This window comes from Methylobacterium sp. 092160098-2 (assembly GCF_028920805.1).
In the GTDB taxonomy this organism is placed as follows: Bacteria; Pseudomonadota; Alphaproteobacteria; order Rhizobiales; family Beijerinckiaceae; genus Methylobacterium; species Methylobacterium fujisawaense.
Window position 1 is genome coordinate 4,427,440 of sequence record NZ_JAQPZJ010000001.1, and the last position, 57,671, is coordinate 4,485,110.

Consider the following 57,671-nt stretch of genomic DNA (forward strand, 5'->3'; position numbering starts at 1 on the left):
GCGGTGTCCTGCGCGGTGGTCTGGGCGGAATCGCGATGGCCCGAACTGTTCCCGGTCACCGCGGGGGTCACCCCGTTCACGGTGGTCGGCCTCGCCCTCTCGATCTTCCTGAGCTTCCGCAACAACGCCTGCTACGAGCGTTGGTGGGAAGCCCGGAAGCACTGGGGCAACCTGATCGGCGAGGTGCGCAACCTCGCACGCATCCTCCCGGCCCTGCTGCCGGAGCGGGAGGCGGCGCGCCAGCTCCGACGCCTCTCGGCCTTCGCCCACGGGCTTCATGCCCGCCTGCGCGCCCTCGACGAGGCCGCCGCGGTGGGCCGGATGAGCCCCGGATCGGACCTGTCGGGCCCGAATCCCACCGACTCGATTCTGGGCGCCATCACCCGGGACCTGGCCGCGCTGATGCGCGCGGGCGGGCTCAGCGACATCCAGTTCGGCATCCTCGAAGCCCGGATCGAGGCGCTGTCGGGCGTGCACACCGCCTGCGAGCGCCTCGCCAACACGCCGCTGCCCTTCGCCTATACCCTCTTGGTGTACCGGACCGCGTGGCTCTACTGCCTGCTCCTGCCGGTGGGCCTCACGGGCTCCCTGGGCTGGGCGACGCCCGTCGTGGTGGCGCTCGTAGCCTACACGTTCTTCGGCCTCGACGCCCTCGGGGACGAGCTCGAGGAACCGTTCGGCACCGAGCCGAACGACCTGCCCCTCGACGCCATGGTCCGCGCCGTCGACCGGATCGTGCACCACGCCCTCGGCGAGCCGATGCCGGACGCGCTCGCGCCGGATGGGTATTGGCTGCGCTAGCGTCGGCGCCTAGCCGTTCCAGGCGCGCAGCACCGGCTCGGTGCGGTCGTGTTCGTAGCCGAGCACCGAGACGCTCGCTGTGCCGAGGACGAGAAGCGCCCCTCCCTGCGGCGGCAGCCCGATCCAGCGCGCGGCGAGCACCCGCAGGACATGCGCGCTGGAGAACACGACGAGGTCGGCATCACGGGCGCGGGCCCGGGCGATGATCCGGTCCGCCCGAACGCCGACCGCCTCCGCCGTCTCGCCGCCGGGGCAGCCGTCGCGGAACAGGCGCCAATCCGGCCGCTCGGCCAGGATCGCCTGCGTGGTCCGGCCCTCGTAGGCGCCGTAATCCCACTCCGCGAGATCCGGATCGATCACGCGCCGGTCACCGAAGCCCGCCAGCGCGCAGGTCGTGGCCGCCCGGCTCGACGGGCTCGACCAGACCTCCGCGTAGGAGCGGGCCGCGAGGCGCGGGGCGAGGGCGCGCGCCGCTTCCTCGCCCTCCTGGGTCAGGGGAATGTCGCTGCGCCCGGTATGCTGGCCGGATCGGCTCCAGGCGGTCTCGCCGTGGCGGACCAGCGTGATCTGCGGGAACGGGCTCTCGGACATGCACGCCTCCCCGGGCCCGCCCTCGGCGGGCCTGCCATCAACGCGGCCGCCGCGCTTCGGTCTCATCCACCCGGCAAACCCCCGCAAGTTCGTGCTTGCGCCCACCGCGAAACGCACATAAACATATCTTTATGTCTATTGAACGCAGGCAAGAGGCGGGATCGATCCCCTTTCCGGAAGCCCTGGGCGTCCTGCGTGCGGCCGCCGAGGAGACGCGCCTGCGCATCCTGGCGCTGCTCGCCGAGGGGGAATTGTCGGTGTCCGACCTGACCGACATCCTCGGCCAGTCGCAGCCGCGGATCTCGCGGCATCTCAAGCTTCTGGTGGAAGCCGGGCTTGTCGAGCGTCACCGCGAAGGGGCCTGGGCGTTCTTCCGGCTGTCCGACGCCCGCGCCGGCCTGGCGGATCCGCTGCTGTCCGGCCTCGACCGGACCGCACCGCCCCTGTCGGAGGACCGCGCCCGGCTCGACGCCGTCCGCGTTCAGCGGGCCGAGGCGGCCGAGACCTTCTTCGCCCGGCTGGCGCCCAAATGGGACGAGCTGCGCTCCCTGCACGTGCCGGAGGCGATCGTGGAGGCGGCGGTGCTGGACGCCCTGGGCGACCGGCCGATCGGCAGTTTGATCGATCTCGGCACCGGGACGGGCCGCATGCTCGGCCTGCTGGCTCCCCGGGCCAGCCGCGCCACCGGGCTCGATTCGAGCCATGCCATGCTGTCCGTCGCCCGGGCCAACCTGGAGCGCCAGGGTCTGTCGCGGGTGGATCTGCGGCAGGGCGACATCCACGCGCCGCCCTTCGCCCGGTCGAGCTTCGACCTCGTGGTGGTCCATCAGGTGCTGCATTATCTCGACGACCCGGCCCGGGCGCTCCGCGGCGCCGCGCGGCTGGTGGCGCCGGGCGGCCGTCTGCTGGTGGTGGATTTCGCGCCGCACGAGCTGGAATTCCTGCGCACGGGCCAAGCCCACCGACGCCTCGGCTTCTCCGCCGAGCAGGTCTCCGGCTGGCTCACGGAGGCCGGTCTCGCCACGGTCGGCACGCGCGATCTGGCGCCGCGCGAGTCGGGTCAGCTCACCGTCACCCTCTGGCTGGCCCAGGACGGTCTGGCCGACGAGACTGAACAGCCCCGGCGCGCCGTCGCCTGACATCCAGAACCTTCGCAGACTTCGTCTGAACCGATCGACATAGAGGACGAGACCCCGATGCGCCGCTCCACCCACCGCGCCAGCCGCGACGGCTACCACCCGATCCGCGTCTCGATCGAGTTCTTCCCGCCGAAGACCGAGGAGATGGAGAAGATCCTCTGGGGCTCGATCGAGCGTCTGGCGCCGCTTCAGCCGAGCTTCGTCTCGGTGACCTACGGGGCCGGCGGCTCCACCCGGGAGCGCACCCACAACACGGTGGCCCGGATGGTCCGCGAGACCGGCCTGAAGCCGGCCGCGCACCTCACCTGCGTGGACGCCACCCGGGAGGAGATCGACGCGGTGGTCCAGTCCTACTGGGATGCGGGCGTGCGCCACATCGTGGCGCTCCGCGGCGACCCGGCGGAGGGCGTCGGCCACGCCTACCGGCCGCATCCGGGCGGCTACGCGTCGACCGCCGAGCTGGTCGAGGGGATCAAGCGGATCGGCGACTTCAAGGTCTCGGTCTCGGCCTATCCCGAGAAGCACCCGGAGGCGGCCTCGCTCGACGCGGACATCGAGGCCCTGAAGGCCAAGGTCGATGCCGGCGCCGATCAGGCGATCACCCAGTTCTTCTTCGAGAACGAGGTCTTCCTGCGCTACCTGGAGAAGGTCCGGGCCGCGGGGATCACGATCCCGATCATCCCGGGCATCCTGCCGGTGCAGAACTTCAAGCAGGCGGCGAACTTCGCCCGCCGCACCGGCGCCTCGGTGCCCTACTGGCTGGCCGCCCGGTTCGAGGGCCTGGAAGACGACGTGGAGACCCGCCGCCTCGTCGCCGCCGCGGTGGCGGCCGAGCAGGTGCTCGACCTCGTGGACGAGGGCGTCAACGACTTCCACTTCTACTCGATGAACCGCTCGGATCTGGTCTACGCGATCTGCCACCTGCTCGGCCTGCGCGCCCAGGCGCCGAAGCTGGCGGCCGCCAAGGCGGCGGCTTAATTCCCGAGGCCGCGCTCGACACCCCCGATCCGTCCTCGCGAGCGCAGCGAAGCGACCCAGGACAGCGCGACATCCGTGAGCGTGGCGCTGCTGGACTGCTTCGCTCTGCTCGCAGAGACGGGGACGCCTCCGCGCCCATGGTACGGAAGCGTCTGGTAGAATGAAGGTTTTCACTCTCCTGAGGTGCCGCGCGAGCGGCCTCGAAGGCGGGCTCCAGGGAACACCGAGATATCTGGAGGCCTCCTGCGAGGCCTCCGCTTCGCTCCGGCACCTCGGGACGAGGTGATCTGACAGGACGCATGATGACCGATTTTGCCCCCGTCGACGGTACCGCGATCGCACAGGCGCTGCGCCAGCGCGCGGCGGAGAAGATCCTCGTCCTCGACGGTGCGATGGGCACCGTGATCCAGCGGCTGAAGTTCTCGGAAGAGGATTTTCGCGGCGACCGGTTCAAGGATCACGGCCACGATCAGAAGGGCAACAACGACCTCCTGATCCTGACCCAGCCCGACGCGATCCGGCAGATCCACCTCGACTACTTCCTGGCCGGCGCCGACGTCTGCGAGACCAACACCTTCTCGGGCACCACCATCGCCCAGGCCGATTACGGCATGGAGTCGATCATCCACGAGTTGAACCGGGAGGGCGCGCGTCTCGCCCGCGAGGCCGCCAGGCTCGCCGAGGAGACGGACGGCCGCCGCCGCTTCGTGGCCGGCGCCATCGGCCCGACGAACCGCACCCTGTCGATCTCGCCGGACGTGAACAACCCGGGCTTCCGGGCCGTCACCTTCGATCAGGTCAAGCAGGCCTACGTGGAGCAGGTCCGCGGCCTGATCGACGGCGGCGCCGAGCTGATCCTGATCGAGACGATCTTCGACACGCTCAACGCCAAGGCGGCGGTGGCGGCGGCGTGGCAGGTCTTCGACGAGACCGGCATCCGCCTGCCGATCCAGATCTCCGGCACGATCACGGATCTCTCGGGCCGCACCCTGTCGGGCCAGACCCCGGCGGCCTTCTGGCACGCCCTGCGCCACTCCGATCCGCTGACCTTCGGCCTCAACTGCGCGCTGGGCGCCCGCGAGATGCGCGGCCACATCGCCGAGCTGTCGCGGATCTGCGACACGCTGGTCTGCGCCTATCCGAATGCCGGCCTGCCCAACGAGTTCGGCCTCTACGACGAGAGCCCGGAGGCGATGGGCAAGCTGGTCGGCGAGTTCGCCGAATCCGGCCTCGTCAACATGGTCGGCGGCTGCTGCGGCACCACCCCGGACCATATCCGCGCGATCAGCGAGGCCGTCGCCGGCAAGGCGCCGCGGCCGATCCCCGATATCCCCCGCCTGATGCGGCTGTCGGGCCTCGAGCCCTTCGTGCTCACGCCGGAAATCCCCTTCGTGAACGTCGGCGAGCGCACGAACGTCACCGGCTCGGCCAAGTTCCGCAAGCTCATCACCAACGGCGACTACGCGGCGGCGCTCGACGTCGCCCGCGATCAGGTGGCGGCCGGCGCCCAGGTGATCGACGTCAACATGGACGAGGGCCTGCTCGACTCCCAGAAGGCGATGGTCGAGTTCCTCAACCTCGTCGCCGCCGAGCCCGACATCGCCCGGGTGCCCGTGATGGTCGATTCCTCGAAGTTCGAGGTGATCGAGGCGGGGCTCAAGTGCATCCAGGGCAAGCCGATCGTGAACTCGATCTCCATGAAGGAGGGCGAGGAGAAGTTCATCGAGGCCGCCAAGGTCTGCCGCTCCTACGGCGCCGCCGTGGTGGTGATGGCCTTCGACGAGCAGGGGCAGGCGGATTCCTACGAGCGCAAGGTCGAGATCTGCACCAAGGCCTACCGGATCCTGACCGAGCAGGTCGGCTTCCCGCCCGAAGACATCATCTTCGACCCGAACATCTTCGCGGTCGCCACCGGCATCGAGGAGCATAACGGCTACGGCGTCGCCTTCATCGAGGCGACCCGCACGATCCGCGAGACCCTGCCGCACGCCCACATCTCGGGCGGCGTCTCGAACCTGTCCTTCGCGTTCCGCGGCAACGAGCCGGTGCGCGAGGCGATGCACGCGGTGTTCCTGTTCCACTGCATCCAGGCGGGCATGGACATGGGCATCGTCAATGCCGGCCAGCTCGCCGTCTACGACGAGATCCCGGCGGAGCTCCGCGAGCTCTGCGAGGACGTGGTCCTCAACCGGCGCGACGATTCCACCGAGCGCCTGCTGGAGGCCGCCGAGCGGTTCAAGACCGGCGCCTCGGCCCAGGCCAAGACCGCCGACCTGACCTGGCGCGAGGCGCCGGTCGGGAAGCGCATCGAGCACGCCCTGGTCAACGGCATCACCGAGTACATCCTGGCCGACACCGAGGAGGCCCGCCAGGGCGTGGAGCGGCCGCTCCACGTCATCGAGGGCCCGCTGATGGCCGGCATGAACGTGGTCGGCGACCTGTTCGGCGCGGGCAAGATGTTCCTGCCGCAGGTGGTGAAGTCCGCCCGCGTGATGAAGCAGGCGGTGGCCTATCTCGAGCCCTACATGGAGGCCGAGAAGCTCGCCAATGGCGGCGACGGCAAGCGCCAGGCCGCCGGCAAGGTGCTGATGGCCACCGTGAAGGGCGACGTCCACGACATCGGCAAGAACATCGTCGGCGTCGTGCTGGCCTGCAACAACTACGAGATCATCGATCTCGGCGTGATGGTGCCGGCCGCCAAGATCCTGGAGACCGCCAAGCGCGAGCAGGTCGACATCGTCGGCCTGTCCGGCCTGATCACCCCGTCGCTCGACGAGATGGTCCACGTGGCGGGCGAGATGGAGCGCGAGGGCCTGGACGTGCCGCTCCTGATCGGCGGCGCCACCACGAGCCGCGTCCACACGGCGGTGAAGATCCACCCGGCCTACGCCAAGGGGCAGGCGGTCTACGTCACCGACGCGAGCCGGGCGGTCGGCGTGGTGTCGAGCCTGATCTCCAAGGAGACCCGTGGGCCCACGATCGAGAAGGTCCGGGCCGAGTACGCCAAGGTCGCCGACGCCCATAAGCGCTCGGAGGTCGACAAGCAGCGGCTGCCGCTGGCCAAGGCGCGGGCCAACGCCTTCAAGGTCGACTGGTCGGGCTACAAGCCGGCCAAGCCGACCTTCACCGGCACCCGGGTCTACGGCTCCTACGAGGTCGCCGACCTCGTGCCCTACATCGACTGGACGCCGTTCCTGCAGACCTACGAGTTCAAGGGCCGCTTTCCGGCGATCCTGGACGATCCCGAGCAGGGACCGGCCGCCCGCGCTCTCTACGAGGACGCGCAGGCGATGCTGAAGCAGATCGTTGAGGAGCGCTGGTTCAACCCGAAGGCGGTGATCGGCTTCTGGCCGGCCAACAGCGTCGGCGACGACATCGCGCTCTACACCGGCGAGAGCCGGTCGGAGCGGCTCGCCACCTTCCACGGCCTGCGCCAGCAGCTCTCGAAGCGCGACGGGCGCGCCAACACCTGCCTGTCGGACTTCGTGGCGCCTTCCGAGACCGGCATCGCCGACTATGTCGGCGGCTTCGTGGTCACGGCCGGCCTGGAGGAGGTGCGGATCGCCGAACGCTTCGAGCGGGCGAACGACGATTACCGGGCGATCCTGGTCAAGGCGCTCGCCGACCGCATCGCCGAGGCCTTCGCCGAGCGCATGCACGAACGGGTGCGCAAGGAGTTCTGGGGCTACGCGACGGAGGAGGCCTACGCCCCCGAGGAGCTGGTGCTGGAGAAATACGACGGCATCCGCCCGGCTCCCGGCTACCCGGCCCAGCCCGACCACACCGAGAAGACGACCCTGTTCGACCTGCTGCGGGCCGAGAGCCGGATCGGCGTGAAGCTCACCGAATCCTACGCCATGTGGCCGGGCTCGTCGGTGTCGGGGATCTACATCGCCCACCCGGAGGCGCACTATTTCGGCGTCGCCAAGGTGGAGCGGGATCAGGTCGAGGATTACGCCGTCCGCAAGGGCATGGATGTCCGCGAGGTCGAGCGCTGGCTCGGGCCGATCCTGAACTACGATCCGGCGCGGTATCTGGCGCAGGCGGCGGAGTAGGGGCGGGGGCTCGACGCACCACGAGGCCATACGGTCTTAGGTCGGAGCGCGGGTCCCTCTCCCGAACGGGAGAGGGACCCGCGCTCCCTGATCAGCGGCAATGTCCACCGGAGATGTGTGAACAGCGCATCCTGTCCGGGGAAGCGGCGTTTCGGATGAAACGGAACCCCTGTCCCGGGCGCCTGCGCCGCCAGCCGAATGCGAGCCTGGGATGGAAGAGTCCTCAGGCCACCTTCCCGATCGTGAAGTCGACGTGCACGGCGTCGTAGGGAAAGACGATGCGCTCGTCGTCCGTACGATCCAGGATGCCGGCATTCAGGAGCGCGTGCACGTCGGCGTGGATGTTCTTCACGTCCCGGTCCAGCAACCGCGCCACGGCGCGCAGCGACATGGGCTCCTGGCCCGCGAGCGCTCGGATCAGCGCCCAGCGACGGGGCGTCAGGACGGTCCACAAGCCCTCGACGCTGGGGAAAGAGATGAACGCGCCGCGCTTCTCGCCCCGGAAGGCCGCCAGTACGCGGGCACTAGCCTCCTCGACCGAAGAGACGCCGATGGTCACGGTTCTCATGACTCCCTCCAGGATTCGACATCGGCCCAGAAATCGGCCAGCAGGGCCTCGGGGGTGGTAAAGCGATAGGCGATCTCCGCCTCGCCGACGTGCCTGTGGTCGCCCTTGCCGGCTTCGTTGTCATAGCGAAGCACGCATGCACCATCGACGACGAGGGCGAGCCGGTACTTGAAGGCGTGGCTGCTCTCGCGGACAGGCGTCGGCACGCGCCAGACCACCAGCTCTGCGAACGACCGCCCAGGGATGATTGCGATTCGCTCCTTGAGCAGGAGTTCGGCCTTCACGTCAGCGAAAATGCCGGTGGCGACGGCTGTTGGCAAGAGAACCAACACACGTCGGGGAGTCGAGTCGAGAGCGTGCCTGCCGCCTCTGGGTCCCGCCTGAGATTCCGCTGGCCCTCACCGGGCCGCGTGCAACGAAAACGGAAATGGAACCCGGGATCCGCCCCGCAAGTCATCGCGGAGCGGTTCGCCGTATGATGCGGCCTCAGCAGGTCCCAGCGCCCCGGGTATTCACGTAGAGCGCGTAGACCGAGTGCGTCGCCGTCATCAGCAGCAGGTTGCGGTTCAGGCCGCCGAAGCACAGGTTGGCGCAGCGCTCGGGCAGGCGAATCCGGCCGATCAGCTTGCCCTGCGGTGAGAGCACGATGACCCCGTCCTCGGCCTCGCTCATCCCCCAGCCGCACCAGAGATTGCCGTCGACATCGGCGCGGAAGCCGTCCGGCGTGCCGGTGCCGGCGTCGTAGAACACGCGGCCGTTGGCGGTCTTCGTGCCGTTCTCGACCACGTCGTAGACGCGGATCAGGCGGTTGGGCTTGGCCCGGGCCTCGATCAGGTACAGCTTCGTTCCGTCCGGCGCGAAGCACAGGCCGTTCGGCCCGGCCACACCCTCGACCACGACGCTGGCCTGCCCGGTCGCCGGATCGATCCGGTAGACGTTGCCCGGCAATTCCGGGGCCGCCATCGCCTCGTGGGGGTTCGGCCCGAAGGCGGGATCGGTGAACCAGACCGCGCCGTCGGCATGGCAGACCACGTCGTTGGGCGAATTCAGCGGCTTGCCGTCGAACCGGTCCATCAGCGTGGTGATGGTCCCGTCATGCTCGGTCCGGGTGACGCTGCGGGTCCTGTGCTGGCAGGTGATCAGCCGCCCCTGCCGGTCGCGGGTGTTGCCGTTGGCGTAGTTCGACGGCCTGCGGAATTCCGAGAGCGAACCCGACGCCTCCTCCCACTTCATGATCCGGTCGTTGACCACGTCGCTGAACAGCAGCGCGCCCCGGTCGCCGAACCAGACCGGCCCCTCGGCCCAGCGGAAGCCCGTGGCGACCCGCTCCACCGTCGCCGAGGCGAGGCGGTACTTGGCGAAGGCCGGATCGAGGATCTCGACGGCCGGGTCCGGCACCCGCTGCGACGGCTCCCAGCCGGCCCCGGCCGCCCGCGCGGCGCCGAGCAGGGCCGCTCCGGCGAGCAGGCCCCTGCGTGCGATCATCACCATGTGTCCTCCCTGTGATCGGGCCCGCCGCCTGTTGCCGACGGCTCGGGCCGGTCAGTGAATCTCGGGTTCCGGGATCCCCCCGGCGCCCTCCAGAAAGTCGAAGTCGCAGCCCTCGTGGGCCTGCCGCACGTGCTGGGCGAACAGGCGGTTGTAGCCCCGGGGATAGGCCCGGTCGGGCGGCACGAAGGCCTTCACCCGCGCGGCAATCTCGGCATCGTCCAGGTGCAGGTGGATCCGGCGGGCGGCCACGTCCACGCTGATCAGGTCGCCGTCGCGCACGGCGGCGAGCGGGCCGCCCGCGGCCGATTCCGGCGCCACGTGCAGGATGCAGGCGCCGTAGCTCGTCCCGCTCATCCGCGCGTCCGAGATGCGGACCATGTCGCGCACGCCCTGGCGGAGCAGGACCTTGGGGATCGGCAGCATGCCCCATTCCGGCATGCCGGGCCCGCCGATCGGGCCGGCATTGCGCAGGATCATGACGTGGTCGGGGGTGACGTCGAGGTCGAGGTCGTTCACCGCCGCGCTCATCGCGTCGTAGCTGTCGAAGACCAGCGCGGGGCCGGTATGCTGCAGGAGCCGCGGGTCGGCGGCGGGCGGCTTGATCACGCAGCCGTCCGGCGCGAGGTTGCCGTAGAGGATCGCGGTCCCGCCCATCGACACGATGGGCTTGTCGAGGGGGCGGATCACGTCGTCGTTGAAGACCTTCGCGCCGGCGAGCCCGTCGCCGATCGTGCCGCCGGTGACCGAGCGAGCGTCGAGGTGGAGGAGGGGGGAGAGCCGCGCCATCAGCGCCCGGATTCCGCCCGCGATGTGGAAATCCTCCATCAGCCACTGCCCCGAGGGCCGGAGGTTGGCGATCACCGGGACTTTCTGGGCGACCTCGTCGAACGCGGTGAGCTTGACCGGGATGCCGGCCCGGCCCGCCATGGCGACGAGGTGGATCATCGCGTTGGTGGAGCCGGCCAGCGCGTTGTGGACGACGAGCGCGTTGTCGATGGAGCGCCGGTCGAGGATGTCGGAGGGCTTCAGGTCCTCCCAGATCATGTCCACGATGCGCCGGCCGCAGGCGCTCGCCATGCGGGGATGGTCGGCGTCGGCCGCCGGGATCGAGGCCGCGCCCGGCAGGGACAGGCCCAGCGCCTCGGTGATCGCCGTCATGGTCGAGGCGGTGCCCATGGTCATGCAGGTGCCGGCGGAGCGGGCGATGCCCGCCTCCATGTCGTTCCACTCCTGCGTGGTGATGGTGCCGGCCTCCTTCTCGGCCCAGTACTTCCAGACATCCGAGCCGGAACCGAGGATCTTGCCCCCGAAATGCCCGCGCATCATCGGCCCCGCCGGGAGGAAGATCATCGGCAGGTTCATGGAGATGCCGCCCATCACGGTGCCGGGCGTGGTCTTGTCGCAGCCGCCCATCAGCACCGCCCCGTCCACCGGGTGCTGGCGCAGCAGCTCCTCCACCTCCATGGCCAGGAGGTTGCGGTAGAGCATCGTGGTCGGCTTGACGAAATTCTCGGACAGCGACAGCGCCGGCAATTCGATCGGGAAGCCCCCCGCCTGCCAGACGCCGCGCTTCACCTGCTCCACGCGCTCGCGGAAATGCAGGTGGCAGGGATTGATGTCGCTCCAGGTGTTGATGATGCCGACGATGGGCTTGTTGCTGAAATCCGCCCGCTCATAGCCCATCTGTAGCATGCGCGAGCGATGGCCGAAGCTGCGCAGGTCGGTGGCGCCGAACCAGCGCTGGCTGCGCAGGTCGCCCAGGTCCTTCTTGCGCGCGGTCATCGCTCTGTCTCCGGTCTCAGGGGCTCGGGCCGGCGGGGCGGAACGCGCCGCCGGTCCCATCGCGCGGGTCCGCCTCCACCCGGCCTGACCGGACAGAGACGACCGTGATCGCCGCCGAGGCGAGCGCGCAAGCGGCCAGGAAATAAAGTCCCGCCTCGTAGCTGCCGGTGTAATCCTTGAGCCAGCCCAGGACGTAGGGACCGACGAAGCCGCCGAGATTGCCGATCGCGTTGATCAGGGCGATCCCCCCGGCCGCCGCGGGCCCGGACAGGAACTCCCCCGGCATCGCCCAGAAGGCGGGCTTGCTGCCGTAGAGCCCGATCGTCGCCACCGACATCGCCGTCAGCGCCCAGAGGCTGCCGAGCAGGGGGCCGGAGGCGACGAGGCCGAGGGCGGCGACCAGCGCGGCGATCACGAAGTGCCAGCGCCGCTCGTTGCGCCGGTCCGACGACCAGCTCCAGGCGACCATGCCCAGGGTCCCCACGACGTAGGGTACCGCCGTGGCGACCCCCGTCTCCCAGTCGGTGAGATGCAGGCTCTTCAGGATCGGCGGCATGAAGAAGGTGATGCCGTAGGTGGCGGTGCCGATGGTGAAGTAGATCGCCCCGAGGGCGAGCACCCGCCGGTCGGTGAGGGCCTGTTTGAGGGTGAGATGCCCGTGAGCCCTGAGCGTGCCCGCACGCTCCGCCGCGAGTTCGTCCCTCAGCCAGCACCGCTCCTCGGCCGCGAGCCAAGCCGCCTGTTCGGGCCGGTCCGTCATCAGCGCCAGAACCGCGCAGGCCAGCAGGATCGAGGGCGCGGCCTCCAGGAGGAACAGCCACTGCCAGCCGTGCAGGCCCAGCACGCCGTCGAGCTGGAGCAGCGCCCCCGAGATCACCGCCGTGAGGGCATTCGAGCCCGGCACCGCCAGGAACAGGGCGGCGACCACGCGGGCCCGGTACCGCTTCGGGAACCAGAAGGTGAAGTAGAGGATCACGCCGGGGAAGAAGCCGGCCTCGGCCACGCCCAGCAGGAAACGCAGGGCCAGAAAGCTCACCGGGCCGGTGATGAGGACCATGCTGCCCGCCACCAGTCCCCAGGTGACCATGATCCGGGCGATCCAGAGCCGCGCCCCGGCGCGCTCCAGAAGGACGTTGCTCGGAATCTCGAAGAGGACGTAACCGAGGAAGAAGATGCCGGCAGCCCAGCCGTAGAGCGTGGCGGAGAACCCGAAGTCCCGCTTCAGGCCGAACGCGGCGAAGCCCACATTCGTCCGGTCCATGTAGGCGACGAAGTAGATCAGGACGATCAGCGGCAGGAGTCGCCACGACACCTTGGCGACCGTCCGCCGCTCGATCTCCGGCGCCGCAGCGCCCCCGCGCAACCCCGCCGCCATGGCGTCCCCCCGAGTCGAATCCGACGCGTTCCGGCCCGTTGCCGATCGCGGGCCGGGCTGGAGCGGGCCGGTCCGGCACGCTCAGCGGCCGGTCCGCTTCCGCCAGGCGGCGAAATCGGCGAGGCTCTGTTCGTCGGTGGCAGGGTAGAGGCCGAGGATTGTGCGGCCCTTGCGAACCTCCTCGGTGACGAAGTCCTCGTAGGCGGTCATCTCGACGGCCTCGTCGGCGACGGCGTCGGCGAGATGGGCCGGGATCACCGCCACCCCGTCGCCGTCGCCGACGATCACGTCCCCGGGGAAGACGGGCGCGTCGCCGCAGCCGATCGGCACGTTGATGTCGATCGCCTGATGGAGGGTGAGGTTCGTCGGCGCCGACGGGCGCGCGTGATAGCTCGGCATCTCCAGCCGGGCGATCTCGTCGGCATCGCGAAATCCGCCGTCGGTGACGAGCCCGGCGCAGCCGCGCACCATCAGCCGGGTGGCCAGGATCGAGCCGGCGGAGGCCGCCCGGGCGTCCTTGCGGCTGTCGATCACCATCACGGCGCCGGGCGGGCACTCCTCCACGGCCTTGCGCTGCGGATGCGCGCGGTCCCGGAACACCGTGATGGGGTTCAGGTCCTCCCGGGCCGGGATGTAGCGCAGGGTGTAGGCCTCGCCGACCATCGTCGGGCCGCCGGCCTTCAGGGGCAGCACGCCCTGGATCATCTGGTTGCGGAAGCCGCGCTTGTAGAGGGCGGTCATCAGCGTCGCCGTGCTGACGGTCTTCAGCTTGGCGCGCGTCTCAGGGGACATCCCGGACATCCGCTCCTCCTCCCTGGGCCTCGGTCTCGGCACCCGCGAACGGTGACAATCACATGTCGCTTGCGCCGGCCTTGGCTCCCGCCCGCGCTGAACGCGGACTGATATCCCAAGCCTTGAGTAGCACGGTGCGCGGCGCCATTGTCAACCGGCGCGGGTTGCGACAGACAGGATCCGACATCGACGGGGAAGCCCTTGGCCGGATTGGGATTTGCGGGCGGCGGACAGGCGCCGCCGGAGGATGGGCGCAGGCCGCGCTCCCTCGCCGAGACCGCCTATGACGCCATCGAGCAGATGATCATCAGCCGCCGTCTCGCTCCGGGCGCCATGGTCTCGGAGGGTGAACTCGGCGCGGAGCTGGGCCTCGGCCGGACGCCGGTCCGCGAGGCTCTGGCGCGGCTCAAGGCGATCGGGTTCGTGGAGGTCCATCCGCGGCGCGGCGTTCTCGTCACCCAGGTGGACGTCATCAAGCATCTCGAATTGCTGGAGGTGCGGCGGCCCCTCGACGAGACCGTGGCCCGCTGCGTCATCGCGCGCGGCACGGCGGAGGACATGGCACACTTGCTGGACCGGGCAGCCGGATTGCGCAGCGCCGCCGAGGCCCGCGATCGGGAGGCCTATTTCCGGACCAAGCGCGGCCTGCACGAGGCCCTCGTCGGCGCGGCCTACAACGCGACGCTCACCGGCACCATGGCGGCGCTCCACGCCCAGTCCCGTCGGTTCTGGTACACCTACGAGCCCACCGCCAGCTTCCTGGATTGCGCCAAGATCCACGGGGCGATCCTGTCCGGCATCGCGGCGCGGGACGAAGCGGCGGCCCTGGCCGGGATCGGAACGCTGTTCGACTTTCTCGACCGGATGACCCGCCGGGCCCTCGACCGGCGGCCCCTGGTCTGACAGGTTGACCGCCCCGAACCCGCCCCTATCCTGAAACTGGGATATCAGCGGCATCCCAGCGGCGGGCGGAACGGTGGCCGATCCCGGCGGAACGCCCCGGATGCGGCCCGAGGGCCAGGGAGGAACGGCTTGAGCGGATTGCCCCCACGCACCGGCGCGCAGGTGCTCGTCGACCAGCTCCGCGCCCAGAGCGTCGAGCGCGTGACCTGCGTCCCCGGGGAGAGCTACCTCGCGGTGCTCGACGCCCTGCGCGACAGCGGCATCGACGTGCTGGTCTGCCGGCAGGAGGGCGGCGCGGCGATCATGGCCGAGGCCGCGGGCAAGCTCACCGGCCGCCCCGGCATCTGCTTCGTCACCCGGGGGCCGGGCGCCACCAACGCCTCCGCGGGCGTGCACATCGCCCGCCAGGATTCGACGCCGATGATCCTGTTCGTCGGCCAGATCGCCCGGCGGATGCGGGACCGCGAGGCCTTCCAGGAGGTCGATTACCGGCAGATGTTCGGCGGGCTCGCCAAATGGACGGTGGAGATCGACGACGCGGCGCGCATTCCGGAGATCCTCGCCCGGGCGTTCCGGGTGGCGATGCAGGGCCGTCCCGGTCCCGTCGTGGTGGCCCTGCCGGAAGACATGCTCGACGACGTCGTGGCGGTGTCCGACGCGCCGCGCGTCGTCCCGGCCGCCCCGGCCCCGTCCGGGGACGATGTGGAGCGTCTGCGGGCGATGCTGGCGGAGGCGCAGCGGCCGATGGTGCTGCTCGGCGGCTCCCGCTGGACGCAGGGCGCCGTCGCCACCCTGGCCGCCTGGGCCGCGCGCCACGACCTGCCGGTGGCGGTCTCGTTCCGGCGGGCGCAGCTCTTTCCCGCCGACCATCCGAACTTCGCGGGCGAGCTCGGGATCGGGCCGAACCCGGCGCTGCTGGCCCGGATCCGGGAGGCCGACCTGCTGCTGATGGTGGGCGGACGCCTGTCCGAGATGCCGGCGCAATCCTACGGCCTCCTCGGCATCCCCAATCCCGGGTTGCCCCTGGTCCACGTCCATGCCGACGCGGCGGAGCTCGGGCGGGTCTATCAGCCGGTGCTGGCGATCGAGGCGGCGCCCGAGACCTTCTGCGCCGCCCTGCCGGATTTCACGCCGACCGGGAGCGGTCGCGCCGCCGAGGCCCATGCCGCCTACCGCGCGTGGTCCGAGACGCCGGAGCCGAAACCCGGCGCGTTCCAGTACGGGGAAGCGATCACGTGGCTGCGGGAGCGGCTGCCGCGGGACGCGGTGATCTGCAACGGCGCCGGCAATTTCGCCACCTGGGTCCACCGCTACTACCGGTTCCGCGCCTTCGGCACGCAGCTCGCGCCGACCTCGGGTTCCATGGGCTACGGCCTGCCCGCCGCCGTGATGGCGAAGCGCAGCCGCCCGGAGCGGATCGTCGTGGCGCTCGCGGGCGACGGCGACGTGATGATGACCGTGCAGGAATTCGCCACCGCCGTGCAGTACGGGATCGCCGTCGTGGTGGTCGTGCTCGACAACGGCATGTACGGCACGATCCGGATGCACCAGGAACGCGAATATCCCGGCCGCGTCTCGGCGACCGAGCTGCGCAACCCAGACTTCGCGGCGCTCGCCCGCGCCTGCGGCGGCCATGGCGAGCGCGTGGAATGCACCGCGGACTTCGCGCCCGCCTTCGAGCGCAGCCTCGCCTCCGGCCTGCCGGCGATGATCCATTGCCGCGTCGATCCCGAGGCGCTCACCCCGACCATGACCCTCGCGGCCATCCGCGAGAAGGCCCTGGCGGCGCAGCGGGGCTGACCGCCCGTCACGCGTCCGTCCCGGTGCGGCCCGCCCGCACCCCTACGAAGAGGAGCAGCTCATGACCCTGCGCGGCGAGAACCTGATCGGCGCCGAGGCACGGCGCGGCACCGAGGCGGCCGTCCGGGCCGTCGCGGCGGCCACCGGCGAATCCCTGGAGCCGGATTTCCCCGGCGCGAGCCTCGGCGATCTCGACCGGGCCTGCGCCCTGGCGGAGGCCGCCTTCGACACCTACCGGGAGACCGATCCGGAGACGCGGGCCGGCTTTCTGGAGGCGATCGCCGCCAACATCCTGGAGACCGGCGACGCCCTCGTCACCCGCTGCATGGAAGAGACGGGGTTGCCCCGGCCGCGGATCGAGGGCGAGCGCGCCCGGACGGTGGGCCAGCTGCGCCTGTTCGCCGGCGTGGTCCGCGAGGGCAGTTCCGTCGCAGTGCGGATCGATCCGGCCCTGCCGGACCGCAAGCCGCTGCCCCGGCCGGACCTGCGCCTGCGCCGGATCGCCGTCGGCCCGGTGGCGGTGTTCGGCGCCTCGAACTTTCCGCTCGCCTTCTCGGTGGCGGGCGGCGACACCGCCTCGGCCCTGGCGGCGGGCTGCCCGGTGGTGATCAAGGCGCACCCGGCCCATCCCGGCACCTCGGAACTGGTCGGCCGCGCCATCCAGAAGGCGGTGGCGTCCTGCGGCCTGCCCGAGGGGACCTTCTCGCTGCTGTTCGATGCCGGCCAGTCGATCGGGCAGGGGCTGGTGGCCGATCCCCGGATCGCCGCCGTGGGCTTCACGGGCTCCCGTCGGGGCGGCACGGCCCTGATGGCGATCGCGGCCGCACGCCCGGTGCCGATCCCGGTCTATGCCGAGATGAGCAGCATCAATCCGGTGCTGCTGTTCCCGGGCGCGCTGGCCGCGCGGGGCGCCGAGATCGGCCAAGCCTTCGCGGCGTCGCTGACGCTGGGTGCCGGACAGTTCTGCACCAATCCGGGCCTGATCCTGGCGCTGCCCGGCCCGGGCCTCGACGCCTTCCTGGAAGCGGCCGGCGCGGCCCTGCGCGACAGCCCCGCCGCGACCATGCTGACGCCCGGCATCCAGCGCGCCTACCGGGAGGCCGTCGCGCGGGTGGCCGGGCACGCCGCCGTCACCCGCATCGCCGAGGGTGCGGAGGGCGGGGTGACCCAGGGCCGGGCCAGCCTGTTCGCCACGGACTCGGACGTGTTCCTGGCGGATCCCGCGCTGCAGGAGGAGATGTTCGGGGCCTCGGGCCTCGTGGTGCGCTGCGCGGATCTCGCGGCGATGCGGGCGGTGCTGGAGCATCTGGAAGGCCAGCTCACGGCGGCGCTGCACCTCGCGCCGGAGGATCACGCGGCGGCGCGGGACCTGCTGCCGCTCCTGGAGCGCCGCGTCGGCCGCATCCTGGTCAACGGCTTCGGGACAGGGGTCGAGGTGGCGCACGCGATGGTGCATGGCGGCCCCTATCCGGCGACCTCGGACGGGCGCACGACTTCGGTGGGCAGCCTCGCCATCGACCGGTTCCTGAGGCCGGTGAGCTACCAGGACGTTCCCGACGCGCTGTTGCCGCCAGCGCTTCAGGCCGCCAATCCGCTGGGCCTGCCCCGCCGGATCGACGGCGTCCCCGAGCGCCGGTAAGCCGCTGCGGGCGGGGGCCAGACGGCCGCGATCCACCGCTTGCCAGGGGCGGGCGCGGCGTCTAGACAGCCTCCGCTCACCTTGGGGCGTCGCCAAGTGGTAAGGCAGCGGTTTTTGGTACCGCCATTCCCAGGTTCGAATCCTGGCGCCCCAGCCAATTTTTCCAAGCAAAACAGCACCTTCGGGACCGGGACATAACCGCCCCCCCGAAACAGAAGGTGTTTTTCCGGCGCACAAGGGTCGGCACAAACCCGACTGGCAGAGCGATTCCCGGCGCCGGTGACCTGTGCCGTAAGTCCGAGGTGACGGACGAGGAGATCAAGCAGGCCACCGAAGCCGACCTTAAGGACGAGACCGCGAAGCCGTTCGCCTTCAAGTCGGGTCACACCGTCGATATGGCCAAGGCAATCGAGACTCACCCGCAGGCAAAGACACTGCGCGCGGACAAGGCAACCACTCCCGGCTTGCGCCGCACGATGGTGATGACCGCCCTGATCAGGGGCTTCCCGGACTAGGGATGATTCACAACGACGCCCGCCCGATCAGGGAGGCGGTCGATGCACTCCGGGCCGCCGGCGCGGTCCTCGCGCCGATCGGCGACGAACTGGAACGCCGGCAGATTGGCGACCTCACCTTGTCGGATTCGGAGTTGTGGCGCTCCGCCGCCAGCCGCGGACGGGTCGAGGACAGCACTTCGCTACAGCCAGGCCCATCCAGAAGGCCCCTGCACCTCGAGGCGCCAGGCCACGTCAGAACATCCACCCGCACGTTCTAACAGTCTGGGGACTGACCTGATCGGCTTTTGCGTCGCGTGGCTGCGTTCGACCCAACGCGACCGTTCACGCGCGGACCCCGGAAGCGGACGTACGGTCCGCCGCGACACTGGCAGTGTTGCGCCCGATCCAGCCAATCAGGCCGCTTTGGCATATTCTCCAGAACAGACAATCAAGCTGTCCAGCGCCACGACAGGCCCTGGGCCGCCGAGATCTATCCGGACGTGTGTCGTTCACGCGTATGGCAGATGATCTTGGACAAGGCCCGTCAGTATGGTTCGATCGGACAGTCAGGGCCGTCCAGTCGTGTCAGCGCGACCTCGCAGAAATGGTAGGCTTCAAACGGACCTGCTTTCGAAAACGACGCGTTGTGTCGCGTCGCGGGCCCCATCACGAGGGAGCAGCGATCCGAGTTTGGAACAAGGTCGCGAGTATCCGTAGATTCCTGCTGTGCGGCTCAGCGAGCAGAACGGTGCAGGTACTTGGATCGATGTTGGGAATAGACGCGACGATGCGCACGGTCCGCTTATCGATCCTGAGAACCGGCGCGCGCCATGCTTCGCCGGCTGATGACCGAAGGACGGCGAATAACTCCTTCGGAAGTCTGGGAGACGCGTCCGAAAACTCCACCTCCGCAGCCCAGAGCTGACCGGGCGAAATCGTCGTCGCATCCATATCTTCCGGTAGGCTGTGGCGCAGCGTGATGCTCTGCGGCGGCCCATTGAGGATCTTGCGGGGTTCAGGAACAAAGCGCGCCAGAGCCTCTGTGTCGGGCGCGATGAATACCGATGCGATGTCATCCAAGACCCGCAATTGATGATCGGCGACTTGGATAAGGGCGAGCGCGTAGTGCCCGAATGCTATTCCCGCCACCTCGATCTGTCCGGTGAAACCGGATGTCGCGGCGGCCGGTTCTCCGTACCATTTGGCGACGTCCGGCCGGAGATCGCTCTGCAGGGTGACCCACGATGTTCCGCATCTTCCCGTCAGCCGCAGGTAGAGCGCCTTGGGCGCGGGTCCGGAGATGTGCAACCATCCGCGCAGGAAAATGGACCCTTGCGCCACCGGCGAGAGATCCAGACTTCTGTTCAGGCGATCGTCGGCGCGCATCACGTCGAGGCTCCAGCCGCATTCGCTGCGTCTGATCGGCCTGAGAGGCAGACGGCGGAACGCATCGGGCAGGTCCGGCATCGGCCGAACGTGCGTGCTCGCGACGGCAGCGAGCGGCGTGGCCGCGGGGTGGGCCGCCTCGTCCCACTGGATCGCGGCGCTGGTCCACGACGGCGCGTTCGTTCGGAAGCCGAGGCTCTCAAGCCGCAGGTCGAACCCGTTCCGCAAGTGGCTGGGAATCCTGTTGTGGCGAACGGGCCGTGCCGCGATCAGGCGATCATAGAGCGCGCGGACCGTTTCGAGATGGTCGTCCACGGAGGGGAAGGACTTCTGTGCGATGGCTGCCTGCATCCGGGCCAAGCGGGCACGATCGTAGTGGAGCCCGATGAGGCGGTTGCGGACGGAGCCGGGATCGTCTGGCGACACCTTGTACCCGTCGACGCCATCCTGAACGCGCTCGGCCAAGGCACCGATATCGGTGACGATCGGGACGAGGCCGGCCTGCCACGCCTCGGTCAGCGCGATCACGAACGTTTCCGGCCACGTCGAGAGATGCAACGAGACATCGCACCCGGCCATCAGACCTCCGATGGCATGCTGCTCGTAGGAACCCGTGACGCTGACCTGATCCGGCCGGAAGGTCGCGATCAAATCGCGGTACTGGTCCTCGATCCTGCCGATCACCTTGAAGTGGATCGGATAAGCCTCACAACTCCGGATCAGGTTGATCGCCTGCAGGCCGCCTTTGTGGGCCGCGAAATTGCCCAGGATCGCTACGGTCAGCCGATCGGTGTCGCGCTTTCGCTTCAGACCGGACCCCACGCTTGGGACAGGGGCACTCGGTGCCACCATTGCGATCTCGTGGAGCCGCTCCGCGGGGAGGCCGGGGAAGAAGCGCTGGAGGTAGCGCGCCGTCTCGGGGGTACTCGTGACGAAGGCATCGATTGCCTCGGTCACCAAGGTCATCATGCCGTCGCGCCGGGCCTTTGAGCCGGGCGGGTAGTTGTTTGCCGCCACCAGGCAGGCGTCGCACTGATCCGCGCCACGGTTGACCACGTCGCAGAAGCGGCCAGCATGATCGAGAAGCAGCCAGCGCTCGCAGATCAGGAAATGATCGTGCAGGTGGTAGACGGTGGGAACGCCGCAGGCCCGCGCGATGAGAGGCAGCGACAGCGGGACATGCATCAGGTGATGGATGTGGACGAGGTCGATCTGATGCTCGAACAGGATTCGCTGGAACAATCCCTCGACGAACGGATCCGTCGAGAGCGGTGGCGTGACGGCGCCGCAGGCGTACGATTCCGCGATCCCGGGGCCTTCGAGCCGCAGCGACCAGCATCCATCGTCGACCACGGGAAACAGGAACAGGATCCGATAGGGCTCCCCGAGTTCGGTCAGCAGTTCCTGGTAGACTTCGACACCGCCGCCGGGGCGATATCCCATTCGGTTGTGGGTGAGCATCAGGACCGTGCGGACGGGCGTCGTCCCGTGGAGGGGCCGTAGCGCCTGCGTTCGCCGGTCTTCCACTACGGCATCCAGGATGGTCGCGACACGGTGATCATAAAGGTGCTCGGCCTGGGTCCGCGCCTGAGCGGCACGCGCGCGTTCGATGCGGCGCTCAGGCGAAGTCAGGGCCGCCTCAATCGCCTCGATGGCCGCAGCTTCGTCGCTGCAGAGTGCAATCTCAGAGCCGGGCGCATAATATTCGGCTGTCTCCGGTTCGGGCGAAACCACGACCTGATAGCCGCCAGCGAGGGCTGTCTCGAATAGCCGCGGCGGCGGCGTTGAGCCGGTCGCCTGATCGGCGCGCGCGGATGAGAAGCTTCGCGGCAGGGTCAGCACGACCCGGCTGCGGTTGGCCAGCAGAGCGAAGTCGCGATTCCCGCACCGCCAGTCGGTGACGAGGGTCTCATCCTCGAGTGCGGGCTGTCCGATGTGCTCGTTCCACGGCAGGGCCAGTTTGAATTTCACGTCCCGCGGCAGTCTCGCCGAGAGTGCGTTCAGCGTTGCGACCCGGTTCGGCCACGCCGTTCCGATGAAAAGGAGGTCGTAGCGGTAGCGCGTGTCGTCATCGAGCACTGCCAGATCGTGAAAGATCGACGAGGCGGCCAGCGGGAGGTGTCGTGCGCGCCCGCCATAGGCCGGGACGCTGGCCCGGTCATTGGTGAAGACAAGATCGAAAGTCTTCGCGCCGCGCACGTTCGCCTCAAGCTCGTACGGGTCTTCTGTGGTCCAGAGCACGCTGGTTCGGGCGAGGCCTGCGAGCCGGCCGACGATGTGCGCATGCGCTCGGGCGCCCCCAAAAGCGACCAGCGTGTCGAACCCCTGCTCGGCGAAGGTGATCAAAGCGTCCGCATGTCCGGCGACATGGACGCGTCTAACGGCAGGATGACGGCGGAGCGCGTCTGCGATGGCAAGCACGAGATAGCGATTATGCGTCCGCGGCTCAGTATCGAGCAACAGGATCGACAGGTCGGACATGTTCAGGTTCGTCTGTGTACGCGGCGACGGGCTCAGGCCGGAACCGTCAGGCGGCTGAGATCGAGCAGACGCGCCGCGCGATGCCGGTATGTGTGCTCGCGGAGCGCGCGCGCCTGCGCCCGACGCGCAATCGCCTCAATCGCCTCGGGCTCATCGAGCGACCGCTCGACGGCACGCGCGATGTCGCCTGCGCCATCAACCAGCAGAATCTCCGTGTCCGGCTCGAAATGCTCGCAGATCTCCAGGCCCGTGACGAAGAAGGCCTGCGTGGAGCCCGACAGGGCGACTTCGAAGGTCCGCGGTCCCGGCGTCGCCTGCGGGAGCGACAATCGGCGATTGGCCACGTCGAGGTCTCGGCCGATGTTGAGCGTCAGCCGGGCCGCGGCGGCATAGTCCGCCATCTGCGCGGGTGTCAGTCGGCGATTCACCGCGCAACGGAGTGTGTCCGGCCATCCGGCACCCAGGATCTCGACGACGTGGCGGGATAGGAAGTCGTCGATCCGACGCATCAGGGCGATGCGGTTCGGATAGGCGACGCCGCAGAAGAACATGACCGTCTCCCGCTCTGCCACCGGGCAAATGGGCCTGAAATGGCGGTTGGGGGCTGCGGCCAGAGGGAGGTGATGGATGTCGGGGTGCCGATAGTGCTGTGCCGCCCAGGAATCGTTGCTCACGACGATGTCGGCGTAGAGGTCGGCCTTGAAGGCATAGTCGAATTCGTACGGGTCGTCCGTCAGCCAGAATATGAGGACCGCACCGACAGCATCCGCGGCCCTGCGAAGTTCACGCAGGTCCGACAGATCAGGCACGAGACTTCCGACCGCCACCACCACATCCGGGCGGGACGCTCTGATCACGGATACCGCCAGTTCCAGTGGCGATTGGACGACTCGCTCGACGCCGAGGAGTTCGGCAAAGCCCTCCGCGAGGTCGCTTCGGATTCCAGGATTTCTGTTGAGCGTATCAGGGAAGGTGCTCGTCACCAGCACGTGCGGGCCGGCCAACGAGATGGCGCTGACGAAATTCATCCCTATTGACCTCGACGGGACAGGCCGGTTTTGCTTGTAGCTTAACGCTTATTATAAGTAGACACGAAACCGTCACATGTCCATTTCGGACTTAGATTCCACTCAACCAAAGTGCGGCAGGGAAAATTTGGAACAATTGGTATTGGCATTCAGGAAACATGCGGCGGGATAATTTGGCAATATGCCCATCTGTTCTGCCGGACGGGCGGGGCGCGGACATGATGTGCCCATTCTCCTCGTGGTTGACCGGCAGCCTGCTGGTGCTGGGCTCGAAGCCGCACGCCTATGCCAGAGCAGGCTGTGCGCCTGGCGTGTCCGTGCTCACCACAGCGGACGGAAACGACCTATCGGCCTCGGTACGTTTCGACGCGGTCTTGCTGCTCGATTTCCTGCCACATCACGCTGTCGGCGCAGGGCGCAGGCTCGAGGCGTCCATCACATGGGCCCGCGCGCGGCTGCGGCCGGGGGGGCGATTGATTCTGGCGATCGACAATGCCCTGTCGCTGAACGGGTTCGCTCATGGCGCCGAGGCGCCAGGACGGGGCGGCTTTCCGAGTCTCGAGGGATCGTCCGGGCCGAACGGTCTCCGACTGCCGACGCGGGTTGGTCTTCGACGGTCGCTCCAGACCTGTGGCCTGATCCATCAGGCGTGGTGGTTTCCGTTTCCGGACCGGGCGCAGCCCGTGAGCCTCGTCGCCGAGCGGGGTCTGGCTCGGCAGGGCGGCTTCGATCCCGGAGCGCTCGCCATCGGTGCGGCCGGGCCGGAGCCCGGTTCCGGCGACGAGGCGCTGTTTTCGCTCCGGCGCGCCTGGAGACAGGTGGTCGATGAGGGGCTTGCCGCCGACCTCGCGCCCGCCTTTCTGGTCGCTGCCTCAGAGGAACCGCTGCCGCAGGATGATCGTCTAGCGATCCATATCGGACTGCGTCGGCGTCCGGAATTCGAGCGGCTGGTGACCTTCGTGGCAGCGGGGTCGCAGATCCACGTGCGCCGGACGCGTCGGTATCCCGACCTGCCCCCGCACGTCGACGGGGTGGCGAACCTCCTGCCGTCGGAAGCCTACATGCCGGGGCCGCTCTGGTCGTCAGCGCTCGACACGCAACTGGCACGGGACGGTTGGTGCCTGGACGCAGTGGCTGCCTGGGCCGGGACCTGGCTCGAGGCCGTGTCGCGCAGCTTCGTGGCCGGCGCAGCGCTGAAGCTCGAGACGATCCTGCCGGGATCAGCCCTCGACGCGATCCCGAAAAATCTTGTTGCGGGGCCCATCAACACCTTCATCGACCTGGAATGGGACCTCGGCGCCCCTCTGGATCAGGGGCACCTCGCCGTGCGCGGCCTCGTCAACGCTCTGATCGACGTGCCGGACTGGGGGCGATCCGGATCGTCCGGACTGACGCTGCTGGACGCCCTTCAGGCCTTGCTGCCGCGGCTCGGGCTCGCCCTGGATGACGCGCAGCTTGCCGACCGTCTCGCCCGGGAGAGCCGCTTTCAGTCGATCGTCAGCGGCCATGCGACGGAGCGCGGCCTCGGCTGGGCCGCTGCGACGCGCCTTCACGCCGGCGGCTCGGCGGAGGCCCGCGCAGTCCAGGCGGGTTCGCCCAGGGCGATCGATGACGCCGCCGCGGAGATCGCGCGCTTGCGTGAGGAGAACGATGCCTTGCGCGCAGCGCGTGCGCTCGACGCCGCAGCGCACGAGGCGGCCGGACTGGAGAGCGCCCGCCGCACCGACCGCGTGATCGCCTACGCGGCCGAGCTTCATCGCGCGCGCGACCAGCTCGAGGCGACGCTTGCCGCTCGTCTCGCGCCATCCGGCCGCGTCGGCCGCCTGCCATTACGCCTCCGGCGCCTGCTTGGAAGACCGACCTGATGCGGCTGCTCGTGGCCTGCGATCACCTTGCGCTCACCGGCGGCCTTCTGCGCTTCGAGCGGGTCGGGCGCGTCCTTGTCCGCCGCGGGCACGACCTGGCCTTCCTGGCCCTGGGCTCAGGCGAGGACGGCTTCGAGACACAGCTCCGTGTCCTGCACCTCGAGGACGCGGCCCGTGAACATTGGGACGCCGTCATGGTGCCGGGAGGCGGCTTTCCGGATGCCACGATCGCGCGCTTCGCGGATCTGAGGGCCCCTCATTTCGGCGTGCGCGTGCAACATCTCCTCAACGGCCCGGTGCGGCGGGATGCCTATGCGCGCGTCACGCGGACCTTCGCGCCGGATCTCATCGTGGCGAACAACGACCACTGGGGTGATGCGGATCTCGACGCCTTGGGGCATCCGTGGCGCCGTCTCATCGGTGCGGTCGATGCGGGCCTGTTCGCGCCGCCTGTCCTGAGACCTGCGCGAGGTGTCCGCCACAGGCTCGGAGGCATCGCCAACAAGCGCCCCGCGGCCCAGCTCGCCGCCCTCGACAGGCTCGGCGATGCATGGGCGTTGCACTGGTTCGGACGGCCGGACTGGGGGCTCGTGGGCGCGCGTGCCGATCTGGTCGCCTCGGGCCGCCTCAACGTGCACGGGCCGCTGCGCGAGGCCGACCTGCCGGCGTGGTACCACGGGCTCGACGCCTTCTGCAGTGCCGAAGCGCATGCCGGCTGGTGCAACCCGGCCGCGGAAGCCATGGCCAGCGGCACGCCGCTCGTCACGACCGTGCACGGCACGCTGGCCTTCGCCGAGGACGCCGTGACCGCCCAAGTGGTTCCGGACGGTTCCGACGAGGCACTCGGGGCGGCCATCGCGGAGGCGGCGGACCGGATCGTCGCCGATCCGGCTGGGGCAGCGGTCCGCGCGGAGGCGGGTCGCGCGCGCATCCGGGCGCTGGACTGGGACACCTACGCCGATGGACTCCTTCGCGCCATCGCAGACGCCGTGTCCTCGCGCGCGCAGCGGGCCGCCGCAGCCCGGCCGCCCGAGACGCCCACCCGCGAGACCGTGCAGCGCCTCTCAGACCTTGCGACCGCCGAAGGCCCGTTGCCGGATGATTTCGATGCGCTGGGCTACATCCAACTGCATCCGGACCTCGCGGCGCTGTTCGAGCATCCCTGGCAGGGGCGCTTGCACTACCTAGAGCACGGCCGGCGAGAAGGGCGGATCTACCCATCGAACCTCACGCGGGCACAGCAGAAAGCCGCTCAGGCCTCGCGGATCGCGCTCGCCGTGGACGGACTGGACGGCTCCGGCAAGTCAAGCATCGCGCGGCACGTCGCCGAGGCTATCGGCGCGACCGTGCTGCACCCGTTCGGCGGTCAGGTCGGCGCCATCATGGTCCACCTCGCCCGGACCGGTCAGCACGCCCTCGCCGACGACGTGGCTCATGCCGCGGTTGCGACGGCGATTGCCAACGCACCGCCGGGGCCCGTCGTCTTCGATCGGCACTGGTTCACGGCCTCGCAGCTCCTGTCGCCCGCCTTCCGTCCCGGCTGGGACCCGCGCCCGTTCACCGTCATGTGCTGGGCCGATCGACCCACCACCATCGCCCGGATGGTCGCGCGCGGCACTCCCAACCCGTCCCAGCACATGACCGAGGCCCGAATCGTCGGCTACCGGGCGCTCGCGGACGAGTTGAACGTGCCGCTGCTCGACACCTCACGCATCACGCCCGAGGAGGGAGCGGCGCAGGTGCTGGCAATGCTGGCAAGGTCCGCACCGCATGCCACGGCCATCAGAAGCCGGTAACATCCTGTCCGCTGTTCTGGCCGACCTCCCCTGCAGTGAGCGGTCGGTTTTCGGCCAGACTAGGCCATGCCGGATCGCCGGTGCGCGCAAAACCTGTCGTTTGGCTTGCGCCCATACCGGACACTCCAATCGCCCAAATCTCAGCCCCGAAGCAGACGGCACGATGGGTGGAGGTCACGGTCCCGGACAGCGCCTCATTGCGCGGGGGCCCGATCCCGATTGATCATCCTCAGGGCACGGGGATGCCGCGCCGCCCGGGTGCGACCGGCCGGGCGGGATCGACCTGCCGTCGGCCGGCTGCCCGAGATCCGAATGCCCGCCCGATCAGGACGTAGAAGAGCGGCGTGACGAAGACCGCCAGCACGGTCGCCGTGACCATGCCGCCGAGCACGCCCGTCCCGATAGCCCGCTGGCTGTTCATGCTGGCCCCGGTCGCGACGGCGAGCGGCACGACGCCGAGAATGAAGGCAAACGAGGTCATCACGATGGGGCGGAAGCGCAGCTGGCACGCCTCCAGCGCCGCCTCCTTCACCGATACGCCTTTCGCCACGAGATCCTTGGCCACCTCGATGATGAGGATCGCGTTCTTCGCGGTCAGGCCGATCACCGTGATCAGGCCGACCTTGAAGTAGACGTCGTTCGGCATGTCGCGCATGAGCATCGCGAAGACCGCACCGACCACGCCGGTCGGTACCACGAGCAGCACGGCGAGGGGGATCGACCAGCTCTCGTAGAGCGCAGCGAGGCAGAGGAAGACGCAGACCAGGGCCAGCGCGAGCAGGTAGATGGCCTGGGACCCCGATAGCTTCTCCTGTAGCGACTGCCCGGTCCAGGCGAAGTCGAACCCCGGCGGGAGTTGCCCGGCGAGGCGTTCCATCTCGGCCATCGCGTCGCCACTGGCGTAGCCCGGCGCGGCACTGCCGGAGATCTTGATGCTCGGGTAGCCGTTGAAGCCCACGACCTGCGACGGTCCCATCGTCCACTCCACCCGGGCGAAGGATTGCAGCGGCACCATCTGCCCCTTGGCGTTGCGGACGTTCAGGTCGAGCAGGTCCTCCGCCTTCATGCGCCGGGACGCCTCGGCCTGGACGATGACCCGCTGCATGCGTGCCTGGTTCGGGAAGTCGTTGACGTAGGCCGAGCCGAGGCTCGTCGAGAGCGCGTCGTTGATGTCGGCGAAAGTCACGCCGAGCGCATTCGCCTTCTGCCGGTCGAGGATAAGCTCGATCTGCGGTGCGGTCGGCAGGCCCTCGACGTAGACGCCCTGCAGGATCGGGCTCCGGCTCGCCGCCTTCAGCAACTGGTCGCGCGCGGCCGCCAGCGCCGCATGACCCTGCTGGCCCTTGTCCTGGAGGCGGAAGGCGAAGCCGCTGGAATTGCCCAGCGAGTCGATGGCCGGCGGCGACAGCGACATGGCGATGGCGTCGGGCAGGCCGCCGAGGGCGGCGTTGGCGCGGGCCGTGATGGCGTCGGCGCCGTCGTCCGGCCCGCGCTCGCCCCAGGGCTTCAGTCCGACGAAGTTGAGGGCCGCGTTCTGTCCCTGGCCCGAGAAGCCGAATCCGAGAAGTAGCGTCTGGCTGTCGATGCCGGGCTCTTTGGCGAAGTGCTCCTCGATCCGCTTGGCCACGTCGAGGGTGCGGCCGGTGGCCGATTCCGGCGGCGTCTGCGCGTCGACGATGACGTAGCCCTGGTCCTCGATGGGCAGGAAGCTTCCCGGCATGCGCAGGTAGCCCCAACCGAGGGCGGCGACGAGGAGGGCGTAGACGAGCAGCGCCCGCACGGGCCGGCGCAGCACGCTAGCCACACCCGACCGATAGGCTTCCGTGCCGGAGCGGAAGCGGCGGTCGAACCAGCCGAAGAAGCCGCGCTTGTCGTGGCCGTGACCCTTCTCGACGGGCTTCAGCAGCGTGGCGCAGAGGGCGGGTGTCAGGGACAGGGCCAGGAAGGCCGAGAAGGCGATGGAGGTCGCCATGCTCACGGCGAACTGCCGGTAGATGACCCCGACCGAGCCCGGGAAGAAGGCGAGCGGCACGAAGACGGCGATCAGAACCGCGGTGATGCCGACGATGGCGCCGGTGATCTGGCCCATGGCTTTCCGGGTCGCCTCCCGCGGCGGCAGTCCCTCCTCGGCCATGATGCGCTCGACGTTCTCGACCACGACGATGGCGTCGTCGACGAGGATGCCGATGGCCAGCACCATGCCGAACATGGTCAGCACGTTGATCGAGAAACCGGCGACGAGCAGCACGCCGCAGGTGCCGAGCAACGCCACCGGCACGACGATGGTCGGGATGAGCGTGTAGCGGACGTTCTGCAGGAACAGGAACATCACGGCGAAGACGAGCGCCATGGCCTCGGCGAGCGTCACCAGCACCTTCCTGATCGACGCCTCGACAAACGGCGTGGTGTCGTAGGGCACCGTCACCCGCACGTTTGCCGGCAGGGTCCGCTGCAGCTGGGCGAGCTTCGCCCGCACGCCGGTGGCGGCGGCGAGTGCGTTGGCGCCCGGGGCGAGCTGGATGCCGATGCCGGCGGCGGGTCGCCCGTCGAGGCGGGTCTGCATCGCGTAGGACTGGCCGCCGAGTTCGACCTCGGCCACGTCGCGCAGGCGCACGAGCGAGCCGTCGGGGTTGGCGCGCAGCACGATCTCCCCGAACTCGGCGGGCGTGGTGAGTTGCCCCTTCACCAGCACGTTGGCGGCGATGCGCTGGTCCGGCGTCGCCGGCTGCGCGCCAACGATGCCGGAGGCGACCTGCGCGTTCTGCGCGCCGACGGCGGCCGTCACGTCACTTGGCGTCATCCCGAACCCGACGAGCTTGACCGGGTCGATCCAGATCCGCAGCGCCTTCTCGGACGAGAACAGGGTGGCGCGGCCGACGCCCGGCACCCGCCGCAACTCGCCGAGCAGGCGGCGGGCGGCGATGTCGCCGAGGTCGGTCTCGCTGAGGGAACCGTCCTTGGAGGAGACGGTGACGAACTGGAGGAAGCTGGTGCTGGCCTCCTCGACGGTGACGCCCTGCTGGGTCACCGCCCGGGGCAGGCGCGCCTCGATACGCTTGATCCGGTTCTGCACCGCCACGGTGGCCTTCGACGGGTCCGAGCCCGGCGCGAAGGAGGCCGTGATCTGCGCCATGCCGGAGGTGTCGCTGGTGCTCTCGAAATACATCAGCCCCGGGATGCCGTTGAGCTCCTCCTCGATGATGCGGGTGACGCCGTCGTAGAGCCGCTCGGGCGGGGCGCCCGGGTAGGTCGCGGTCACCTGGATCGTGACCGGGGCCACGTCCGGGTATTGCGAGACCGGCAGGGCGGCGATGGAGATCGCGCCCACCAGCATGATGAAGATGGAGATCGCCCAGGCGAAGATCGGGCGCGCGATGAAGAAGCGGCTCATGTCGGTTCGATCCCGGCGACGTCAGGGCTTGGTGGCGGCGGCCGTCCGGGCGGTCTGCCAAGGCATGGGGTTCACCGCCATGCCGGGCTGCAGCCTCTGAAAGCCCTCGACCACGACGGTGTCCCCGGCCCTGAGGCCCTCCTCGACGATCCAGCCGGAGTCCGTCAGCGCCCCCGCCCTGACGGGGCGCAGGGCGGCCGTCCTGTCCTCACCGACGACGTAGACCTGCGCGACGCCGGCGCTGCTACGCTGGATGGCCTGGGCCGGGACGATGACCGCGCCCGGCAATTCCCCCTGCGCGACGCGGACGCGGACGTAGGTGCCCGGCAGCAGGGCGACCTTCGGGTTGGGGAAGCTGGCCCGCAGCGAGACCTGCCCGGTGCCGGGGTCGACGCTCACATCCGTGAACAGCAGACGCCCGGCGTCGGGGTGGAGCGAGCCGTCCGGCAGGACCAGGCGTACCTTCGTCTCCCCCTGTCCCGGACCGAGGCCGGCGAGCCGCCCGGCGTCGGCGGCGGAAGCGTTGAAGTCGGCGAAGATCGGGTCGACCTGCTGGATCAGCGCGAGCTTCGTCGCTTCGCCCTGGCCCACGAGGGCGCCCTCCGTGACCATGGCCCGGCCGATGCGGCCGGCGAGGGGCGCGCGGACGGTCGCGTAGTCGAGGTCGATCCGGGCCCGGGCGAGTTGCGCCTTCGCGCTCGCGACGTCGGCCTCGGCCTGCCGCAGGGCGGCGGTGGTGATGTCGTGCTGGGCGGTGCTGGCCGCCTGGCGCTCCAGCAGCGTCTCGGTGCGCTCCGATTGCCGCAGCGCCTGCACCCGCGTGGCCTCGGCCCGGTCGAGGGCGGCGGACTTGGCATCGACCTCGGCTCGGTACACGGCGGGGTCGATGCGGAACAGGACGTCGCCCTTCCTGACGAGGCTACCTTCCTCGAAGGCGCGCTCCTGGATGATGCCGGCGACCTGAGCCCTGACCTCGGCGACCCGCGTCGAGGCCAGGCGCCCCGGCAGGTCGAGGGTGCGCGGCACCGTCGCCGCCTCGGCCGTGACGGTCGAGACATCGGGGGCCGGACCCGCGATTCCGGAACCGCCTGCCGCCTGGCCGTCCGCCGCCGGCTTGCAGCCTTGCAGGATGAGGGCGACCGCGAGGGCGAGGGCCGGCATCCGCCGCATGTGTGTGCTCGGAGACATGGAATCCGTCCGTGGGTCGAGTCCGTCAGGCCGCCTTGCGCACGAGGCGCGCGTAGGCGCCGTCGCGGGCGAGCAGGGCTTCGTGCGTCCCGCACTCGACCACCGTCCCCCGGTCGAGCACGACGATCTGGTCGGCGCGGCGCACGGTCGAGAGGCGGTGGGCGATGGTGATGGTCGTACGGGGCTTGGCCGGGCGGGCGAGGGCCTCGACCATCGCCCGTTCCGTCGCTGTATCGAGGGCGCTCGTCGCCTCGTCGAGCAGCAGCACGCGCGGGTCGCGCAGGATCGTCCGGGCCAGCGAGAGGCGCTGCCTCTCGCCGCCCGAGAAGCGGTGACCCCGCTCGCCCACGGCGGTGTCGTACCCGTCGGGGAGCGCCGCGATCAGGTCGTGCAGTTGGGCGATGCGCGCCGCCTCGACCATCTCGGCCACCGTCGCCTCGGGCCGGGCGAACAGCAGGTTCTCCGCGACGCTGGCATGGAGGAGGAACGGGTCCTGCGTCACCACACCGAGGATGTCGGAGAGCGAACGCGCGCTCAGGTCACGCACGTCGACGCCGTCATAGAGCACGGCGCCCGCGTCGACGTCGTAGAGGCGTGCCAGGAGATAGCCGAGGGTCGACTTGCCCGAGCCGGTCGCGCCGACGATGGCGGTGTGCGAACCGGCAGGGATGTCCACCGTGACGCCGCGGAGCGTGGCGGGTCCCGACCGGTCGTAGGAAAACGTCACGCCGTCGAGGCGCACGTGGCCGGTGACCTGCGCGGGTTCGAGGATGACGGGATCGGGCCGCTCGGTGATCCCGGCCGGCTTGTCGAGGTACTCGAAGATGCGCGCGAACAGCGCCCGCGTCTTCCGGACCTCGACGCCCGTGCGCAGCACCTCCTCCAGCGGGAACAGCATCTGCTCCTGAAGCGCAATCATGGCGACGAGCGTGCCGACCGTCATGGCCGTCCCGGCGTTCATCATCCAGCCGCCGAGGAACAGGGTCAGGGCCGGCAGGGCCTGCAGAACGAGATCGATGACCGACCACTGCCACTGGCCCGCGGTGTGCGAGCGGACCTCCAGGGTCGCCACCTCGCGCGAGGCCCGCGCGAAACGCTGCGCCAGGTGCGGCGAGCGCCCCATCGTGCGGGCGAGGACGATGCCCGAGACCGACAGGGACTCCTGCACCGCCGCGGTCATCTCGGCGATCCGCTCCTGCTGCGCGTAGGTGGTCTCCTCACGCATCCGACCGACGCGGTTGCTGATCCAGGTCGCCAACGGCAGAACCAGGAACGAGAACAGGGCAAGCCGCCACTCCAGCAAGAGCATGGCGGCCGCGGTCATCGCGACCGCGCTGGCGTTGCGCGTCGCTTCGCCCGCGGTGTGCGTGACCAGCGCCTGGAGGGCGCCGATGTCGCTCGCGATGCGCGCCTGGATGTCCCCGCCCCGGGTCGCCGTGAAGAAGCCGAGCGGCAGCGACTGGAGGTGGGCGTACACGCGGACCCGGAGGTCGTGCATCAGCGCCTGCCCGACCTTCGCGGTGACGAGGGCTTGGAGCACGCCGATGCCGGCTGCCAGCGCGGCGAGGCCGACGAGGCTCCCCGCGAGCAGCCCGAGCAGGCGCACGTCGCCCCGCGGCAGCGCGACGTCGATGATCTCCCGGAGCAGGAACGGGGCGGCGAGCCCCGCCGCCGTCGCGAGCGCGATCAGCCCGAGGACGAGCGCGATCCGGCCCGCGTAGGGGCGGAACAGGCCGAGGACGCGCCCAGCGGAAACGTGCCGGGCGGCCAGGTCGCCGTATCCCGTGAGGTCATCCGGCCCGTCCGTCCCGTGGACGGGGGCGAATCCGTGCATCGAAGTCGATCCCATCGCTCAGCCCCTGTCCCCGCCCGAGGCTGGCTTCGGTTCGGCCAGGGTCATCGCGATGAGCCGTGCGCGGAGCGCGCCGAGTTCCGGCACCGGGTCGGTCGGCTTCTCGCGCACGAGGTAGGCGATCCATGCGCCGTCGGCGGCGAGCCGGACGAACTCCAGGTCGGCATCCCCGTCGGTGTCCCGGTGGCGGTGCAGGCGTTCCGCGAACCAGTCCGACACCATCCGGCGCAAAGTGGGCTCGGCGAGAATCGAGATGTGTAGGGCAGCCCACTGGCCGCCCTCGGTGATCATCGGGTCGTGCAGGGTGATGTCGACGTAAGCCCGCGTGTACCGCCCGTACGGACGAGGATCCTTCGCCATGGCGGCGTCGATATCTGCGTCAAGCTGCGCGATGAGGTCGGCGACGACGCCCTCGACCAGCGCCTGCTTGCTTGGGAAGTGGTGGAACAGCGCCCCCTTGGTCACGCCGGCGGCGTGGCTGACCGCCTGCACCGTGACGGCGGCCAAGCCCTGTTCCAACGCGAGCTTGGCGGCGCAATCGAGGAGCGTCCGCCGGACGAGCTCTGGCTGCTTCTTGCGGTTGTAGGCGGTCGCCATGCCCCCTCCTTGACGCACGGCAAATCGGCGCCGCCTCAAAGATACCTACCCAACGGTATCTTTCAAGTCGAGTGCTCCATCGAGTGCTTCCCAAGGCTTCCCCCTCGGCGAGCGAGCCTGCCGATGTTCGCAATGCGTGACGTGACGAGGAGTTTTTAAAGCCCACCCGACTGCATCCAGCCGGTACCTTCTGGCGTCCGGAAGCCGCCGAGTGGCTCGGATCGGCCATTTTTTGGCGCGTCAGGTTTTCTGACAAGCTGCGCGGTAGCTGCCGGAGCAGATGAGCCAGAGGACGCAGTCAACTGCCTCCTGGGGCTGTGTCGCCTGTCGGTTCTAGCCTGTCGCTCGCTGTTGCAGCAGCGGTCCTCGTGAGGGGGGGGACGGGATGCTGACGCAGTCCATCATAGGTATGGCACGGCGGCGCTGGCAGGCTGAGCGGCCGTTCGAGGGGCACACCAAGGCAAGCATACAGCGGAAGCTCAAAAGCCCGGCCGTGCGCAATACCGTTAGGGAGCAGGTGCACCAAAAACTGATGCTTCGCGAGCGGGAGCCGATTTCCACGTAGCGCGTCCTGGTCCGCGCTGCTCTTCGGCGTCCGTGTCCGCTTTCGAAACTAAAACATAATGATCCAAGCGGCCGGGTCGGGTTGGGTCGGGAGCGAGAGGACGGCTTGAGGTGATTTCCTGTCTGTCCGCTTCCGCTCGAAGATGAGGCGGAAGCGGACGTTCAAGGATTCGGTCGGCCTCTTACGTGCTCGCGACGAGAGGCTGGTCTCAGGCGGCACGCACGGTTGCGAGGAAGCGGCTGACCTCGGCGCCGAGATACTCGGATTGCCGCGACAGCTCTGAGGCCGCCGACAGGACCTGCGAGGCCGCCGCCCCCGTCTCCTCCGACGCCTGCGCTACGCCGGCGATGTTGCCCGTCACCTCGTTGGTGCCGGTCGAGGCCTGCGCGACGTTGCGCACGATCTCCTGGGTCGCCGCACCCTGCTCCTCGACGGCGGCGGCGATCGAGGTGGCGACGCCGCTGATCTCGCGGATCCGCCCGGTGATGCCCGCGATCGACGTGACCGCCTGGCCGGTCGAAGCCTGGATCTGGGCGATCTGCCCCGAGATCTCGTGCGTGGCCCTGGCGGTCTGCTCGGCCAGCGCCTTCACCTCGGAGGCGACCACCGCGAAGCCCTTACCCGCAGCCCCGGCTCGCGCCGCCTCGATGGTGGCGTTGAGGGCGAGAAGATTGGTCTGGCCGGCGATGTTCGAGATCAGGCCGACGACGTCGCCGATGCGGGAGACGGCGGCGCTGAGTTCCTGGACGCGCAGGCCGGTCTGATCGGCCTCGCTCACCGCGAGATGGGCGAGGCTGGCCGACCCCTGCACCTGGCGGGCGATCTCCTGCACCGACGAGCCGAGTTCCTCGGCCGCCGCCGCCACCGTGCTGACGTTGGAGGCGGCCTCCTCGGCCGCCGCCGCCACGGTCGTCGACTGGCTGGCGGTCTCGGTGGCCGTGGCGGTCATCGCCTGCGCGGTCGCCTGCAGCTCGGTCGCGGAGGACGACACCGTGCCGATGATCCCGCCGACCGCGGCCTCGAAGCCGTCGGCCATCTGCCGCATGCCGGCCTTGCGCTGCTCTTCGGCGGCCAGGCGCGCCTGCGCGGTCTCCTCTTCGAGCCGGCGCGTGCGGATCAGGTTGTCCTTGAACACCTGAACGGCCGCCGCCATCGCGCCGATCTCGTCGCGGCGCGCGCGGTGGGGCACCGCGCCGCTCGTGTCGCCCGCGGCGAGGATCGTCATCGTGCCGGTCATCGCCTGGATCGGGCGGGACACGCGCAGCAGCACGAAGGCGGTCGCGCCGCAGGCCGCCAGCACGCTCAGCACAATCGAGAGATAAGCCGTCACGGTCGCGGAATCCGTCGCCGCCATGGCGCTGTCCGCATCCGCGCGCGCGCCGCGCTCGTTCAGGGCGACATCCTTGACCAGGGTGTCGCGCGCGGCGTTGTAGAGGTCGATGTTGGCCGGGTCGGCCATGAGCCGGGCACCGTCGGCGCTCTGGCCCGCCTCCGCCAGGCGCGCCGCCTCGCGGCCGACGGTCTGGTAGCGCTCCCAGGTGGCGCCGAACGCGTCGTAGAGAGCCCGCTCCTCGGCGGACGAGATCAGGGGCTCGTAGGCCGTCCGGGCGGCCGCGAGCGCCACGACGGCCTCATCGATCTGCCGCGCGTTCTCGGCCCGCTGCTCGGGGCTGCCGGACAGGGTCAGCGTCCGCAACTGCTTGATGCGCACGTCCGCGGCCGCGGCGCGGATGTTGGTGATCGCCACGACGGAGGGGAGCCAGTTCGTGGCGACGCCCGTGACGTTGGCCCGGATGCCCGAGAGCGTCAGAGTCGTGAGGACGGCTTGGCCTGCGCACAGGAGCGCGAGGAGGCCGAAGGCGGCGAGGAGTGACGCTTTGACTGTCAGGTGAAGGCGCATGATCCGGTCCTGTACGGGGCACCCCGCACGGCCGCCCAGCGCCTGCCGGAGTGGAGGCGGTGACGCGGCCACACGGGCAAGATGGGGGAGCCTGGATCGGCTTCCCGCCCTCACAGGCAGCCCACCAAGCAACCTGCTCTTCGCCGGGAGAGCCTTAATATTTATATTCGAACCGGCTATAGGTTGCTTCTTCGGCGATCAACCAATGGTGATTGACCCCGTCAATGTCCTGCACTCAGATCTTATTAGATCCATCAGAAGTTGTTACCCTTGGAGCCGCGAATCGACGTGCAACCGTCATCCGATCGGCGCTCGTGCGCGTTTAGGGGATGAAGCTGCACCTTAGCGTCGAAGCAGTCGGTCATGTGCCGGCATCAAGCGTCCGCTTGAGGAGTGCCTGACCGGCAGCTTGAATGCCTCCACTGGGCCGTAAGCGGGAGGGCCTCTCAGGATGGGTTCGGGACGATCCGCTCCCCGTTCTGTCTGGGGCGTAAGCGGACGCCCTTCAGACGTGCGCGGTTTATCGCGTCGGCCGAACGGCAGCGCGGGCGGTTGCACGGAAGCGTGCAACCGCGTCACCGACAGACTTGGACCGGCGCGACAGCACCGAGTCTGCCGACAGGATGGCCTGCCGCCGACCTCGTTTCTTCCGACGCCTGCGCGCCGTCAGCGATGGTGTGGAGCGCAGCATCCCTGCCGGGTGAGGCCTGCGCGACGCAAGGCATCAACGGGCAGTCAATGCGGCCGGCATGTCTTCCCTGATCCTCAGCCCGAACCGATTGGCAAAGATGTCAGCCGGCATCGGCTTGCCGAACAGATAACCCTGTCCCTCTTGGCAGCCCTTCGTCCGCAGGCGCGTGTACTCCGCCTCGGTCTCGATTCCTTCGGCGATCACGTCCAGCTTGAAGCCGTGGCCAAGCTGCAGGATCGCCCGCACGATCGTCATGTCCTGATGCGATGCCAGCTTTCCCGTGACGAATGAGCGGTCGATTTTTAAGCGTGTCAGCGGGAAGCGCTTCAGCAGGCTGAGGGAGGCGTAGCCGGTGCCGTAATCGTCGAAGGCGATGCCGACCCCGACCTCGCGGAGGTTGCGCAGCGCGACGACCAGTTGCGCGTCGTGGCGCAGCACGATGTTCTCTGTAATTTCCAGTTCAAGACCGTCTGCCTGCAGTCCGCTTTCGGCCAGAGCGACTTGAACCGTCTCGGCGAGGTCCCCGCGCTGCACCTGGGCACTGCATAGGTTCACGCCGATCCGGAAGCGTGCGGCGCCCGCTGCGCGCCACGCCACGGCCTGTCGGCAAGCGGTACGCAGCACCCAGTCACCGACTTGTGCGGCGTAGCGACTCTTGTCCAACACGTCCAGAAACGCCCCGGGCGCGAGGAGGCCGCGCTCGGGATGCTGCCAGCGGATCAGCGCCTCGGCACCGGTCAATGCTCCGTCCCGCATGCGTACCTGCGGCTGATAGAACAGCACGAACTCGTCATTCTCCACGGCACGGCCGAGCTCGTCCCGCAGCGTACGCGTGCGCTGGGCCCGCTCTCGGAGCATGGGGGCGAACAACCTGTAGCAATGTCGCCCCTCGCTCTTAGCTTGGTACAAAGCAAGATCCGCACAGGAGAGGAGATCGTCGGCATTCTCGCCATGGGCCGGCGCGAGGGCGATGCCGACGCTCGTACCGACCCGGAGGGTCTGCCCCGCGTGCTCGAACGGCTCCGCGACCGCCGTGATGATCGCTTCGGCGACCGCGGCCGCACGCAGAGGATCCCCGATGTCAGGCATGATGAGCACGAACTCGTCACCGCCCAGCCGGGAGACCGTGTCGATGGGGCGCACGCAGGACAGCAAGCGTGCAGCCATCGCCTTGAGGGCGGCGTCGCCCGTGGCATGCCCGTGGCTGTCGTTGATCTCCTTGAAGCCGTCGAGGTCGAACATCAGCACGGAGACGGCCCGCATGGCCGTGACGATCTCGGTCAACCGCTCGCGCAGCACGGCCCGGTTGGGCAGTTCGGTCAGGGGATCCAGATGGGCGAGGCGGAACAGGCGCTCCTCGTTGGCGCGCCGCTCGCGAATGTCGCGGATGATCGCGCCGAAAGCGGGTTGTCCCTGCTCCTCCCAGCGCGACAGCGACAGCTCGATCGGGAATTCAGTCCCGTCGCGGTGCCGCGCGGGCAACTCGACGGTCTTGCCGAGGAGACGGGGGTTCACCGCCGGCGGCGATCCGGTGCAGACCGCCGTCATGGCCCCTGCGCATGCGCTCGGGCACGACCAGATCGATCGATTGCCCGACCGCCTCGGTGGCACAGTAGCCGAACAAGCCTTCGGCGGCATCGTTCCAGAAGGTGATATGGCCCGCAGCGTCCGCGCAGACGATGCCGTTCGGCGAGGTGGATGCAATCTGGAGGAAGCGCGCGTGACTTGCCCGCTCGGCAACCTGCAGCCGTCGCAGTTCCATGCGGTCGAGGGCGAGGTCCGCCAGATTCCGCAGGATCGTCTGATCCGCGGCGGAGAAGCCGTGATGTGGCCGCGTATCGACGAGACACAATGTGCCGACGGCGTGGCCCGACGGTGCGACGAGCGGGATCCCGGCGTAGAAGCGAATATATGGCGGTCCTATAACCAGCGGATTGTCGCAAAAGCGTGGGTCGAGGGTGGCATCGAGGACAACGAGAGTGTCGCGCTGCGCGATGGTATGGGAGCAGAACGCGACCTCCCGGTCCGTCTCACACAGGTCAAGGCCGACCTTGGCGTGAAAGATCTGCCGGTTGCGGTCGACCAGTGAAACAAAGGCGGTAGGGACGTCGAACAGGCGGGTGGCCAAGCTGACGATCTGCGTGAAGGCAGGTGCCGGCACCGTATCGACGAGATCATACGCGGCGAGTGCTGCCACGCGGTCGTCTTCTTCGATGAGGACAGGTGGCCTCATAATGGTTTCCGAGTGTGTGTTCGTCTGTTTCTAATTTAAAATTGTTAAAAAAATACCTAAGGTAGGCAGCGCCGAGAGTGTCGCGGACGCTGTAGCGGTCGCAGAATTGCCTCCAGGACTTTTGCATCAATCGGTATAGAGCTTGAATTTTTCAGAAATAGGTCAATTTTGATTCAACAAGCTGGCGAATGATCTAATGCATGTTAGGTCATGACCCCTTCAGTGAATCATTTCGACGATGGCAATCGGCGCTTGCGAGCCGCCGAAACCTCGCTCCACGGTGCATCGGATACCTCCCGAGAGGATAGAATCCGCACGCCGTTTCGTAGCCCTTCCTCCATCAGTCTGCCGGAGTCGTCGGTGGTCTAGCGGGGCGTCTGCTTGCGGAAACGACAGGGAGCCGTCGGGGCGGCCGGGTTGGGTCGGACACGGGAGGGCCGCTCAGGGTGATTTCTGCCGGTCCGGTTCTGAGCGCGACGGCATCGAAGCGGATGTTGCCGCTCGCCCACTAAAAGCCTGCCCCGATGATCAGAAGATCAGATTACGGACAGCCCGATCCCGACTGTGCTCGATCGAGACTGAGGCTGACTTCCGAAATACCAAAGAAGCAACGGAGAGAGTCGACAGGCCTGTTTGACCCAACCCGATCACGGAAATTTGAACCACACTACTTGTAGTAGACTTGGTAAACACCCATGAGGTCCCAGAATATAGTTTTATAAAGGCTTTATATAAGATTTTGGGGCGATAGGGGCGAAAGAATCTCTACGACCCATACATGAAAGAGAATGACGCAGGCTCGGCCGATTTTTGACCCGCCCGGACGACCCATTCGATCGAGAGGCGCAAACAGCATCCTCGTCGGCGGCTTCATCCTTCTCTGTGGGCTCGGCCCTGCCACCCTGTCGCTCAGCCCGCGGCACGATGAGCCTGTCGCGGTCTTACGCCTCAGCCCTGATGAACTGACGCCTGCGGCGATCGCTGGTGTCGACGTTCGGATTCTGTGGATGTCGCCGAGCGGGCACATCCTGATCCTCAGCTCTGCCCCACCGAATCTTGTGTGGGCGCTCTACCGAGGGGGCGCGACCCTTGTCGTTGCAGCTACCGCGGTGAGCGGCTGCTTGCCCAAGGCCTCTGCGTCATCATCCACGATTGGAACTCACCAGCTATGACGCCTGTCAGTAACCTCGCGGCGCTGCGCCACGCCTTCATGCCTGTGATGCTTGGGGGGCTGGGCCTGCTCTATATCGTGGCCGTCCTCACGGCCTGGGCCACGGACGCCAATCTTGCTGCCGTGGCTGCTTTTGGAGGCGCACTGATCGTCGTTGTCGGACTGGTCGCACGCGTCAATGGCCCAGCGGCGATCACACGCCAGCTCTCTTCCGCTGCAGCCATGTCGCTCGTTGGCTTGGTGGTGTTCGGCACGGCAGGAACGCATCTGCAAATCGACATGCACATGCTGTTCTTCGCTGCTCTCGCCGTCGTGGCCGGCTGGTGTTGCTGGAGCGCCATCCTTGCAGCCACGGGTGTGGTCGCTATCCATCATCTCGCTCTGAACGTGCTCTATCCGGCAGCCGTATTTCCGGACGGCGCTGATTACACCCGCGTCGTCATCCACGCCGTGATCCTTCTTGTCGAGGCCGGCGCGCTCATGCTGGCGGTCAATCAATTGGCGAAGGCGATGACGGCATCCGAGCATGCCACGGCGGAAGCCACGCGCAACGCTGAACTCACCCGGAAACTTGCTGAGGCGCAGGCTGTCGAGAACGAACTCAAGTTGCGCCGGGTGAGCGTGCTGGCCGTGATGATGACGGAGTTCGAGCACAACGTCTCCGCCCTTGTTCAGGGGCTGGCAGGCGCGGCCACCGAAATGGAGGCCACCGCCAACGCTATGGCGGTTACGGCTGCCGAAACCACAGAGCAGACTGTGGCCGCCGCCGGCTCGGCGCTCCAAACGTCGGTCAACGTCCAAACAGTCGCCGCAGCCAGCGAGGAGATGTCCGCGTCCGTGCAGGAGATCGTCCAGCAGGTCGGCCATTCAGCCGGTGTCGCCTATCAGGGCGTCGACAAGGCGAAGCAAACGGACCTTACAGTTCAGAAGCTTACCGTCAGCGCCGAGCGCATCAGCTCAGTCGTGTCGGTAATCTCCAACATCGCGTCGCAGACCAATCTGCTGGCGCTCAACGCCACGATCGAGGCGGCACGCGCTGGCGAGGCTGGGAAAGGCTTCGCCGTCGTCGCCGCGGAGGTAAAGCACTTGGCTGGTCAGACCTCGAAGGCAACCGGTGAGATCGGTGAGCAGGTCGCCGAGATCCAAGCCGTGACGCATCAAGCGGTCTTGGACATCCAGGACCTGGAACGCGTCATCGGCGAGATCTCAGACACATCCATTGGGATCGCAGCAGCAATGGAGCAGCAGGGCGCCACGACGCAGGAGATCGCGCGGAATGTGGCTCATGCCGCGCAGGGGACGAGCCTCGTGACGGCGGCCATGACCAACGTGCGCGAGGGTGCAGGCCAGACGAGCGCCGCGGCAACTCAGGTGCTCGGTGCGGCCCGGGAGCTTGCACATCATGCGGAGAACCTGACGCAGGAAGTCTCGCGCTTCCTGGCAGGCGTGAAGGCCGCCTGATCTGCGCTCACTGATGGTGTCCGATGTCTCGCGCTGTTTGTTTCGAGACGACACGTTGAAGTCGGCTCCCACCTCGAGCCGAAATTGCCGGACGGCCGACGAAGGGCTGCTTACGGGAAGGGCGCATGGCGCTCGATCGGCGACGGGTTTTTGCTCATGGGGAAACATGCGCGGGAATTCGGCGCCTTCGCTCGCCTGCAGGCACTGGCGGCCGCGAAGGATTTCGCGGCGGGGCACGACAGCGAACGCGATGCACGCCTGAAACGCGAAGGCTTCAGCCTGACGGAGCGCGGAACCATCCGGCGGTGCGTCGAGAACGGTAATCTGCGCAATCTCGGGCGCTCGGACGAGACCGGTCGGCAGCGCATCCGCGCCGTGGCCCTGCGGTATGGCGGCCAACGCGGGGGAGGGCGCGAACGGCTTCGAGCTCCGGCACACACCCTGCTCGGCCGACCAGATCTCCGTCGTCCTCCGTCAGGTCGTCCGGAGCCGCCGGAGGATCAGGTCGGGCGGCCGGCCCACGGCGGCAGGCCAGGCCCGTCCCGTCACGAAGACCTGACGCGGCGAACGCCCAGGACAGGGGCAACCCTCTCTTCCATCGACGGCTCGCCTCCGTTCAAGCAATGTTCATTTTCGTCATCGCGGAGCATCGACGCGAACAGATCGTCATTCTGCAGTATGCCTCGGAAATTCAAGTGGTGAAATTCATGGAAATTTGCACCACGGCATCTTCATGACGCGCTCTGAATACCCAAATCGTCCTTGCGGCCACGGAGATGCCGCGGAGGGAAGATTATCATGATGAAGCGTGTCGCTGTGGCCGCTGTGGCGGCGAGTGCCCTTCTGGCCGCCGGTCAGGCGGCCGAGGCGAAGGGCTGCATCAAGGGTGCCATCGTCGGCGGCATCGCCGGCCATTATGCCGGGCACGGCGTCCTCGGCGCCGTCGGTGGCTGCGCCGCCGGCCGCGCCTTGGCCAACCGTCAGGCCGAGCGCCAGCGGACAGCCCCGTCCGTGAATACCGGTGGCCCGGTGCGCCCCTCTCAGGGCGCCGGCGGCTACGTCAGCTACTGAACCGGAGTCGGCGCCGCGCCAGCGCGGCGCCGCACGGGCGCGGTCCCGCTCTGCAACACGCAGGCGGCTGGAGCATCGACAAGATGCGTTTTTCGCACGCGCCCGGACCGTCGAAGCCGACAGGGAGGCGCCAGGAGCCGGCACGGAGTACTCGGCAGCGCCTGGCCATGCCATCCGGCCCTGTCACGTCGCACAGGTCCGGTTGGTCGCTGTATCGGACCGGCCTGGCGGCGTCATAGCCGTCCCGAACCGAGGTTGACCCGCCGCCCTGACGAACCCGGACAACCCCGCCCACGCGGCAAAACCAGTCTTCGCAGCGTGGGAGATGACCCAGTCAGTCGCGCTTGCCGGTCTGGCCGGCGTCGACGACGTCCTTGTCCGGGAGCACGAGGACCTGTCCGGGATAGATGAGGTCCGGATCGCGGACTTGGTCCTGGTTGGCGTCGAAGATCAGCGTGTAGCGCTCGCCCTCGCCGTAGGTCCGGCGGCTGATCGTCCAAAGATTGTCGCCGCGCACGATGCGGGCTGTCTCGATCCGGGGGACGTAGACCTCGGCGGAGCCCGCCGTGGCCCCGAATGGAACGTCAGCCGCCAAGCTGCCGGTGCTGGTGGGTCGCGCCGGGTCCGCGCGCGGCGCGGCGGCATCTTCGGGGGTCCGTCGTCCCGACGGGCCCGGCACGGCGGTCTGCGGAGCTCCGCCCTGTTGGGTCGCCGCGTATTCCACCCCCTCGTCGTGGCCGGCACCGGGCGCCGTGAACGGCACCTCTGCCCGATCCCGGACCTTGCCCGTCGCGGGATCGACCAGATCGAGCCGGACCCTGTAGTGGCCGGGCTTCACGCCCTGGCCAATGGTGAATGTCACGGTGCCGTCGCGGCCCACCGTTGCCGGGGCGACCGGCGAATCGTTCAGGTAGAGCCGCAGGCTGGCCCCGGGGGCTGCCCGTCCGGTGACGAAGAGCTGGCCTCCGTCCTGGGCATCGATGCTGACGACCTTGGGCGATACCGTCGTCGCGTCGGCGACGGGCTTCTCGGCCGGGCGAGCCCCTCGGGGTCTGGGATCGGTCGGCGACGTCGCCCCGCCTGCTCGGCGCGCGCCGGTCCCGATACCCGTCGTCGGGATGCCGGCATCGGCGCCCGGCTGGTCTCGCCCGGCGTTCGGCGCATCCCGACCCGGCACCGTCGTGGGAGCCGGGTTACCCGGGGCCGGGCCATCCGGCCGGGACAGGATCCGGGTCGGCGCATCGGGCGACGACAGGGCGACGAGGGGTCTGGCATCCCGGGCCGGCGCGACCACCACCGCGACGCGGGTCGACGACCGTTGCGTGTCGCCCTTCGCATCTGTCGAACGCAGCCCGATCTCGCTGCTCCCGGCCGGGAGGGGCGGTGGCGTGAGGGTGAAGTGCCCTCCGGCATCGGCCTGCGCGCGCGCCACGGGCTGGCCATCGACGAGCACCTCGACGGACGCGTTCGGCGCCGCCCGTCCGGCGATCACGGCGTCGCCGTTCGGTTCGACGCGCACGACGTCGAACCCCGGCGCGGCCGATGCCGACGGGCGCGTAGCCGGACGGTTGGCCGGTGGGCCGGACTCTTCGCGCGTCCGCGCCGACTGGGTCGCCCTCTCGTCCGCTTGGCTCGGCGTGCGGGCGGTCCCGGTGTCGGACGGCGGCAGGGCGGCGAGCGGCTGGCCCGCGCCGTCCGGCGCGCGAGACACGACCCCGAAGGTCGCGTCATGGCGCTCGTAGACGAGCCCGGTCAGCCCCGTCAGGATCAACAGGCACACGAGCCCGATAGCCAGCCCCCGCCTGCCGCCGGTCGTGCGAGGGGCCGGCACGGGAGCCGCAACCGGGACCGGGACCGCAGTCCGTTGCTTGACGCGTGTCCGCGGGCGCCGGCCGAGCAGGGCCACGACCACACCGAGGCCGGCAAGCGCGGCGATGAGCGCCGTGATGAGGATGCGACGCAGGGCGGTGATCATGGCGTGACGGTTCCCCCCGCATCGTGCAAGCTGCCGCCTGATGCCGGCCCTGGTCGGCTGCCCGGCCGCCCCATGGGACGACCGGGACGTTCGGGTCCCGCTGTCAGGCGAAGCGGCGGCCGTCCGTCGCGTAGCGGTCGATGGCCGACGGCAGTTCGCGCGACAGGCGCGAAAGGATCTCCGAGCGGCTCAGGCCGGTCTGCTGGGTGAGGTGCTCCAGGGTCAGCGGGCCGATGGCGCGCTCCAGGTCCGGCTCGGCGATGTCGCGGTTGGCGCCCTGATTGACCCAGGACTTCGCCGTCTCGCCGTGGCCACCCTTGGTGAAGTGCTCGACGAGCTCGGCCAGCCCGCTGGCCAGCAGGCCGCCGACCCCGGCCGAGCCGACCCCGCCGAGCACGCGCTCGAGGTTGGAGGGAGCCGCGGACCCGGTCGCCGGGGAGGTCCGCGCCACCGGCGGCACGACAGACCCGTGGGCGTCCCGGGCGGGAGTGCCGAGCCACTCCGCGATCTTGTCCCTGTTCTGGTAGCCCGCCACCGCGAGCAGGCCCAGCAGGGCGGTCATCGAGGGGTATCCCTTGCTCATGTCGCGTCCTTTCCGTGATGGATCGGCAGAAATCGCCGGGCTTGGCGGTCAGTAGCCGCGACGTGGCGGCGTGGTCGCCCGGCCGGTGACGCGGCGCGTGACGAAGGCGATCACGCGCGGCAGCAGGAAGGCGGTCAGAAGCTTGCGGATCATCGGGATCTCCAGGTTGGCGCGGTGTCAGCGCGAGGAACGGGCGAGCCAGCCGAGCGCGAAGGCCACGCCGACGAAGGCGAGCAGCGTCGTGGTGCGGTTGGCATCGGCATAGCGGATCGCGCGGCGGCCGTTGGTCTGCACCCGGCGGCGGGCCTCCTGGGCGACATGGCGGCCGTCCTCGACGAGGTCGTCGGCGCGCTCCCAGACCTCGTGAGCGAGGTGACGGCCGTCCTCGGCGAGGTCCTCGGCCCGGTCGCGGGCGCGGCCGTAGGCGTATTGTGCGCCGCCGGCCACTTGATTGGCGGCGCCGCGCACTTGGCGGATCGGATCACCGGTCAGGCCGCCGACGGCGGTCTGGGCGCGACCCTGGAGGTGACGGGACGCGCCACGAATCTGGTCGCGGTTCATGGTTCACTCCTCTGCTCATCGGACACGGCTCTCTCGGGCGGCGCCGGCCGTACCGGCGCCGCGGGAGTCGCGATCAGTGCTTGCCGGTGACCTTGTCGGCGAGGTTCTTGGCGCCGTCCTTGACGTCGCCCACGGTCTTCTGCGCCTCGCCCTTCAGCTCCTGCGCCTTGCCCTCGGCCACGAGCTTGTCGTTGCCGGTCACGTTGCCGACGCCCTGCTTGACGTTGCCGACGGCCTCGTTGGCCAGACCCTTGAGCTTGTCGGTGGTGCTGCTCATCGTGCGCTCCTGCTTCGCGAGTGAGGCCGGATGCTCCGGCCGGTGAAGCCCCCCGCCCGTGGGCGGGGGCCGGTGAAGGGGTTCAGACGCGGCGGGCGTCGTAGGAGGAGAGGAGCGTCGCCGGCTTCGGGGCGCCGAGGCGACCGCCGAAGAAGGCCGCCAGCGCGCCGAGGATCAGGGCGATGGCGGCGTAGAACGCGCCCTGAGTGGCGGCGGACTTCGCCGTGACGGCAGCGGCCTCAGCCTTCTGCTTGGCGGTAGCGACGGCCTGCTCGTACTGCTTCTGGTAGTCGTCGATCTGCGCCTTGGCCTGATCGGGCGAGATACCCTGGGCCTTGGCCAGCGCGTCGGCGGCGCGGTTCTTGGCCTGCTCCTTCTGGGCGGGGTCACCGGTCAGCACGGCGCGCACCGCCGCCACCGCGGCATCACGAGCCGCCTGCGGGTCCTGGCCGGCGGCCTGCTGGCGGACCTTGTCCTCGATGCCGTCCAGCGGGTTCGAGATCTTCGACAGCGACGGCGCCGCCGCCTGGGCCGCCGTCTGCACGGTGCCGCCCACGAGGTTGCCCGCGCCGCCGAGCGCCCCCGAGACCGTGCTCAGCGTGCCGCCGACCAAGCCGCTGGCGGCCGAGGTCAGCAGGTAGAGCACAACCAGCGTCGTCACCGCCCAGGAGACGAGACCGTGCAGGGCGGCGGCGCCCGGCAGGGGCTTGCCCGAGAGCCGGCCCGCGATCAGCCCGCCGGCCAGCGAGGCGACGATGCCCGAGGCCACGAACCAGATGCCGGCGCCCATCGAGACGGTGGAGGCCGACGGGTTGTCGGCGGCGGTGGTGCCGACGGAGGCCAGGCCCACCCCGACGCCGACGAGGTTCACGATGACCTGGGTCACCAGGGCGGTGACGGCGCCGGCGAAGATGGCCCCCCAGGACACTTGGTTGAGCAGCACGGCACGCGTGTCGGCCTGCGTGGCTGTCGTGGCGAGGGGGGAAGCGGTCGTCTGGATGGTCACTCTTTCACTCCGGGTCTTGGGTCGTTCGAAGTCGTGGGTCGGCGGCTCAGTCGCGGGTGCCCGAGACGAGCAGGCCGAGGCCGAAGCCGACGGCGCCGGCGATCAGCAGGGAGGCGAGGGGGTACTCGGCGACCTGGCCGCTCACACCGCCTTGGCCATGGCGCAGGGCGCGAGCGCCGCGCTCGTAAGCGTCTTCCGCGTAATCGGAGGCGTCGTCGGCGGCGCGGCGCACGGAGCGACGGGCCCGGTCGAAGTGATCCTCGGCGGCGCCCTGCGCGCGGCGCGCCCGATCCTCGACGTCGTCGGAGCCGACGAGGCCGCCCACGGTCTCGCGAATTCGGCCGCCGATATCGCGGGCGGTGTCGGCGACGTGCTCGGCCGCGTCACGCACGGTGTCCTTGGCCTGGCCGTAGAGGTTCTCGGCCTGGCCGGCCGCCTCGCGGGCGCGCCCCTCGACCGAGTCCCGCCGCGAGCCGGTCAGATCGCCCACCGCGCCCTGCACCTTGCCGCCGATTTCCTTGGCGGCGCCCGTGATCCGATCCGTGTCAACCATGTCGTTCTCCTTGCGTGATAATGGTGTGGGTCGGCGCCTCCGCGTCGGGGCGCCGGTCGAATTCGCGTCAGTCCCCACCCGGCTTGGCGGGCTGGATCCCGACGGACTTGGCGGCGCGGGCCTCGCGCTTCTGCCGTCGCCCCTCGGCCTCGACCCGGATGTCGCCGGTGAGCTTGCCGAGGGCTTCTTTGACCGAGCCCTTGAGGTGCTCGGCGGAAGTGGAACTCCTGTCTTCGGCCATGGGTGCTCCGTCGTGTTCGAGAAAACCCTGCACCGACGATGAGATGATCGTCCCGTCTCCGTGTTCAATGAGCAAATTATACCAGTACGGTAATCATTTTGCTCCAGAGACTTGTATCGGAAATCCGTTTCCTCGACCCCAGACGACCGCCTCCGACCCTTTGCGGACGCCGATCTTGCGGTGGATCGCGGCGTCGTGATTGCGTGAGAGGTTGAGCGTGCGGGCGTTGGCTGCGTTATTCCGGCCCGCGCAGACGAGGTTCAGGATCTGGCGCTCGCGCACCGTCAGGTTGACGGCGGATATCTTCGCCCGACCGACCTCCCGCCTTCGCAGGTTGGCGAGATTCTCGATGGCGCCACGGTCGCTGCGGTCGCGCAGGCAGAACCGGTCCCGGTACGCGTCCATGGTCGGCCCGAGCTCGTTCAGGCTCTCGGCGCCCTGCATCGCCGGTGCGGCCGCGTTGGCACACCACGCCATGGCCCGGTCGGGCTCGACGAGGATCTCGCCCTCACTCAGGCCGGCGATGATGGGCCGGAGTTCATGCCTGTCGACGTCCGCCGTCACCGCTTCCCAACCCCGTCCCGCGCTCACTGCCCCTCCGGCAGCCGGGCACAAACGGGTTGCGCACAAGCAGGTTCCAAAATTTATGTTATTATCCCGGTACGCACGTATCATTGACGCGGGGATTTGCGACTCAAGATTGATGCTCATCGCGCCTGCGGGACCGCCGGATGGTCCTGGGCGCCGCCCTCAAGACGACGGCGAGCCCACTCGCGTGCCCCATGTCGCCGAACAGTTTCGCTCGCCTGCCGTACACGGTGCCGTGATCTCGCCTGCGCGCGACGAACTCCGGCGAGGTCTGCCGAATTACTACTTAGACGTCGCGCTGCCCGATGAGAGATTCCCGTTGGCGGCCTCTTTCCGGCGCCCCTTGGAGGCGCTGGACACGGCCGAGACGCCGTCGGGCCACGGCTTCGCGGCCGAACTTGTCGCGGGGGTGCCGCATCTGCGCCGGTCTGCGCTGTCGCTGAACCGCGACGCCACCGAGAACGACGACCTCGTGCAGTACACGTTGCTCAAGGCCCGGGAGCATTGAACCAGCTAGCGGCCCGGCGCTGCCTCGAAGGCGTGGCTTTTCACGATCCTGCGCAACAGGCACCGCGACGACCGGATCAGGCACCGGCGGGAGGTTCCCGACCCGGACGGTTCGCACGCGGCGGGATTGTCGAGCCTCGCCGATTAGCAGCACCGGCTCACCGTGCAGGACGTCCAGGGGTGCGCGACCGGCTCGAACTGGCCGGGGGAGCTGGCCCTCGTTTTCCGTCTCCAGCGGGGCCGGGATACTCAGGATGAAGGCGCTCGCGTCGGACTTGGCCCTCGCGCCTTCCCGGCCCGCAATCCTTCATCAGGGTCCACGACCCCGAAGGGCAGGTTGACGGCGTCCTTCGTGTCCCTCGGATCGGAGGCGCCCGCGTCGCCACGCGCGACCGCGCAAAGCCATCCGATTCCGAACACGCGCAAGCCGTGGCCATTCGTCCGCGCCCGACATCCATGGATGTCCGCGCTCGATCCATGTGGATGCAGCCTCGGTCGAACGCAGTTCTCGGAACATCCGTCGATCAGCCGCGCGCGGTCATCACTTCCTCAGCGGCACGCCCTTCGTGGTGAAACGCGGCGCACCCGGATGGCGCATGGGGCGCGGCTGGCCACCCGCCTTGCCCGCACCGGCGCCCGTTCCCGGCGGCTGCGAGAGCGGAACGAGCTGGTCCGGCCTCGGCCCGATGAGATCCGCGCGACCCATCGCCCGCAGCGCCTCGCGCAGCAGGGGCCAGTTCTCGGGATCGTGGTAGCGCAGGAACGCCTTGTGCAGCCGGCGCTGCCGCATCCCCTTGATCGCGTCGACCGGCTCGCTGCCGCCGCGCCGCACGCCCTGCAACGGGTTGATCTCGGTGTGATACATGGTCGTGGCGGTGGCCATCGGCGAGGGCAGGAACGTCTGGACCTGATCGGCGCGATAGTCGTTCTTCTTGAGCCAGAGGGCGAGGTGCATCATGTCCTCGTCGGTCGTGCCCGGATGCGCCGCGATGAAATACGGGATCAGGTAGTATTTCTTGCCGGCCTGCTTGGCGGCGGCGTCGAACATCTCCTTGAAGCGGTCATACGTGCCGATGCCCGGCTTCATCATCAGGTCGAGGGGGCCGCGCTCGGTGTGCTCGGGCGCGATCTTGAGACGGCCGCCGACGTGATGGGTCACGAGCTCCTTGACGTATTCGGGGCTCCGGACCGCGAGGTCGTAGCGCACGCCGGAGGCGACCATGACTTTCTTGACGCCCTTCACCTCCCGGACCTTGCGATAGAGCCGGATCAGGTCGTCGTGCGAGGTGTTCAGGTTCGGGCAGATATCCGGAAAGACGCAGGATGGCAGCCGGCACGCCGCCTCGATCTTCGGGTCCTTGCAGGCCATCCGGTACATGTTCGCCGTCGGCCCGCCGACATCCGAGATCACCCCCGTGAAGCCCGGCGTCTTGTCGCGGATCTTCTCGATCTCGCGCAGGATCGAGCCCTCCGAGCGATTCTGGATGACGCGGCCCTCGTGCTCGGTGATGGAGCAGAAGGTGCAGCCGCCGAAGCAGCCGCGCATGATCGTCACCGAGAACTTGATCATGTCCCAGGCGGGGATTTTCGCGTCCCCGTAGGACGGATGGGGGGCGCGGGCGTAGGGCAGGTCGTAGACCGCATCCATCTCCTCGCTCGAGAGCGGGATCGGCGGCGGGTTCAGCCACAGATCGCGGTCGCCGTGGCGCTGGACGAGCGGGCGGGCATTGCCGGGATTGGCCTCCCGGTGCAGCACCCGCGAGGCGCGGGCATAGGCCTCCTTGTCGTCCTTGACCTGCTCGTAGGCGGGGAGCCGGATCACGGTCTCGCCGGGGCGACGGGCGGCGGCCTCGTCGGTCGAATCGAGATCGTCGGCGGGCAGCTCGGTGTAATGCTCGGGCACGCGGCGGAACAGGGCGACACCCCGGACGGCATCGAGTTCCTGCGGCGCCTCGCCGGCCGCGAGACGGTTCGCCACCTCGACCACGGCGCGCTCGGCATTGCCGTAGATGAGCAGATCGGCCTTCGCGTCCGCGAGGATCGAGCGGCGCACCTTGTCGGACCAGTAATCGTAATGGGCGATGCGGCGCAGCGACGCCTCGATGCCGCCGAGCACGATCGGCACGTCCTTGTAGGCCTCGCGGCAGCGCTGCGTGTAGACGATGGTCGAGCGGTCCGGCCGCCGGCCGCCTTCGCCGCCGGCCGTGTAGGCGTCGTCGTGGCGCAGCCGGCGGTCCGCGGTGTAGCGGTTCACCATCGAATCGAGATTGCCGCCGGTGACGCCGAAGAACAGCTTCGGCTTGCCCAGAACCTTGAACGGCTCGGCCGACTGCCAGTCCGGCTGGGCGATGATGCCGACCTTGAACCCCTGTGCTTCGAGCAGCCGGCCGATGATGGCCATGCCGAAGCTGGGGTGATCCACATAGGCATCGCCCGTCACCAGCACGATGTCGCAGGCGTCCCATCCGAGCGCCGCCATCTCGGCGCGGCTCATCGGCAGGAACGGCGCCGCCTTTCCGGCGGGCGGCGGTTGGCAGACGATGGGTGCCAAGGGTCGGTTGGCGGGCGCGTGGAGTTCCATGGGGTCTATGCATAGGCCGCCGAGGCCGCGAGCTCAACGAACCGCCGGAGGGAAGGCGGCCGTCGCCCCTGCATCAAACCTCGTGAGGCCGCCGGCACCGCCGCGGCCAAGGTCACGCGCCGATCCGGCCATGCGTGGCCGACGACGCCCCTCGCCGAGACGCGCCTGAAGCGGGGCCGGGGCCTGGAGCTCTCCCGGAAAAGGGCGCGATCCCTCCCGACCGTGATGCCCCCTGCCGTCGGGCGCGGCGCTCGAATGCCTCCGTCGTGTGGTCATCACCCGGTCGGCTCCGAGGCCCGTCTTGCCCCTCAGGCCTGGCAGGAAGGCCGCTCTCGGGCCGAGCGGATCGCTCAGGGCACGCGCAGGCCGAGCTGCGCCTTGTCCGTGAGCCTTTCGTTGCGGAACGTGAGCGTGAGATTGGCCCCATACGTGCCCCGTCCGGGCCAGGAATAGGTCGCGCGCCGGACCCGGCCGATCGTCAGGTGCGAAATGCGACGGCCATCGCAACCCAGGCGTGCCCGCACCTGCCGATAGGTCATGCCTGTCTTGAGGGCCGCGTACCGCGCATGATCGACACGGCAGCCCGCCGGCGCCGCCGTCGAGGCCGATTGCGAGGCCGATTGCGCGGCCGATGCTTGCAGGAGCGCCAGGATCAGCCCGAGCGGGAGGATGGCTCGCATGGCGCGGTCAGCCCCGATCGTCCGCATCCCGGCCCCCCGTCTTCGTCGCCGGAGGCTTGGACGGGCCGTCGGCCTCCGCGGACCGGATCTCAACCTTGAGGTCCTGCCGCAAGTCCTGAAGGTGGTCGGTCACCACCCGCTCGCCGGCCTTGAGCCCGGCCAGGATCGCGGTGTCCTCGCCGAAGCTGTCGCCCGTCGTCACGGGCTTCTGGCGTACGACACCCTGATCGTCGACCACGTAGACGATCTGCTGAGCGAGTCTGGCCGACAACGCGATCGTGGGGACCAGAAGCTTCTCCTCGGTGCCGGTCTTCACCCGGGCACGGATAAACTGACCCGGCAGGAAGCGCTCGTCGGTGTTCGGCAATAGGGCGCGCACGAGGCGACGGGCGGTGCGGGGGTCAAATCGGTTGTCGAGCTGATAGACCTTCGCGTCGCGCATGGGTTTGCCGGCCTCGTCCAGCACCTCCACGGTCACGGGGCCCTTCTGCATCGCCTCGCGCAGCGCCTCGGAATCCTCGGAGGAGAGCGCCATCTGCACGTCGATCGGGTCGAGCTGCACCACCGTGACCAGCTGCGTCTGGTTCTCGATGACGAGGTCGCCGGGGTTGACGATCGACAGGCTCGCCCGCCCGTCGAAGGGGGCGTTCACCACCGCGTAGTCGAGGTTGAGGTTCTGCCGCGCGATCGCGGCCTCGGCCCCCTGGACCTGGGCGGCGGCGGAGGCGGCGTTCGACTGAAGCTGCTGGAGGCGCTGCTCGGAGGCGTAGCCCTTGTCGGCCAGCGTGTCGGTCCGGCTCACCTCGGCCTGCGCGAACTGGAGCTGCGCCTTGGCCTGCGCCTCCTGGGCCTGCGCCTGGGCGAGCGCCACCTGGAACGGACGCGGGTCGATCCGGAAGAGCACCTGCCCCTTCTTCACGTGGCCACCCGGCTCGAAGGGGCGATCGGTGACGTTGCCGGTCACCCGGGCCCGCAGGGCCGCGTCCTGCTGCGCGATGATCGTCCCCGTATAGGTGAAGCTGATCGGCACCGCCTGCGTCCGCGCCGTCGTCACCGTCACGGCGATCGGCGGCTCGGCCTCAGCGGTCTCGGGCGGCCGGTCCGACCAGGGCAGGGCCGCCATCAGCACGGACGGGTCCGGTCGGCCCATCGCGAACCAGCCGCCCGCCGCCAGGACCAGCGCGGCGCCACATCCGAGTAAGCCGTACCGAATCCCCGCCCGCACGCCGCCTGCTCCCCGCTGCAGCGCGCTCGGCGCCGAACCGGACAGGGAACACGCCAAACGCGCTCGCGTTGCACGCCCGGTCCTCGCGGCCACCGACCACCGTCGAGGTCCGATGTTCGCCCGCTTCGTCGATCGGCCGGTCCTCGCGGCCGTCATCTCGGTTCTGATCACCCTGATCGGCGCGGTGGCGGGCCTGACCCTGCCGATCGCGCAGTTTCCCGAGATCGCGCCGCCGATCATCAACATCCAGGCGACCTATCCGGGCGCGAGCGCACAGCAGGCCTACGACGCCGTCACGACGCCCCTGGAACAGGAGATCAACGGCGCCCAGCACCTCCTGTACATCGCGTCGACCAGCAACACGGATGGCAGCGTCAACCTCGACGCGACCTTCGAGATCGGCTCCGATCTCGACGCCGCCGCCGCCGAGGTGCTGACCCGCGCCAACCGGGCCGAGTCGAAGCTTCCGGCCTCGGTGCGCGCGCAGGGCCTGGAGATCCAGAAGAGCTCCCGCCAGCGGCTCGGCAACATCGTGCTCTACGCCGATCCGGGCTCGCCCTACGACGAGCTGTTCCTGGCCAACTGGGCCGAGACGCAGGTGATCAAACCCCTGCGCCGGGTCGACGGCATGGGCCGGATCCAGAACTTCTCCCAGAAGCGCTACGCCATGCGCATCTGGCTCGATCCGGTGAAGATGGAGGCCCTGGCGATCAGCCCCGATGCGGTGATCCGCGCGGTGAGCCAGCAGAATGAGCAGATCACCACCGGATCCCTCGGCAAGCCGCCGACCGATGGGCAGCCCACCGCCTTCGAGCTGCAGGTCGTGACTCAGGGGCGGCTGAGCCAGCCCCAGGAATTCGCCAACGTCCTGCTGCGGGCCAACCCCGACGGCTCCGTGGTCCGGGTCCGGGACGTGGCGCGGGTGGAGTTGGGTTCGGAGCAGTACGGCGTGCGCTCCGGCTTCGACGGGCAGCCCTCGGCGACGCTCGGCCTCTACCAGACGCCCGGCGCCAACGCGGTCCATGTGATGGACGGGGTGAAGGCCACCATGGAAGAGCTGGCCCGGCGGTTCCCGCCCGGGCTCAAGTACAAGATCGCCCTCGACCGCACCGAGTTCGTCCGCGAGGCGATCCGCGAGGTGGTCCACACCCTGTTCGAAGCGCTCCTCCTCGTCGTCATCGTCACCTACCTGTTCCTGCAGAACTGGCGGGCGACGCTGATCCCCTCCATCGCCGTGCCGGTGGCGCTGGTCGGGACCTTCGGCCCGATGGCGCTGCTCGGCTTCTCCTTCAACACCTTGAGCCTGCTCGGCATGGTGCTGGCGGTGGGCCTCGTGGTCGACGACGCGATCATCGTGGTCGAGAACACCGAGCGGCTGATGGACGAGGGGATGGAGCCGCGGCCGGCCGCCCGGGAGGCGGTGAACGAGGTCGCCGGCCCGGTGATCGCCACCACCCTGGTCCTGGCCGCCCTGTTCGTGCCGGTGGCCTTCATCCCGGGCCTGACCGGCCAGCTCTACAACCAGTTCGCCCTGACCATCGCGATCTCGGTGATGATCTCGGCCGTCGTCTCGCTGACCCTGACGCCGGCGCTCTGCGGCCTGATCCTGAGGCACCGGCCGGAGGGGGCGCAGGCCCGGCAGAGCCGGTGGAAGGCGCCGCTGCGCTGGTTCAACCGGACGCTGGAGCGGGCCGCGGGCCTCCTCACCGCGATGATCGGGCGGCTCAGCCGCCATCTGGTGCTCGTCGGCCTCGCCTTCGCGGCCTTCGCGGCGCTCACCGTGCTCCTCGTGATGCAGCGCCCGACCGGCTTCGTCCCGAACGAGGATCAGGGCTACTTCTTCGCCGACGTCGCCCTGCCCAAGGGCGCCGCCGTGGCGCGCACCGACCGCATGGTCGAGCGGCTCGGCAAGAGCCTGCGGGACATGCCGGAGGTCGATCACACGATCGGCGTCGTCGGGCGCAGCATCCTCGCCGACGCGGTGGCGCCGTTCTACGGGTTCCAGATCCCGGTCCTGAAGCCCTGGGGCGAGCGGACGGCCTCGGCCGACGCCATCATCGCCCGCGTGCAGAAGCAGTTCCGGCACGATCCGGACGGGACGGTGCGGGTGGTCAACCCGTCGCCGCTGCCCGGCCTCGGCACGCGCAGCGGCCTGACCCTGGAGATCCAGGACCGCAGCGGCAACGGGGGCCTCAAGCTCGCCGCGGCGGCGCAGCGCTTCATCGACGAAATGGAGAAGAGCCCCAACATCGCCCAGGCGCTCCCGACGACGAGCTACGGCGTCCCGCAGATCCGCCTGGAGATCGACCGGGCCAAGGCCGAGCAGCTCGGCGTGCCCCTCCAGAACCTGTTCGACGCGCTCGGGACCTATGTCGGATCGAGCTTCGTCAACCTCTTCAACCGCTTCGGCTTCGTCTACCAGGTCTACGTGCAGAGCGAGGCCGCGGGCCGGCGCACGATCCAGGATCTGGAGGCCCTGCCGGTCCTGAACAGCCGGGGCGAGCCGGTGCGGATCGGCTCCCTGGTGCGGTCGGAGTTCACCACCGGCCCCACCGCCGTCCTGTCCTACAACACCTACCCGGCCATCGAGGTGGCGATCGAGGTGGCCTCTACCGCGAGTTCCGGCACGGTGCTCAAGGAAGTCGAGGCGCTCGCCAAGAGCCGCCTGCCGGCCGACTACGCGGTGGAATGGACCGACGTCGCCTATCAGGAGAAGGTCGCGGGCGGCTACGCGCCGCTGATCTTCGGCCTCGGGGTCCTGATGATCTTCCTGCTGCTGGCGGGCCAGTACGAGTCGCTGCGCCTGCCCTTCGTGATCCTGCTCGCGACGCCGATCGCGATCTTCGGCGCCATCGGCTTCCTGGCGGTGCGGGGGCTCGAACTCGACATCTTTGGCCAGATCGGGCTCCTGCTGCTCGTGGGCCTGGCCGCCAAGAACTCGATCCTGCTCGTGTCCTTCGCGGAGGATCTGCGCCGGCAGGGCGAGGACGTGCTGAAGGCGGCCCAGGACGCGGCGCGCCTGCGCATGCGCCCGATCCTCATGACCTCCTTCGCCTTCATCACCGGCTCGATCCCGCTGGCCATCGCCAGCGGCGCCGGGGCGCATGCGCGCGTCTCCATGGGGACCGTGGTGATCGGCGGCCTCGTCGTGGCGACCTTCATCACCCTGTTCATCACGCCGACCTTCTACGTCGCCTTCGAGCGGCTGTTTGGGCGCCGCGATCCGGCCGCGCCCGAGCCGTCCGGGGCCGGAGACGCGGCACTGCCGGCCGAGTAGCGGCGTTGGTCCGTCGCAGGGTCGGTGGCGCGGACATCGGCGCGGACATCGGGATCGGCGGCGGGAGGGGGCCGAAGCGCGCATGAAGACCGTCATGCCGCGCTGGCGGCTGATCCTGTCCCGAACCCTCCGCCAGGCCTGGGTCCGCGCCGCGCTCTACTGCGTCGGGGGCGTCCTGGCGGCCCTGGTGGCGTGGCGCTTCCAGTTTCACGTCGAGGAGAACTTCGCCCTCAGCGTCGGTGCCGACGCCGTCGGCAACGTCCTGGGCATCCTGGCCTCCTCGATGCTGACGGTGACGACCTTCTCGCTGACCGTGCTGGTGAACGCCCTGGGGTCCGCCTCGTCGGGCGTGACGCCGCGCGCCACGATCCTCTGGAGCGAGGACCGGCGGGCACACGACGCGCTCGCCACCTTCCTCGGGGCGTTCCTGTTCTCGGTTGTGGGGATCGTGGCCCTGTCGACCCGCCTCTACGGGCCGGGCGGGCGCCTCGTCATGCTGGGCGCGACGGTGGTGGTCATCGGCCTGATCG

At 69.2% G+C, this 57,671-nt stretch carries 43 protein-coding genes, 1 tRNA gene and 1 pseudogene (2 of these 45 only partly in view); 17 read left to right on the forward strand and 28 right to left on the reverse strand.

Annotation, left to right across the window (positions count from 1 at the left end; genetic code table 11):
- Positions 1 to 801: the 3' portion of a bestrophin family protein gene (locus PQI07_RS20930; RefSeq protein ID WP_043384367.1), read on the forward strand. Its footprint begins 96 nt before the window's first position; only the last 801 of its 897 coding nucleotides appear in the window; the start codon falls outside the window, past its left edge; its stop codon occupies positions 799 to 801.
- A 9-nt stretch (positions 802 to 810) separates the two neighbouring features.
- On the opposite strand, the gene PQI07_RS20935 is transcribed toward PQI07_RS20930, so the two are convergent.
- A complete protein-coding gene (locus tag PQI07_RS20935; protein ID WP_274927318.1) occupies positions 811 to 1,392 on the reverse strand; it encodes a histidine phosphatase family protein in 582 nt (193 codons plus the stop codon).
- Positions 1,393 to 1,523: 131 nt separating this feature from the next.
- Between PQI07_RS20935 and PQI07_RS20940 the strand changes: the two genes are divergently transcribed.
- The 3 genes from PQI07_RS20940 (at position 1,524) to metH (ending at position 7,564) form a co-directional block, all read left to right on the forward strand.
- Complete coding sequence (locus PQI07_RS20940; RefSeq protein WP_043354422.1) at positions 1,524 to 2,531, forward strand: ArsR/SmtB family transcription factor; 1,008 nt, start codon at positions 1,524 to 1,526, stop codon at positions 2,529 to 2,531.
- A gap of 57 nt (positions 2,532 to 2,588) precedes the next feature.
- Complete coding sequence (gene metF / locus PQI07_RS20945) at positions 2,589 to 3,509, forward strand: methylenetetrahydrofolate reductase [NAD(P)H] (protein ID WP_043384357.1); 921 nt, start codon at positions 2,589 to 2,591, stop codon at positions 3,507 to 3,509.
- A gap of 302 nt (positions 3,510 to 3,811) precedes the next feature.
- Entirely contained in the window at positions 3,812 to 7,564 is a 3,753-nt protein-coding gene (gene metH / locus PQI07_RS20950) for a methionine synthase (RefSeq protein WP_274927754.1), read from the forward strand.
- A gap of 223 nt (positions 7,565 to 7,787) precedes the next feature.
- Here metH and PQI07_RS20955 read toward each other — a convergent pair whose 3' ends face one another.
- The 6 genes from PQI07_RS20955 to PQI07_RS20980 form a co-directional block, all read right to left on the reverse strand.
- The gene (locus tag PQI07_RS20955) at positions 7,788 to 8,132 is read right to left on the reverse strand and encodes an HVO_A0114 family putative DNA-binding protein (protein ID WP_274927319.1); all 345 of its coding nucleotides are present in this window, start codon (positions 8,130 to 8,132) and stop codon (positions 7,788 to 7,790) included.
- The gene (locus tag PQI07_RS20960; protein WP_043761143.1) at positions 8,129 to 8,416 is read right to left on the reverse strand and encodes a toxin-antitoxin system TumE family protein; all 288 of its coding nucleotides are present in this window, start codon (positions 8,414 to 8,416) and stop codon (positions 8,129 to 8,131) included. The genes PQI07_RS20955 and PQI07_RS20960 overlap by 4 nt, the downstream gene beginning before the upstream one ends.
- Before the next feature lie 202 nt (positions 8,417 to 8,618).
- A complete protein-coding gene (locus PQI07_RS20965; protein ID WP_236952936.1) occupies positions 8,619 to 9,623 on the reverse strand; it encodes an SMP-30/gluconolactonase/LRE family protein in 1,005 nt (334 codons plus the stop codon).
- Between the two features lie 51 nt (positions 9,624 to 9,674).
- A complete protein-coding gene (araD, locus tag PQI07_RS20970; protein ID WP_111473927.1) occupies positions 9,675 to 11,405 on the reverse strand; it encodes an L-arabinonate dehydratase in 1,731 nt (576 codons plus the stop codon).
- Between the two features lie 16 nt (positions 11,406 to 11,421).
- Positions 11,422 to 12,780 carry an MFS transporter gene (locus PQI07_RS20975; protein WP_051044628.1) on the reverse strand — a complete coding sequence of 453 codons (1,359 nt, stop codon included), beginning with the start codon at positions 12,778 to 12,780 and terminating at the stop codon, positions 11,422 to 11,424.
- 81 nt (positions 12,781 to 12,861) lie between these two features.
- A complete protein-coding gene (locus tag PQI07_RS20980) occupies positions 12,862 to 13,581 on the reverse strand; it encodes a ribonuclease activity regulator RraA (protein WP_043384349.1) in 720 nt (239 codons plus the stop codon).
- A 192-nt stretch (positions 13,582 to 13,773) separates the two neighbouring features.
- Here PQI07_RS20980 and PQI07_RS20985 point away from each other — a divergent pair, with 192 nt between their 5' ends.
- The 6 genes from PQI07_RS20985 (at position 13,774) to PQI07_RS21010 (ending at position 18,689) form a co-directional block, all read left to right on the forward strand.
- Positions 13,774 to 14,475, forward strand: coding sequence for a GntR family transcriptional regulator (locus tag PQI07_RS20985; protein WP_274927320.1), 702 nt, complete (start codon positions 13,774 to 13,776; stop codon positions 14,473 to 14,475).
- 129 nt (positions 14,476 to 14,604) lie between these two features.
- Positions 14,605 to 16,275, forward strand: coding sequence for a thiamine pyrophosphate-binding protein (locus PQI07_RS20990; RefSeq protein ID WP_043346231.1), 1,671 nt, complete (start codon positions 14,605 to 14,607; stop codon positions 16,273 to 16,275).
- 61 nt (positions 16,276 to 16,336) lie between these two features.
- Positions 16,337 to 17,914, forward strand: coding sequence for an aldehyde dehydrogenase (NADP(+)) (locus tag PQI07_RS20995; protein ID WP_274927321.1), 1,578 nt, complete (start codon positions 16,337 to 16,339; stop codon positions 17,912 to 17,914).
- Between the two features lie 82 nt (positions 17,915 to 17,996).
- Positions 17,997 to 18,071, forward strand: a tRNA-Gln gene (locus PQI07_RS21000).
- A gap of 61 nt (positions 18,072 to 18,132) precedes the next feature.
- On the forward strand, positions 18,133 to 18,429 hold the full coding sequence (locus tag PQI07_RS21005; protein WP_274927322.1) for a hypothetical protein: 297 nt from the start codon (positions 18,133 to 18,135) through the stop codon (positions 18,427 to 18,429).
- Positions 18,430 to 18,431: 2 nt separating this feature from the next.
- Positions 18,432 to 18,689: a hypothetical protein gene (locus PQI07_RS21010; RefSeq protein ID WP_274927323.1), complete on the forward strand. Its 258-nt coding sequence runs from the start codon at positions 18,432 to 18,434 to the stop codon at positions 18,687 to 18,689.
- A gap of 388 nt (positions 18,690 to 19,077) precedes the next feature.
- Here the strand turns inward: PQI07_RS21010 and PQI07_RS21015 are convergent, their stop codons facing one another.
- On the reverse strand, positions 19,078 to 22,278 hold the full coding sequence (locus PQI07_RS21015; protein WP_274927324.1) for a glycosyltransferase family protein: 3,201 nt from the start codon (positions 22,276 to 22,278) through the stop codon (positions 19,078 to 19,080).
- A 32-nt stretch (positions 22,279 to 22,310) separates the two neighbouring features.
- On the reverse strand, positions 22,311 to 23,306 hold the full coding sequence (locus tag PQI07_RS21020; protein ID WP_053608526.1) for a glycosyltransferase family protein: 996 nt from the start codon (positions 23,304 to 23,306) through the stop codon (positions 22,311 to 22,313).
- A 218-nt stretch (positions 23,307 to 23,524) separates the two neighbouring features.
- Here PQI07_RS21020 and PQI07_RS21025 point away from each other — a divergent pair, with 218 nt between their 5' ends.
- Together PQI07_RS21025 and PQI07_RS21030 are read left to right on the forward strand one after the other, a co-directional pair.
- Positions 23,525 to 25,171, forward strand: coding sequence for a class I SAM-dependent methyltransferase (locus tag PQI07_RS21025; protein ID WP_274927325.1), 1,647 nt, complete (start codon positions 23,525 to 23,527; stop codon positions 25,169 to 25,171).
- Positions 25,171 to 26,967: a glycosyltransferase gene (locus PQI07_RS21030; RefSeq protein WP_274927326.1), complete on the forward strand. Its 1,797-nt coding sequence runs from the start codon at positions 25,171 to 25,173 to the stop codon at positions 26,965 to 26,967. Before PQI07_RS21025 ends, PQI07_RS21030 begins: the two co-directional genes overlap by 1 nt.
- Positions 26,968 to 27,196: 229 nt before the next feature.
- On the opposite strand, the gene PQI07_RS21035 is transcribed toward PQI07_RS21030, so the two are convergent.
- The 7 genes from PQI07_RS21035 to PQI07_RS21065 form a co-directional block, all read right to left on the reverse strand.
- Complete coding sequence (locus PQI07_RS21035; RefSeq protein ID WP_274927327.1) at positions 27,197 to 30,358, reverse strand: efflux RND transporter permease subunit; 3,162 nt, start codon at positions 30,356 to 30,358, stop codon at positions 27,197 to 27,199.
- Positions 30,359 to 30,379: 21 nt separating this feature from the next.
- A complete protein-coding gene (locus PQI07_RS21040) occupies positions 30,380 to 31,546 on the reverse strand; it encodes an efflux RND transporter periplasmic adaptor subunit (RefSeq protein WP_274927328.1) in 1,167 nt (388 codons plus the stop codon).
- Between the two features lie 25 nt (positions 31,547 to 31,571).
- Positions 31,572 to 33,380 (reverse strand): ABC transporter ATP-binding protein, encoded by a 1,809-nt coding sequence (locus PQI07_RS21045; protein WP_274927329.1) that lies wholly within the window; start codon positions 33,378 to 33,380, stop codon positions 31,572 to 31,574.
- An 18-nt stretch (positions 33,381 to 33,398) separates the two neighbouring features.
- Positions 33,399 to 33,995, reverse strand: a complete 597-nt coding sequence (locus PQI07_RS21050) for a TetR/AcrR family transcriptional regulator (RefSeq protein ID WP_043757309.1) — start codon at positions 33,993 to 33,995, stop codon at positions 33,399 to 33,401.
- A 773-nt stretch (positions 33,996 to 34,768) separates the two neighbouring features.
- On the reverse strand, positions 34,769 to 36,460 hold the full coding sequence (locus PQI07_RS21055; protein WP_274927330.1) for a methyl-accepting chemotaxis protein: 1,692 nt from the start codon (positions 36,458 to 36,460) through the stop codon (positions 34,769 to 34,771).
- Positions 36,461 to 37,184: 724 nt separating this feature from the next.
- A complete protein-coding gene (locus PQI07_RS21060; protein WP_274927331.1) occupies positions 37,185 to 38,666 on the reverse strand; it encodes a putative bifunctional diguanylate cyclase/phosphodiesterase in 1,482 nt (493 codons plus the stop codon).
- Positions 38,605 to 39,384 (reverse strand): GAF domain-containing protein, encoded by a 780-nt coding sequence (locus PQI07_RS21065; protein WP_274927332.1) that lies wholly within the window; start codon positions 39,382 to 39,384, stop codon positions 38,605 to 38,607. The genes PQI07_RS21060 and PQI07_RS21065 overlap by 62 nt, the downstream gene beginning before the upstream one ends.
- A 1,168-nt stretch (positions 39,385 to 40,552) precedes the next feature.
- On the opposite strand from PQI07_RS21065, the gene PQI07_RS21070 reads away from it, so the two are divergent.
- Together PQI07_RS21070 and PQI07_RS21075 are read left to right on the forward strand one after the other, a co-directional pair.
- Positions 40,553 to 42,016: a methyl-accepting chemotaxis protein gene (locus PQI07_RS21070; protein WP_274927333.1), complete on the forward strand. Its 1,464-nt coding sequence runs from the start codon at positions 40,553 to 40,555 to the stop codon at positions 42,014 to 42,016.
- Positions 42,017 to 42,817: 801 nt separating this feature from the next.
- Positions 42,818 to 43,087: a hypothetical protein gene (locus tag PQI07_RS21075; RefSeq protein ID WP_274927755.1), complete on the forward strand. Its 270-nt coding sequence runs from the start codon at positions 42,818 to 42,820 to the stop codon at positions 43,085 to 43,087.
- A 334-nt stretch (positions 43,088 to 43,421) separates the two neighbouring features.
- On the opposite strand, the gene PQI07_RS21080 is transcribed toward PQI07_RS21075, so the two are convergent.
- From PQI07_RS21080 to PQI07_RS37885, 9 genes and pseudogenes are all read right to left on the reverse strand, one after another.
- On the reverse strand, positions 43,422 to 45,062 hold the full coding sequence (locus PQI07_RS21080) for a LysM peptidoglycan-binding domain-containing protein (RefSeq protein ID WP_274927334.1): 1,641 nt from the start codon (positions 45,060 to 45,062) through the stop codon (positions 43,422 to 43,424).
- A 103-nt stretch (positions 45,063 to 45,165) separates the two neighbouring features.
- The gene (locus PQI07_RS21085) at positions 45,166 to 45,645 is read right to left on the reverse strand and encodes a YidB family protein (RefSeq protein ID WP_043346035.1); all 480 of its coding nucleotides are present in this window, start codon (positions 45,643 to 45,645) and stop codon (positions 45,166 to 45,168) included.
- 177 nt (positions 45,646 to 45,822) lie between these two features.
- Complete coding sequence (locus PQI07_RS21090; RefSeq protein WP_075380197.1) at positions 45,823 to 46,206, reverse strand: CsbD family protein; 384 nt, start codon at positions 46,204 to 46,206, stop codon at positions 45,823 to 45,825.
- A 73-nt stretch (positions 46,207 to 46,279) separates the two neighbouring features.
- Positions 46,280 to 46,483 carry a CsbD family protein gene (locus PQI07_RS21095; RefSeq protein ID WP_043346039.1) on the reverse strand — a complete coding sequence of 68 codons (204 nt, stop codon included), beginning with the start codon at positions 46,481 to 46,483 and terminating at the stop codon, positions 46,280 to 46,282.
- An 82-nt stretch (positions 46,484 to 46,565) separates the two neighbouring features.
- Entirely contained in the window at positions 46,566 to 47,489 is a 924-nt protein-coding gene (locus PQI07_RS21100) for a PhnA-like protein (protein ID WP_075380196.1), read from the reverse strand.
- A gap of 46 nt (positions 47,490 to 47,535) precedes the next feature.
- Complete coding sequence (locus PQI07_RS21105) at positions 47,536 to 48,042, reverse strand: CsbD family protein (RefSeq protein WP_043346042.1); 507 nt, start codon at positions 48,040 to 48,042, stop codon at positions 47,536 to 47,538.
- Positions 48,043 to 48,109: 67 nt separating this feature from the next.
- A complete protein-coding gene (locus PQI07_RS21110) occupies positions 48,110 to 48,283 on the reverse strand; it encodes a CsbD family protein (RefSeq protein WP_081948643.1) in 174 nt (57 codons plus the stop codon).
- A gap of 93 nt (positions 48,284 to 48,376) precedes the next feature.
- Complete coding sequence (locus tag PQI07_RS37880; protein WP_374701288.1) at positions 48,377 to 48,565, reverse strand: LuxR C-terminal-related transcriptional regulator; 189 nt, start codon at positions 48,563 to 48,565, stop codon at positions 48,377 to 48,379.
- 75 nt (positions 48,566 to 48,640) lie between these two features.
- Positions 48,641 to 48,847, reverse strand: a pseudogene (locus PQI07_RS37885) (helix-turn-helix transcriptional regulator); the annotation flags it as partial.
- A 343-nt stretch (positions 48,848 to 49,190) separates the two neighbouring features.
- On the opposite strand from PQI07_RS37885, the gene PQI07_RS21120 reads away from it, so the two are divergent.
- Positions 49,191 to 49,379 (forward strand): hypothetical protein, encoded by a 189-nt coding sequence (locus PQI07_RS21120; RefSeq protein WP_182592298.1) that lies wholly within the window; start codon positions 49,191 to 49,193, stop codon positions 49,377 to 49,379.
- A 540-nt stretch (positions 49,380 to 49,919) separates the two neighbouring features.
- Here the strand turns inward: PQI07_RS21120 and PQI07_RS21125 are convergent.
- The 3 genes from PQI07_RS21125 to PQI07_RS21135 all read right to left on the reverse strand — a co-directional run bounded on the left by PQI07_RS21125 (position 49,920) and on the right by PQI07_RS21135 (position 53,864).
- Positions 49,920 to 51,872, reverse strand: a complete 1,953-nt coding sequence (locus PQI07_RS21125; RefSeq protein ID WP_053608542.1) for a YgiQ family radical SAM protein — start codon at positions 51,870 to 51,872, stop codon at positions 49,920 to 49,922.
- A gap of 437 nt (positions 51,873 to 52,309) precedes the next feature.
- Positions 52,310 to 52,666, reverse strand: a complete 357-nt coding sequence (locus PQI07_RS21130) for a hypothetical protein (protein ID WP_244538912.1) — start codon at positions 52,664 to 52,666, stop codon at positions 52,310 to 52,312.
- On the reverse strand, positions 52,647 to 53,864 hold the full coding sequence (locus tag PQI07_RS21135; protein ID WP_446720962.1) for an efflux RND transporter periplasmic adaptor subunit: 1,218 nt from the start codon (positions 53,862 to 53,864) through the stop codon (positions 52,647 to 52,649). The genes PQI07_RS21130 and PQI07_RS21135 overlap by 20 nt, the downstream gene beginning before the upstream one ends.
- A 112-nt stretch (positions 53,865 to 53,976) precedes the next feature.
- On the opposite strand from PQI07_RS21135, the gene PQI07_RS21140 reads away from it, so the two are divergent.
- Both PQI07_RS21140 and PQI07_RS21145 read left to right on the forward strand, forming a co-directional pair.
- Positions 53,977 to 57,141 (forward strand): efflux RND transporter permease subunit, encoded by a 3,165-nt coding sequence (locus PQI07_RS21140; RefSeq protein WP_274927335.1) that lies wholly within the window; start codon positions 53,977 to 53,979, stop codon positions 57,139 to 57,141.
- 82 nt (positions 57,142 to 57,223) lie between these two features.
- Positions 57,224 to 57,671 carry the 5' end (the start) of a DUF2254 domain-containing protein gene (locus tag PQI07_RS21145; protein WP_274927336.1) on the forward strand. 800 nt of this gene lie beyond the right edge of the window, so 448 of the gene's 1,248 nt are visible here — the first part of the coding sequence; the start codon lies at positions 57,224 to 57,226; its stop codon lies off the right edge, out of view.

Coding starts and splice junctions, on each gene's coding strand:
- PQI07_RS20935 (WP_274927318.1), bottom strand. CDS start 1,392: ATGTCCGAGAGCCCGTTCCCGCAGATCACGCTGGTCCGCCACGGCGAG.
- PQI07_RS20940 (WP_043354422.1), top strand. CDS start 1,524: ATGTCTATTGAACGCAGGCAAGAGGCGGGATCGATCCCCTTTCCGGAA.
- metF (WP_043384357.1), top strand. CDS start 2,589: ATGCGCCGCTCCACCCACCGCGCCAGCCGCGACGGCTACCACCCGATC.
- metH (WP_274927754.1), top strand. CDS start 3,812: ATGACCGATTTTGCCCCCGTCGACGGTACCGCGATCGCACAGGCGCTG.
- PQI07_RS20955 (WP_274927319.1), bottom strand. CDS start 8,132: ATGAGAACCGTGACCATCGGCGTCTCTTCGGTCGAGGAGGCTAGTGCC.
- PQI07_RS20965 (WP_236952936.1), bottom strand. CDS start 9,623: ATGGTGATGATCGCACGCAGGGGCCTGCTCGCCGGAGCGGCCCTGCTC.
- araD (WP_111473927.1), bottom strand. CDS start 11,405: ATGACCGCGCGCAAGAAGGACCTGGGCGACCTGCGCAGCCAGCGCTGG.
- PQI07_RS20975 (WP_051044628.1), bottom strand. CDS start 12,780: ATGGCGGCGGGGTTGCGCGGGGGCGCTGCGGCGCCGGAGATCGAGCGG.
- PQI07_RS20980 (WP_043384349.1), bottom strand. CDS start 13,581: ATGTCCGGGATGTCCCCTGAGACGCGCGCCAAGCTGAAGACCGTCAGC.
- PQI07_RS20995 (WP_274927321.1), top strand. CDS start 16,337: ATGACCCTGCGCGGCGAGAACCTGATCGGCGCCGAGGCACGGCGCGGC.
- PQI07_RS21010 (WP_274927323.1), top strand. CDS start 18,432: ATGATTCACAACGACGCCCGCCCGATCAGGGAGGCGGTCGATGCACTC.
- PQI07_RS21015 (WP_274927324.1), bottom strand. CDS start 22,278: ATGTCCGACCTGTCGATCCTGTTGCTCGATACTGAGCCGCGGACGCAT.
- PQI07_RS21020 (WP_053608526.1), bottom strand. CDS start 23,306: ATGAATTTCGTCAGCGCCATCTCGTTGGCCGGCCCGCACGTGCTGGTG.
- PQI07_RS21025 (WP_274927325.1), top strand. CDS start 23,525: ATGATGTGCCCATTCTCCTCGTGGTTGACCGGCAGCCTGCTGGTGCTG.
- PQI07_RS21030 (WP_274927326.1), top strand. CDS start 25,171: ATGCGGCTGCTCGTGGCCTGCGATCACCTTGCGCTCACCGGCGGCCTT.
- PQI07_RS21035 (WP_274927327.1), bottom strand. CDS start 30,358: ATGAGCCGCTTCTTCATCGCGCGCCCGATCTTCGCCTGGGCGATCTCC.
- PQI07_RS21040 (WP_274927328.1), bottom strand. CDS start 31,546: ATGTCTCCGAGCACACACATGCGGCGGATGCCGGCCCTCGCCCTCGCG.
- PQI07_RS21045 (WP_274927329.1), bottom strand. CDS start 33,380: ATGCACGGATTCGCCCCCGTCCACGGGACGGACGGGCCGGATGACCTC.
- PQI07_RS21050 (WP_043757309.1), bottom strand. CDS start 33,995: ATGGCGACCGCCTACAACCGCAAGAAGCAGCCAGAGCTCGTCCGGCGG.
- PQI07_RS21055 (WP_274927330.1), bottom strand. CDS start 36,460: ATGCGCCTTCACCTGACAGTCAAAGCGTCACTCCTCGCCGCCTTCGGC.
- PQI07_RS21065 (WP_274927332.1), bottom strand. CDS start 39,384: ATGAGGCCACCTGTCCTCATCGAAGAAGACGACCGCGTGGCAGCACTC.
- PQI07_RS21070 (WP_274927333.1), top strand. CDS start 40,553: ATGACGCCTGTCAGTAACCTCGCGGCGCTGCGCCACGCCTTCATGCCT.
- PQI07_RS21075 (WP_274927755.1), top strand. CDS start 42,818: ATGAAGCGTGTCGCTGTGGCCGCTGTGGCGGCGAGTGCCCTTCTGGCC.
- PQI07_RS21080 (WP_274927334.1), bottom strand. CDS start 45,062: ATGATCACCGCCCTGCGTCGCATCCTCATCACGGCGCTCATCGCCGCG.
- PQI07_RS21085 (WP_043346035.1), bottom strand. CDS start 45,645: ATGAGCAAGGGATACCCCTCGATGACCGCCCTGCTGGGCCTGCTCGCG.
- PQI07_RS21090 (WP_075380197.1), bottom strand. CDS start 46,206: ATGAACCGCGACCAGATTCGTGGCGCGTCCCGTCACCTCCAGGGTCGC.
- PQI07_RS21095 (WP_043346039.1), bottom strand. CDS start 46,483: ATGAGCAGCACCACCGACAAGCTCAAGGGTCTGGCCAACGAGGCCGTC.
- PQI07_RS21105 (WP_043346042.1), bottom strand. CDS start 48,042: ATGGTTGACACGGATCGGATCACGGGCGCCGCCAAGGAAATCGGCGGC.
- PQI07_RS21110 (WP_081948643.1), bottom strand. CDS start 48,283: ATGGCCGAAGACAGGAGTTCCACTTCCGCCGAGCACCTCAAGGGCTCG.
- PQI07_RS21125 (WP_053608542.1), bottom strand. CDS start 51,872: ATGAGCCGCGCCGAGATGGCGGCGCTCGGATGGGACGCCTGCGACATC.
- PQI07_RS21130 (WP_244538912.1), bottom strand. CDS start 52,666: ATGCGGACGATCGGGGCTGACCGCGCCATGCGAGCCATCCTCCCGCTC.
- PQI07_RS21140 (WP_274927335.1), top strand. CDS start 53,977: ATGTTCGCCCGCTTCGTCGATCGGCCGGTCCTCGCGGCCGTCATCTCG.